The organism is Rhizobium sp. NPDC090279 (assembly GCF_044769665.1).
GTDB lineage: Bacteria > Pseudomonadota > Alphaproteobacteria > Rhizobiales > Rhizobiaceae > Rhizobium.
In genome coordinates this window covers 684132-741802 of sequence record NZ_JBIVYI010000001.1, presented here as the reverse complement: position 1 = coordinate 741802, position 57671 = coordinate 684132, and the positions used below count along the sequence as shown (strand labels likewise).

At 60.8% G+C, this 57671-nt stretch carries 50 protein-coding genes (2 of these 50 cut by a window edge); 31 read left to right on the top strand and 19 right to left on the bottom strand.

Annotation, left to right across the window (positions count from 1 at the left end):
* From nirB to ACIQWP_RS03345, 6 genes are all read left to right on the top strand, one after another.
* Nucleotides 1-1217, top strand: partial view of a nitrite reductase large subunit NirB gene (nirB, locus tag ACIQWP_RS03370; RefSeq protein ID WP_402782314.1) — the 3' end only. It extends 1234 nt beyond the left edge of the window; 1217 of the gene's 2451 nt are visible here — the last part of the coding sequence; its start codon lies off the left edge, out of view; it ends in the stop codon at nucleotides 1215-1217.
* Nucleotides 1218-1221: 4 nt separating this feature from the next.
* Nucleotides 1222-1557, top strand: a complete 336-nt coding sequence (gene nirD / locus ACIQWP_RS03365; RefSeq protein ID WP_402782311.1) for a nitrite reductase small subunit NirD — start codon at nucleotides 1222-1224, stop codon at nucleotides 1555-1557.
* A 219-nt stretch (nucleotides 1558-1776) separates the two neighbouring features.
* Entirely contained in the window at nucleotides 1777-4434 is a 2658-nt protein-coding gene (locus ACIQWP_RS03360) for a molybdopterin-dependent oxidoreductase (RefSeq protein ID WP_402782308.1), read from the top strand.
* A 129-nt stretch (nucleotides 4435-4563) separates the two neighbouring features.
* Nucleotides 4564-5595 carry a CorA family divalent cation transporter gene (locus ACIQWP_RS03355; protein ID WP_402782306.1) on the top strand — a complete coding sequence of 344 codons (1032 nt, stop codon included), beginning with the start codon at nucleotides 4564-4566 and terminating at the stop codon, nucleotides 5593-5595.
* 63 nt (nucleotides 5596-5658) lie between these two features.
* On the top strand, nucleotides 5659-6165 hold the full coding sequence (locus tag ACIQWP_RS03350; RefSeq protein WP_402782303.1) for a hypothetical protein: 507 nt from the start codon (nucleotides 5659-5661) through the stop codon (nucleotides 6163-6165).
* Nucleotides 6166-6334: 169 nt separating this feature from the next.
* Nucleotides 6335-6508, top strand: coding sequence for a hypothetical protein (locus ACIQWP_RS03345; protein ID WP_402782300.1), 174 nt, complete (start codon nucleotides 6335-6337; stop codon nucleotides 6506-6508).
* 74 nt (nucleotides 6509-6582) lie between these two features.
* On the opposite strand, the gene ACIQWP_RS03340 is transcribed toward ACIQWP_RS03345, so the two are convergent.
* The 3 genes from ACIQWP_RS03340 to ACIQWP_RS03330 form a co-directional block, all read right to left on the bottom strand.
* Entirely contained in the window at nucleotides 6583-7416 is an 834-nt protein-coding gene (locus tag ACIQWP_RS03340; RefSeq protein ID WP_402782297.1) for an alpha/beta fold hydrolase, read from the bottom strand.
* Nucleotides 7417-7772: 356 nt separating this feature from the next.
* Nucleotides 7773-8777, bottom strand: coding sequence for an alpha/beta hydrolase (locus tag ACIQWP_RS03335; protein WP_402782734.1), 1005 nt, complete (start codon nucleotides 8775-8777; stop codon nucleotides 7773-7775).
* A 251-nt stretch (nucleotides 8778-9028) separates the two neighbouring features.
* Nucleotides 9029-9718 carry a DJ-1/PfpI family protein gene (locus ACIQWP_RS03330; RefSeq protein ID WP_402782294.1) on the bottom strand — a complete coding sequence of 230 codons (690 nt, stop codon included), beginning with the start codon at nucleotides 9716-9718 and terminating at the stop codon, nucleotides 9029-9031.
* 85 nt (nucleotides 9719-9803) lie between these two features.
* Here ACIQWP_RS03330 and ACIQWP_RS03325 point away from each other — a divergent pair, with 85 nt between their 5' ends.
* From ACIQWP_RS03325 to ACIQWP_RS03315, 3 genes are all read left to right on the top strand, one after another.
* On the top strand, nucleotides 9804-10754 hold the full coding sequence (locus tag ACIQWP_RS03325; RefSeq protein WP_402782291.1) for a GlxA family transcriptional regulator: 951 nt from the start codon (nucleotides 9804-9806) through the stop codon (nucleotides 10752-10754).
* A 125-nt stretch (nucleotides 10755-10879) separates the two neighbouring features.
* On the top strand, nucleotides 10880-11941 hold the full coding sequence (locus ACIQWP_RS03320; RefSeq protein WP_402782288.1) for an alginate lyase family protein: 1062 nt from the start codon (nucleotides 10880-10882) through the stop codon (nucleotides 11939-11941).
* 95 nt (nucleotides 11942-12036) lie between these two features.
* On the top strand, nucleotides 12037-12948 hold the full coding sequence (locus tag ACIQWP_RS03315; RefSeq protein ID WP_402782285.1) for an acetamidase/formamidase family protein: 912 nt from the start codon (nucleotides 12037-12039) through the stop codon (nucleotides 12946-12948).
* Between the two features lie 4 nt (nucleotides 12949-12952).
* On the opposite strand, the gene ACIQWP_RS03310 is transcribed toward ACIQWP_RS03315, so the two are convergent.
* Entirely contained in the window at nucleotides 12953-14695 is a 1743-nt protein-coding gene (locus ACIQWP_RS03310; RefSeq protein ID WP_402782282.1) for a cation:proton antiporter, read from the bottom strand.
* Between the two features lie 170 nt (nucleotides 14696-14865).
* Nucleotides 14866-15912, bottom strand: coding sequence for an NAD(P)-dependent alcohol dehydrogenase (locus tag ACIQWP_RS03305; RefSeq protein ID WP_402782279.1), 1047 nt, complete (start codon nucleotides 15910-15912; stop codon nucleotides 14866-14868).
* 259 nt (nucleotides 15913-16171) lie between these two features.
* Between ACIQWP_RS03305 and ACIQWP_RS03300 the strand changes: the two genes are divergently transcribed.
* Nucleotides 16172-16312, top strand: coding sequence for a hypothetical protein (locus ACIQWP_RS03300; RefSeq protein WP_402782276.1), 141 nt, complete (start codon nucleotides 16172-16174; stop codon nucleotides 16310-16312).
* Nucleotides 16313-16333: 21 nt separating this feature from the next.
* On the opposite strand, the gene ACIQWP_RS03295 is transcribed toward ACIQWP_RS03300, so the two are convergent.
* Complete coding sequence (locus ACIQWP_RS03295) at nucleotides 16334-17797, bottom strand: DHA2 family efflux MFS transporter permease subunit (RefSeq protein ID WP_402782273.1); 1464 nt, start codon at nucleotides 17795-17797, stop codon at nucleotides 16334-16336.
* 418 nt (nucleotides 17798-18215) lie between these two features.
* Between ACIQWP_RS03295 and ACIQWP_RS03290 the strand changes: the two genes are divergently transcribed.
* Nucleotides 18216-18989: a FadR/GntR family transcriptional regulator gene (locus ACIQWP_RS03290; RefSeq protein ID WP_402782270.1), complete on the top strand. Its 774-nt coding sequence runs from the start codon at nucleotides 18216-18218 to the stop codon at nucleotides 18987-18989.
* A 126-nt stretch (nucleotides 18990-19115) separates the two neighbouring features.
* Here ACIQWP_RS03290 and ACIQWP_RS03285 read toward each other — a convergent pair whose 3' ends face one another.
* On the bottom strand, nucleotides 19116-20615 hold the full coding sequence (locus tag ACIQWP_RS03285; protein ID WP_402782267.1) for an MDR family MFS transporter: 1500 nt from the start codon (nucleotides 20613-20615) through the stop codon (nucleotides 19116-19118).
* 380 nt (nucleotides 20616-20995) lie between these two features.
* Here ACIQWP_RS03285 and ACIQWP_RS03280 point away from each other — a divergent pair, with 380 nt between their 5' ends.
* The 11 genes from ACIQWP_RS03280 (at nucleotide 20996) to ACIQWP_RS03230 (ending at nucleotide 34350) form a co-directional block, all read left to right on the top strand.
* The gene (locus ACIQWP_RS03280; protein WP_402782264.1) at nucleotides 20996-22129 is read left to right on the top strand and encodes an ROK family protein; all 1134 of its coding nucleotides are present in this window, start codon (nucleotides 20996-20998) and stop codon (nucleotides 22127-22129) included.
* Between the two features lie 7 nt (nucleotides 22130-22136).
* Nucleotides 22137-23579, top strand: coding sequence for a M81 family metallopeptidase (locus ACIQWP_RS03275; protein ID WP_402782261.1), 1443 nt, complete (start codon nucleotides 22137-22139; stop codon nucleotides 23577-23579).
* Between the two features lie 191 nt (nucleotides 23580-23770).
* Nucleotides 23771-24508: a FadR/GntR family transcriptional regulator gene (locus tag ACIQWP_RS03270; protein ID WP_402782258.1), complete on the top strand. Its 738-nt coding sequence runs from the start codon at nucleotides 23771-23773 to the stop codon at nucleotides 24506-24508.
* Nucleotides 24509-24594: 86 nt separating this feature from the next.
* Complete coding sequence (locus ACIQWP_RS03265; protein ID WP_402782255.1) at nucleotides 24595-26103, top strand: ABC transporter substrate-binding protein; 1509 nt, start codon at nucleotides 24595-24597, stop codon at nucleotides 26101-26103.
* A 71-nt stretch (nucleotides 26104-26174) separates the two neighbouring features.
* A complete protein-coding gene (locus ACIQWP_RS03260) occupies nucleotides 26175-27122 on the top strand; it encodes an ABC transporter permease (RefSeq protein WP_402782252.1) in 948 nt (315 codons plus the stop codon).
* Nucleotides 27119-27997, top strand: coding sequence for an ABC transporter permease (locus ACIQWP_RS03255; RefSeq protein ID WP_402782249.1), 879 nt, complete (start codon nucleotides 27119-27121; stop codon nucleotides 27995-27997). The genes ACIQWP_RS03260 and ACIQWP_RS03255 overlap by 4 nt, the downstream gene beginning before the upstream one ends.
* 22 nt (nucleotides 27998-28019) lie before the next feature.
* A complete protein-coding gene (locus ACIQWP_RS03250; protein ID WP_402782246.1) occupies nucleotides 28020-29807 on the top strand; it encodes a gamma-glutamyltransferase family protein in 1788 nt (595 codons plus the stop codon).
* A 5-nt stretch (nucleotides 29808-29812) separates the two neighbouring features.
* Complete coding sequence (locus ACIQWP_RS03245) at nucleotides 29813-30571, top strand: DUF1028 domain-containing protein (RefSeq protein ID WP_402782243.1); 759 nt, start codon at nucleotides 29813-29815, stop codon at nucleotides 30569-30571.
* A 50-nt stretch (nucleotides 30572-30621) separates the two neighbouring features.
* On the top strand, nucleotides 30622-32472 hold the full coding sequence (locus ACIQWP_RS03240) for an ABC transporter ATP-binding protein (RefSeq protein ID WP_402782240.1): 1851 nt from the start codon (nucleotides 30622-30624) through the stop codon (nucleotides 32470-32472).
* A gap of 79 nt (nucleotides 32473-32551) precedes the next feature.
* On the top strand, nucleotides 32552-33103 hold the full coding sequence (locus ACIQWP_RS03235; RefSeq protein WP_402782237.1) for a glutathione peroxidase: 552 nt from the start codon (nucleotides 32552-32554) through the stop codon (nucleotides 33101-33103).
* Between the two features lie 185 nt (nucleotides 33104-33288).
* On the top strand, nucleotides 33289-34350 hold the full coding sequence (locus ACIQWP_RS03230; protein ID WP_402782234.1) for a class I SAM-dependent methyltransferase: 1062 nt from the start codon (nucleotides 33289-33291) through the stop codon (nucleotides 34348-34350).
* Between the two features lie 44 nt (nucleotides 34351-34394).
* On the opposite strand, the gene ACIQWP_RS03225 is transcribed toward ACIQWP_RS03230, so the two are convergent.
* From ACIQWP_RS03225 to ACIQWP_RS03190, 8 genes are all read right to left on the bottom strand, one after another.
* A complete protein-coding gene (locus tag ACIQWP_RS03225) occupies nucleotides 34395-35480 on the bottom strand; it encodes an ABC transporter ATP-binding protein (RefSeq protein WP_402782231.1) in 1086 nt (361 codons plus the stop codon).
* Nucleotides 35481-35483: 3 nt separating this feature from the next.
* On the bottom strand, nucleotides 35484-36392 hold the full coding sequence (locus ACIQWP_RS03220) for a carbohydrate ABC transporter permease (protein ID WP_402782228.1): 909 nt from the start codon (nucleotides 36390-36392) through the stop codon (nucleotides 35484-35486).
* On the bottom strand, nucleotides 36392-37258 hold the full coding sequence (locus ACIQWP_RS03215) for a carbohydrate ABC transporter permease (protein ID WP_402782732.1): 867 nt from the start codon (nucleotides 37256-37258) through the stop codon (nucleotides 36392-36394). The genes ACIQWP_RS03220 and ACIQWP_RS03215 overlap by 1 nt, the downstream gene beginning before the upstream one ends.
* A gap of 144 nt (nucleotides 37259-37402) precedes the next feature.
* Nucleotides 37403-38650, bottom strand: a complete 1248-nt coding sequence (locus ACIQWP_RS03210; protein WP_402782225.1) for an ABC transporter substrate-binding protein — start codon at nucleotides 38648-38650, stop codon at nucleotides 37403-37405.
* Nucleotides 38651-38860: 210 nt separating this feature from the next.
* Nucleotides 38861-39982 (bottom strand): Gfo/Idh/MocA family protein, encoded by a 1122-nt coding sequence (locus ACIQWP_RS03205; RefSeq protein ID WP_402782222.1) that lies wholly within the window; start codon nucleotides 39980-39982, stop codon nucleotides 38861-38863.
* Between the two features lie 11 nt (nucleotides 39983-39993).
* Nucleotides 39994-40923, bottom strand: coding sequence for a sugar phosphate isomerase/epimerase family protein (locus ACIQWP_RS03200; RefSeq protein WP_402782219.1), 930 nt, complete (start codon nucleotides 40921-40923; stop codon nucleotides 39994-39996).
* 432 nt (nucleotides 40924-41355) lie between these two features.
* Nucleotides 41356-42252 carry a fructose bisphosphate aldolase gene (locus ACIQWP_RS03195; RefSeq protein WP_402782216.1) on the bottom strand — a complete coding sequence of 299 codons (897 nt, stop codon included), beginning with the start codon at nucleotides 42250-42252 and terminating at the stop codon, nucleotides 41356-41358.
* A 670-nt stretch (nucleotides 42253-42922) separates the two neighbouring features.
* Nucleotides 42923-43957: a LacI family transcriptional regulator gene (locus ACIQWP_RS03190; RefSeq protein WP_402782213.1), complete on the bottom strand. Its 1035-nt coding sequence runs from the start codon at nucleotides 43955-43957 to the stop codon at nucleotides 42923-42925.
* 258 nt (nucleotides 43958-44215) lie between these two features.
* Here ACIQWP_RS03190 and ACIQWP_RS03185 point away from each other — a divergent pair, with 258 nt between their 5' ends.
* Nucleotides 44216-44365, top strand: a complete 150-nt coding sequence (locus ACIQWP_RS03185) for a hypothetical protein (protein WP_402782210.1) — start codon at nucleotides 44216-44218, stop codon at nucleotides 44363-44365.
* 72 nt (nucleotides 44366-44437) lie between these two features.
* Here ACIQWP_RS03185 and ACIQWP_RS03180 read toward each other — a convergent pair whose 3' ends face one another.
* Together ACIQWP_RS03180 and ACIQWP_RS03175 are read right to left on the bottom strand one after the other, a co-directional pair.
* The gene (locus ACIQWP_RS03180) at nucleotides 44438-45229 is read right to left on the bottom strand and encodes an HpcH/HpaI aldolase/citrate lyase family protein (protein ID WP_402782207.1); all 792 of its coding nucleotides are present in this window, start codon (nucleotides 45227-45229) and stop codon (nucleotides 44438-44440) included.
* Between the two features lie 443 nt (nucleotides 45230-45672).
* Nucleotides 45673-46071 carry a VOC family protein gene (locus tag ACIQWP_RS03175; protein ID WP_402782204.1) on the bottom strand — a complete coding sequence of 133 codons (399 nt, stop codon included), beginning with the start codon at nucleotides 46069-46071 and terminating at the stop codon, nucleotides 45673-45675.
* Between the two features lie 100 nt (nucleotides 46072-46171).
* Between ACIQWP_RS03175 and ACIQWP_RS03170 the strand changes: the two genes are divergently transcribed.
* Complete coding sequence (locus ACIQWP_RS03170) at nucleotides 46172-46882, top strand: helix-turn-helix transcriptional regulator (RefSeq protein ID WP_402782201.1); 711 nt, start codon at nucleotides 46172-46174, stop codon at nucleotides 46880-46882.
* A 42-nt stretch (nucleotides 46883-46924) separates the two neighbouring features.
* On the opposite strand, the gene rhaI is transcribed toward ACIQWP_RS03170, so the two are convergent.
* Entirely contained in the window at nucleotides 46925-48217 is a 1293-nt protein-coding gene (gene rhaI, locus ACIQWP_RS03165; protein ID WP_402782199.1) for an L-rhamnose catabolism isomerase, read from the bottom strand.
* 212 nt (nucleotides 48218-48429) lie between these two features.
* Nucleotides 48430-50526: a bifunctional rhamnulose-1-phosphate aldolase/short-chain dehydrogenase gene (locus ACIQWP_RS03160; RefSeq protein ID WP_402782196.1), complete on the bottom strand. Its 2097-nt coding sequence runs from the start codon at nucleotides 50524-50526 to the stop codon at nucleotides 48430-48432.
* Between the two features lie 207 nt (nucleotides 50527-50733).
* Here ACIQWP_RS03160 and ACIQWP_RS03155 point away from each other — a divergent pair, with 207 nt between their 5' ends.
* The 7 genes from ACIQWP_RS03155 to ACIQWP_RS03125 all read left to right on the top strand — a co-directional run.
* On the top strand, nucleotides 50734-51546 hold the full coding sequence (locus ACIQWP_RS03155) for a DeoR/GlpR family DNA-binding transcription regulator (RefSeq protein WP_402782194.1): 813 nt from the start codon (nucleotides 50734-50736) through the stop codon (nucleotides 51544-51546).
* Nucleotides 51547-51599: 53 nt separating this feature from the next.
* A complete protein-coding gene (gene rhaS / locus ACIQWP_RS03150) occupies nucleotides 51600-52595 on the top strand; it encodes a rhamnose ABC transporter substrate-binding protein (protein ID WP_068393885.1) in 996 nt (331 codons plus the stop codon).
* Between the two features lie 73 nt (nucleotides 52596-52668).
* Complete coding sequence (locus ACIQWP_RS03145) at nucleotides 52669-54204, top strand: sugar ABC transporter ATP-binding protein (RefSeq protein WP_402782187.1); 1536 nt, start codon at nucleotides 52669-52671, stop codon at nucleotides 54202-54204.
* Nucleotides 54205-54214: 10 nt separating this feature from the next.
* The gene (locus ACIQWP_RS03140; RefSeq protein ID WP_402782184.1) at nucleotides 54215-55219 is read left to right on the top strand and encodes an ABC transporter permease; all 1005 of its coding nucleotides are present in this window, start codon (nucleotides 54215-54217) and stop codon (nucleotides 55217-55219) included.
* Complete coding sequence (locus ACIQWP_RS03135) at nucleotides 55216-56229, top strand: ABC transporter permease (protein WP_402782181.1); 1014 nt, start codon at nucleotides 55216-55218, stop codon at nucleotides 56227-56229. Before ACIQWP_RS03140 ends, ACIQWP_RS03135 begins: the two co-directional genes overlap by 4 nt.
* Nucleotides 56226-56552: an L-rhamnose mutarotase gene (gene rhaM, locus ACIQWP_RS03130; protein ID WP_402782178.1), complete on the top strand. Its 327-nt coding sequence runs from the start codon at nucleotides 56226-56228 to the stop codon at nucleotides 56550-56552. Before ACIQWP_RS03135 ends, rhaM begins: the two co-directional genes overlap by 4 nt.
* Nucleotides 56549-57671, top strand: the 5' portion of a protein-coding gene (locus tag ACIQWP_RS03125; protein ID WP_402782175.1) for an FGGY-family carbohydrate kinase. The gene runs 263 nt beyond the window's last position; the window shows 1123 of its 1386 coding nt (coding positions 1-1123); its start codon is at nucleotides 56549-56551; the stop codon falls past the right edge of the window. The genes rhaM and ACIQWP_RS03125 overlap by 4 nt, the downstream gene beginning before the upstream one ends.

Here is a 57671-nt window from a genome sequence, read left to right as displayed (position 1 = left end):
CAGCCTTGCCGGATGATGCGGAAATCTGCGGCTGCAACGGCGTCTGCAAGGGCAAGATCACCTCGACCATATCGGCCAAGGGCCTGACCTCGCTCGATGATGTCAGAGCACACACCAAGGCTTCCGCCTCCTGCGGCTCCTGCACCGGCCTTGTCGAACAGCTGATGTCGATCACGCTTGGCGATGCGTATAATCCCAAGGCCGTGCAGCCGATGTGCACCTGCACCGAACTTGGCCACGATGATGTCAGAAGGCTGATAAAAGCCAAGAGTTTGAAGACCATCCCTGCGGTTATGCAGGAGCTTGAATGGAAGACCTCCTGCGGCTGCGCCAAGTGCCGGCCGGCTTTGAACTACTATCTGGTCTGCGACTGGCCGGACGAATATGCCGATGATTACCAGTCGCGGTTCATCAACGAACGCGTCCACGCCAATATCCAGAAGGACGGCACCTATTCGGTGGTGCCGCGCATGTGGGGCGGCGTCACCAATTCCGGCGAGCTGCGCGCCATCGCCGATGTTGTCGACAAGTTCGAGATTCCGATGGTGAAGGTGACCGGCGGCCAGCGCATCGATCTGCTCGGCATTCACAAGGAGGATCTACCCGCCGTCTGGGCCGATCTCGGCAAGGCCGGCTTCATCTCAGGCCAAGCCTATGCCAAGGGCCTGCGCACGGTGAAAACCTGCGTCGGTTCCGACTGGTGCCGCTTCGGCACGCAGGATTCGACCGGTCTCGGCATCCGCATCGAGAAATTCATGTGGGGCTCTTGGACGCCGGCAAAGCTCAAACTGGCGGTGTCGGGGTGTCCGAGAAACTGCGCCGAGGCGACCTGCAAGGATATCGGCGTCATCTGCGTGGATTCGGGCTTCGAGATCCATTTCGCCGGTGCCGCCGGCCTCGACATCAAGGGTACGGAGGTCCTCGGCCTTGTCAAGACCGAGGATGAGGCGCTGGAGCATATCGTGGCGCTGACGCAGATGTATCGCGAGCAGGGCCGCTATCTCGAACGTATCTACAAATGGGCCAAACGCATCGGCCTCGACGAGATCCGCCGCCAGATCATGACGGATGCCACCAAGCGTCAGGCCTATTACGCGCGCTTCGTCTTCAGTCAGAAGTTCGCGCAGGTCGATCCGTGGTCGGAGCGGGTATCGGGCAAGGACAAGCACGAATTCCGGCCGATGGCGACGGTCGGCTTCCATCAGGCGGCCGAGTGAGGAGATGGACATGAACTGGATCGAAATCGGCGACATCTCGGACATCCCCCTGCGCGGCGCGCGCTGCGTGAAAACCCCGCAGGGCAAGATCGCGGTCTTCCGCACCGCGGAAAACCAGATCTTCGCCATCGAGGATCACTGCCCGCACAAGGGCGGCCCGCTGAGCCAGGGCATCGTTCATGGTGCGGCCGTCACCTGCCCGCTGCACAATTGGGTGATCTCGCTCGAAACCGGCGAAGCACTCGGCGCGGACAAGGGCGCGGTCAGGACCATTCCGGTGCGCAACGAGGACGGAGTACTGTCGATCGCTCTCGACAGCGTGATGATGGCGGCGGAATGAGGATCAGAATGCGCGGCAGAATACCTCCCTCTGTCCCTTCGGGACATCTCCCCCACAAGGGGGGAGATCATATGGCGCCACGTTCGCCGAATTACTCGCCTTGGTTCCGTGGAGGCGACCTCCTGACTCCACCAATCTCCCCCCTTGTGGGGGAGATGTCAGCAACGCCGACAGAGGGGGGTGCCTCGCCGCATACTCCCAATACGGCGGATATGCTCCATGTCCGTTGAGACCAAAACCACCTGCCCCTATTGCGGCGTCGGCTGCGGCGTCATTACCAGCGTCGACGAAAACGGCAAGGTCTCCGTCAAGGGCGACCCAGATCATCCCTCCAATTTCGGACGCCTCTGCTCGAAGGGATCGGCGCTTGCCGAAACCATCGACCTCGACGGCCGCCTGCTCCATCCGGAAATCGCCGGGCAGCGAGCAAGCTGGGACGAGGCGCTCGATCTTGTCGCGAAACGCTTCAGCGAGGCAATTGCCGAACACGGGCCGGATTCCGTCGCCTTCTACGTTTCCGGCCAACTGCTGACCGAAGATTACTACGTCGCCAACAAGCTGATGAAAGGCTTCATCGGCTCGGCTAATATCGACACGAATTCGCGGCTCTGCATGTCGTCCTCGGTTGCCGGCCATCGCCGCGCCTTTGGCGCGGATACGGTGCCCGGCACCTACGAGGATATCGAGTTCGCCGATCTCGTCATCCTTACCGGCTCCAATCTCGCCTGGTGCCATCCGGTCATCTACCAGCGGCTGGCCGCCGCCAAGACGGCGCGGCCGACGATGAAGATCGTCGTCATCGACCCGCGCCGGACGATGACATGCGATATCGCCGATCTGCATCTGGCGATCCGACCAGATGGCGACGTTGCGCTCTTCCTCGGCCTCTTCGCGCATCTGATCGCTAGCAATGCCATCAACCAGAATTATGTGGCCGAACATACCAACGGTTTTGCCGAGGCTTTCGCCGCGGCGAGCTCCCTGTCGTTCAACCGCGTGCTTGATCTGACCGGCCTTCCCGCCATGCAGCTTCGCGAATTCTACCGGCTGTTTGCCCAAACCGAGAAGGTCGTCACCTGCTACAGCCAGGGCGTCAACCAATCCTCGTCCGGCACCGACAAGGTCAACGCGATCATCAATTGCCATCTTGCAACGGGCCGCATCGGCAGGCCCGGCATGGGGCCCTTCTCGCTGACCGGCCAGCCGAATGCCATGGGCGGCCGCGAGGTTGGCGGCCTCGCCAACATGCTTGCCGCACACATGGCGATCGAGAGTGCCGGGGATCGCGACAGGGTGCAGCGCTTCTGGCACTCGCCGGGAATTGCCGCAAGGCCAGGGCTGAAGGCCGTCGATATGTTCCACGCCGTTGCAGATGGCCGCATCAAGGCGCTGTGGATCATGGCCACCAATCCAGTGGTATCGATGCCGGATGCCGATGCTGTCAAAGCAGCGATCGATACCTGCCCCTTCGTCGTCGTTTCCGACATCCTGAAGGAAACGGACACGACACGGCATGGTCATGTGCTGCTACCCTCGCTTGGCTGGGGCGAGAAGGACGGCACCGTCACCAATTCCGAACGACGGATCTCCAGGCAGCGCCAATTTCTTTCAGCACCTGGCGAGGCGCGGCCCGACTGGTGGCAAATGGCTGAAGTCGGTCGCCGCATGGGTTTTTCTGCAGCATTTTCCTTTCAGGCTGCCGCGGACATCTTCGCCGAACATGCCGGTCTCTCCGGCTTTGAGAACGATGGCAACCGCGACTTCGACATCGGCGCTTATGACGCAATCGGCACAAAAGAGTATGACGCGCTAACACCGTTCCAATGGCCGCAACCGGTTGGCTCGACACGGCAGACGACACGGTTCTTCGCCGATGGAGGCTTCTATCACGCCGATGGCAAGGCACGCTTCGTAGCCATCGGGACGCCGGTAAGCGATCGGACGAACAGCCAGTTCCCTTTGACGCTCAATACGGGCCGTATCCGCGATCATTGGCACACCATGACCCGCACCGGCAAAAGCGCGCGGCTGTCAGCCCATATTGCCGAGCCCTTTGCCGAGATCCATCCGCGTGACGCGATCGAGATCGGTGTCGCCGAAGCGAGCCTCATCGAGATCGAGAGCCCGTACGGCAAGGTGATCGTCCGCGCCTTGGTGACGGAACGGCAGGCGCGCGGCAGTCTGTTCGTGCCAATGCACTGGAACGACGGCTTTGCAGCCAAGGCACGCATCGACGCCGTGGTTGCCCCCGTCACCGATCCGGTTTCCGGCCAGCCGGCTTCGAAGAATGTCGCCGTCCGCGCAGGCCGCTTCCAAGCATCGCATTATTGTTTCGCCGTCTCCGCGGCAAAGCCGGGCGATCTCGACAGCGCCTATTGGGCACTTGCCAAGGCCAGTGGCGGCTGGCGGACCGAGCTTGCATTCGATTTCGCGCCGGACGACTGGGTCGGCTGGTGCCGCTCGACGTTCGACATACCCTTCGATCTTGAGCCGCTCGGCTACGTCGATCAGGCCACCGGTGATTTGCGTCTTGCCTTCTTCGATGGAGAGCGGCTGCTTGCAGCTCTTTTCGTTGCCCGGCAGCCGGTTGCGGTGGCGCGAAACTGGGCGATCGCCCAGCTTTCAGCGCCGCATGGCGATCTTAGGAAACGGTTTGCCCTCATCGCAGGCAGACCGGGCGCCGACACTATCGATGCGGGCGCTACGGTTTGTTCCTGCTTCAGCGTCGGCGTCAATCAGATCGTCGCGGCCATTCGCGGCGGCTGCCACAGTGTCGAAGCCGTCGGCAAGGCACTCAATGCCGGAACCAATTGCGGCTCTTGCCGCGCCGAGATCCGTACGATCATAGACGGCTCTCTTGCCGCGGCAGCCGAATGAGCGCTCTGGCATCATAGGCGATTATTCGCCGTAAACTCCGGTTCCACCTTGTCGTCCTCGGTGCTAGAACTATCGAAAATAGCTGTATGATTTCGCTTTCCTTTTACACCTGGGGGAGGATGGGAGCGGATGGAAACCGAGGGTCAGAAGATCCAGCTCAGCTACGGCGCCGAGCCCGGCATACGTTTCGCCGTTCTTCTCGACGGCGATGGCGGCTGTCGTGAAATCGGCGCAGCCGGCCTGCAGAGCTGGCGACCGGCGGATGGCATTCTCTGGGTCCATCTCGAGCGCGATCATGATGCGGCGGCGGCTTGGATCGCAAGCAATGGCGGCTTTGACCCGCTCGTTGCCGACGCGCTTCTGGAGGATGAATCCCGCCCACGCGTGGAGCCGGTCGACGACGGTTTGCTGATCATCCTCCGCGGCGTCTGCGCCGCCCCACCCGAGGATGCCGAAGAGATGGCCGAGGAGCTGGATCTGGTGCCCCTGCATGCCTGGGTCGATGAAAACCGTGTTGTGACGCTACGCGACAGCGGACATTACATCACCGCTCTTCGCGATATTCGCCAGGCGCTGGAAAAAGGCAAGGGGCCGAAGCGCACCGGCGAACTCCTCGCACTCGTCAGCGACAAGCTCGTCAGAGACCTGGAGCCCGTTCTTGATCAGATGGATGAAGAAGTTGACGAGCTGGACGAGCTGATCTTCCACGGCGAGGCCGCCGAGGTCCGCGAGCGCCTGAAGCTGCTTCGCAGGCGCGCCGTACAGCTGCGGCGCTATCTTTCGCCGCAGCGCGATGCCCTTAACCGCATCGAACATGACGACGCTCCCTGGCTTGCCGAGCGCGACAAGCTTCGAATGCGCGAGGTGATCGACAAGCTGATGCGCTGCATCGAATATCTGGATGCGATCCGCGACCGGACGGGCATTCTGCACGACGACCTCTCGACCGTCATCAGCGAACGCATCGCCCGCAATTCCAACCGGCTCGCAGCACTTGCCGCCCTGCTATTGCCACCGAGCGTCGTCGCCGGCCTGTTTGGCATGAATGTCGGCGGCATTCCGGGTGTCAACGATACCTGGGCCTTCGTCATCATCGTCGTATTGGTCGCAGTCACCTCCATCGTCACCCTCTACATTCTCAAGCGCATCAACTGGCTCTGAGTGCGGCGGAACCGGGAATATATCTGCAACGTTCCTGTCAAGTCTGACGAAGGGATTGATATCATGCGCCGACAAGCATGCCTTCTTGCGATCCTTGCCGCGATCTTTGCGGCGGCACCTGCTTACGCCGACGAGAGCGGATTTCTGAAACCGCTAAACGGCAATTGGACCGGGACAGGTAAAGTCCTTCGAAAGATCGGCGGCTCGCCGATCAATGTGTCCTGCAAGTTCAATATCAGCGCGCCCGGCGCTTCCATCTCGATGAAGGGAAACTGCCGCGGCCTCCTCATCATCAACCGCGCGATCTCGGCCCAGTTGACGGCGCGAGGAGGCCGATATTCAGGCACTTATACCGGTCCATCCGGTGCGACGTCGCAGCTTTCGGGCAGCAGGCAGGGCGATGTCATCAATCTCGCGGTGCGCTGGGCGCGGCTGGTCAATGGCGACCGGAATGCCAACATGATCATTCGCCGGCAGGGCAACAGCCAGCTGACACTCCGGACGATCGACAAGGATCTGTCATCCGGCAAGTCGGTGGTGACAAGCGAGATCAACCTGCATCGTCAATAACAGTCTAAGGCATCGCCTTGGCTGATTGAAACGGATCACCCACCAGCTTTCCCTGGAAGCAAGGAACGACCAAAGCAGAACATAAAGGGCGCGAACCGGCCCGAACGTCCGGCTCGCTTGACTTTCCGGATTCGATATGAGAACATAAAGTGAACAAATGGAGATATCCATGAGCAAGGCCGAACAAGTCATCGAACGTGCAATGACCTTTGTCGCTGTCTCGAAGGCCCTTCGGGAGCGCGAACAGGAACGGCGCGCCACCTGGACGCGCCGCGTAGAAATCAGCCGGCCGCTACCGCCCTTGCCGCGCGCCGTTCAGCTCTCCTTGAAACTCGATAGCTGAAGCGGCGGAGGCGATAGCAGCACCCGGCAGGCTGTGAAGCGCCCGCCTTTTGGCGGGCGCTCGTTCCCAGATCATCAGGCCTTGAAGAAGGCCAGCAGGTCCACATTGATGACGTCTGCATGCGTGGTCGCCATGCCGTGCGGGTAACCCTTGTAGACCTTGAGCGTGCCGTTCTTCAGCAGCTTGCTGGAGAGGAGCGCAGAGTCTGCGATCGGCACTATCTGGTCGTCGTCGCCGTGCATGACGAGCGTCGGCACTTCGATCTTCTTCAGATCTTCGGTGAAGTCGGTTTCCGAGAAGGCCTTGATGCAATCATAATGAGCCTTGGCGCCGCCAATCATGCCCTGGCGCCACCAATTGCCGATGATGCCTTCCGAAACGACGGCACCGGGACGATTGAAGCCATAGAACGGTCCCGACGGGATGTCGCGGTAGAATTGAGCGCGGTTGGCCGCAAGTGCCGCACGGAAGCCATCGAAGACCTCGATTGGCAGGCCGCCGGGATTCTTGTCCGACTTGACCATGATCGGCGGGACGGCGCCGATCAACACGGCTTTCGACACCCGACCATGGCCGCCATATTGAGCCACATAGCGGGCGACTTCGCCGCCGCCGGTCGAATGGCCGACGTGGATGGCGCCCTTCAGGCCGAGATGCTCGGTCAGCGCCGCGACGTCGGCAGCGTAGGTATCCATCTCGTTGCCGGTCGCCGTCTGGCTGGAGCGGCCATGGCCGCGGCGGTCATGGGCGATGACGCGATAGCCCTGATTGAGGAAGAATAGCATCTGGGCATCCCAGTCATCCGAGCTCAGGGGCCATCCGTGATGAAAGACGATCGGCTGGCCCGTTCCCCAATCCTTGTAGAAAATCTGCGCTCCGTCCTTGGTGGTGATCGTGCTGCTGCTCATTGTGTCCTTACCTTTCGAAGATGATTGCTTTGTAGAGGCTTGTGCAGTTTGAGCGAAGGGGCTGACGGCGGCAGCGGCGGCAAGGCCGAGCCCGGCGGTCATAAGGCCCCGACGAGTAGCTTGAGGGATCGACTGGTTCATTTCAATCTCCACTTAAATTTATCGTGCGATTTATTATCGCGACATGGGCATAACTAGCGCCTTTGTTCCCGCATGTCCACATAAAAATTATCTAACGATTATTTATTGCGATAACTAACTGGAAGATAACGCCTCGGCCATGAGGGCGCGACAAAACACCCTCCCGTCGACTGATCGAGAGTTTCGAAATCAGGCGCAGTTCAGTTGCGCGAAAACTATTGCCCGGGCTTATCGACGAAATGCGCTATCGCGAACTGCGCAACGCGTTCGTTCGACCTCCTCGCATCGTCGAGCCAGAAGGGAAAAATCTGCCATTGATGGATCATCCCCGGCCAGATTTCCAAACTCACATTGCCGCCCGCCTGACGCACCTTCTCCGCCAGCCGCGTGCTGTCATCAAGCAGTGCCTCGCGAGCACCGACCTGGATCAGCAGCGGAGGAAAGCCGGAGACATTGCCATAGAGCGGCGATATGTCGGGGTCGGCAACGGGGCGGTCATACGCGAAGGCATCGTGGATGAGGGTCAGCTCCGCCTTGTTCATGAAGGGATCATTGGCGGCGTTGGCAACCAGGGATGCCCCCGTTGCGGCAAAGTCGGTAATCGGGCTCATCGCGACCACGGCGGCAGGAAGCGGGCCACTCAGCTTAAGCTGGTTCAAAACGACCTCGATGGCCAGGGTCGCCCCGACCGACTCGCCGGCGATAACGACGTTGCCAGCCTTGTATCCCGATGTCAGAAGCCAGCGGTAGGCAGCGATGGCATCGTCCCTTTGCGCGGGAAAGCGATTTTCCGGCGCGAGGCGATAGTCGATCAACAGGACGTCGGCTGACGTCGCCTTGGCGAGCGCGCCCGCTATGTTGCTGTGCGTTCGAAGCGAGCCGCTATAGAAACCGCCGCCATGCAGATAAAGAATGGCGCGCCGACCAATCGGATGATGCAATCGCGCAGGCCAGATGAGATCGCCATCCACGCCGTTGGCGTCGATATGCCGTATCTGCACGCGCGCCGGACCTGGGGTCGATGCCATCAGCCTTTCGAAACTGGAGCGCCGCTGCAACAGGTCGGCTCCGGACACGGCGCCACTGTCGCGCAAAGTGCCGATCAGCTTCTCGACCTGCTCGCCCGAAGCCTTCGTCTGCGGTGCGATCTCGGGGGTCTCGGCGGCCACGACCTGCGATATCGAGCAGAGACCTGCGCCGATCAGGATGGTCATAGCCATGACGAAGCGGGACATGCAGCGAAATGATCGGAACTCGTTCATCAAATGAGCCTTTTCCCCGCAAGGCCGTGGACGATATCGTGATATCACGGTCGCAGAAAAGCTATTTGTGTCAAGTATGATGGGGGATGTATGACTGGAATTCTATTCGTCCGCCTGCCCATCATGGCCTCGACATAATCAACCGATGATCGCTTCCCTATCGAGGCTCCGTTTCATGGAAATGACAGTGCCGGTGGATAAGTCGAGGCTCACCCGGGTTCGTGTCCGGCCGCAGCAAGACGAGCGATGATCGCCTGCCGCGCCATCCTCGAGCCGGCAAGACGCTCCTTGGTTCTGGCCAACACCTCGGCGCTGGCCTTCTCGGGCAATCCAGAACGAAAGGGCGGCTCTGGCGCATATTCCAGCGACAATTGGATTCCTTCGGCTTCTTGCTGGCCACGCAAGGCGGCAACGATCGTCAGTCCGAAATCGATGCCGGCCGTAACACCGCCCGCGGTGAAGAGATTGCCATCCCGCACGACACGTCCCGGCGTGACAATGGCTCCGAAACTCTCGAGAAAATCGAGCGCATTCCAATGGGTCGTGGCCTTCTTGCCCTTGAGCAGGCCGGCCGCGCCGAGAACGAGAGCGCCGGTACAAACCGATGTGACAAAGCGGGCTTGGGCCGCCTGTTCCCGAATAAAGCTCAGGACGGCCGCATCCTCCAGCAACGTATTGATGCCGATGCCGCCGGGCACGCAGATGACATCGAGCGGCGGGCATTCGGCGAAAGTCGTTGTCGGCTGCAACACCAGCTTGGTTGCCGAAACGATGGGTAAGACGTCCTTCCAGACGAGATGGACCTCGACGTCATCGATGGAGGCGAATACCTCATAGGGTGCGGTCAGATCGAGTTGTTGGACGCCTGGAAAGGCCAGCAGGCCAAAGCGAGTGGTCATGACATGTCTCCGATGATTGACTTTTCCGAGCTTATGCGACAACGATGTGGCACATTTGCCAAACCACCGTCATTTCTTGCCAATCATGCGCCGCATCGAGATTCTTGCCTTTGACAATGCCCAGCTGCTGGATATCACCGGTCCGTTGCAGGTGTTCACCAGCGCCAACGAGGCGGCGCATAGGCTCGATCGGCCGAAACCCTACGAGGCTATCGTGGTAGCGGAAAACACGCAGACCCGGACGAGTTCGGGTCTCGCGCTCGTGACCGCGCCTCTTACCGATATCGAGACGCCGCTCGACACCTTGATCATCGCCGGCGGCTGGGGCGTCAATAAAGCCTGTGACAACCGCGGTTTAATCGAATGGGTGCGCCGGCGGGCCGCGAGCGCCCGGCGGGTAGCCTCTGTCTGTAGCGGCGCCTTTCTGCTCGCCGAAGCCGGTCTTTTGGATGGGCGACGGGCAGCGACCCATTGGAACCGTTGCGAAGAATTCGCAAAGCGCTTCCCGCAGGTGAAGCTTGAGCCCGATCCGATTTTCGTTCAGGACGGCCAGATCTGGAGTTCTGCAGGCGTGACTGCCGGCATCGATCTCTCACTTGCCTTGGTCGAGGCCGATCTTGGCCGCTCGCTGGCGCTTTCCGTGGCGCGCGAACTCGTCGTCTTCCTGAAGCGTCCCGGCGGCCAGGCGCAATTCAGTGCTGCATTGCGGCTTCAGGATGATGGTGAACGCTTCGACCGTCTGCATGGCTGGATCATCGACAATCTGCGCGCCGATCTTTCCCTGCCGACGCTTGCCGAGCAGGCGAATATGAGCGCACGCAGCTTCTCGCGCCATTATCTGAAAGCGACTGGGCGGACACCCGCACGCGCCGTGGAAGAAATCCGCATCGAGGCGGCCCGCCGCCTTCTGGAAGAGGGCCTGACCGTGCATCAGGTACGGATGCGCTGTGGCTTCAGTTCGGAAGAAACCATGCGGCGCAATTTCATGCGCAAATTCGGAACGACGCCGCAGGCATTTCGCGAGCATTTCGCGTGAGGCCTCAACGACGAACGACGCGTTGAAATCGGTGCACCGGACAAGGTCGTGTGCAACGCAAAATCGCCACTAATCGGGTAATAGTGTTTTGCGCAAGCAACGAACACTTACGAGCACGGTGTCCAATGTCCCGCCCCCAAAATCCCTTCAAAAAGCCTGCCCTTCTCGCCGTACTTCTCGCTTTCGCACATGCAACACCGGGACAGGCGGCGACAGCCTTGCACAGTCCGTGGGACACGCCGGTTTCCGCCAGCAAGACCCAGACGGCATTCATCTGCCCTGGAGCGCCGCAATTGCCTGTCACCCTCAAGCTCTCGGACTATTACACGGATGCGGCACACTCGATCGTCGATCCTGTGCGCAAGCAGGCCTATGACGAGGCAACCCATAATCTGCGTTCGGCGATGCGAGCTGTCGTCGACATGGCCGACCGTTATCGTAGCCACGGCGATGAAGCGGCAGCGACCTGCGCGGCACATTTCCTGGATAGCTTCGCCGCCGGCAATGCACTATCGGGCAGCACGGCGACGAACCAGGCAGTCTATGTGCAGGGCTGGATGCTCGGCTCCTTTGCCGTCGCCTGGCTCAAGATTCGCTCCGACAACACCATACCTGCCGACGAAAGATCAAGGATCATCGGCTGGCTCGGCGACATAGCCTCGCGAAACATCGCTTACTACGAGCCGCGAAGCGACAAGACGGACGGACGCAACAATCATCGTTATTGGGCCGGGTTTACGGCGATGGCGGCCGGAATCGCCGGAAATCGGAAAGATCTGTTTGACTGGGGCGTCCAGAGCTTCAGGATCGGCGCGAAACAGATCCAGCCGGATGGGACATTGCCGCTGGAGATGTCTCGTCGCTCCCGAGCACTTCACTACCACACCTTTGCCGCCGCTCCCCTCGTCACTCTGGCAGAAATGGCCTCCGTCAACGGGATAGATCTCTATGCTACCGACAACAACGCACTGTCCCGCCTCGTGAAAAGAGTGGTCGCGGGCATCGACGACCCGTCTTTCTTTGCTGAAAAAGCGGGCGTGAAGCAGGAGGCGATACACCTTCATGCCGACGATATCGCATGGGCGGCGCCATTCGAACGTCGGTTTCCCGACCCTGCGCTTGCCGCACTGCTCGGCAAATCGACGTCGCTCAGCGTCGTCTATCTCGGCGGTCTACCGGCAAACTGAGCGAGATCGAGTGAAGCGGCAACTCTCGGTCTTTTCGTTGGCATCAGAGCGGCTTAAGCTCGCGCGACTCAACATGCTGGAAGGCTGAGAAGGCAATGGCGATTCATCGTTTCGTTCCGAGCATCTATCACAATGTCATCGGCTCGCTGCCGCCGGCCTTGCATATCGCCGATGGCGATACGGTTATCACCGAAACGCTCGATGCCGCCGGCTATGACAAGCATGATGTTCGCCAGATATCCGGCCCCAATCCGATGAACGGGCCGATCTTCATCGAAGGCGCGGAGCCGGGCGATTCCCTCAGGGTCGAGATTCTCGCGATGGTGCCGACGCGCGATACGGGCTTCACCCGCAGCGTGGTCGCCGGCAATGTCGTCGATCCACAGGATGTCCGCGCTCTGCCGGCAAGCGAGAAGGTGATCTGGCAGATCGACCGCAAGGCTCTGACGACGCGGCTCGCAGAACCCGTGACTGGTCTCGAATCCCTCACGCTGCCGCTCGCTCCGATGATCGGCTGCTTCGGGGTCGCGCCATCGCTCGGCCAGGCCATATCGACCGCCACCAGCGGCGAGTTCGGCGGCAACATGGATTATCGCCTGCTTGGCCCAGGCACGACCATCTGGTTTCCGGTATCGGCGCCCGGCGCGCTTTTCTTCCTCGGTGATTGCCATGCGGTGCAAGGCGATGGCGAGATCGTCGGCACCGGCATCGAGACCACCTTCGAGGTGACGGTGCGGCTGACCGTGGAAAAGAAAAAGACGATCATTTGGCCGCGCGGCGAGACGGCGGAGGATATTTTCACCATCGGCAATGCCCGGCCGCTCGACCAGGCCCTGCAGCACGCCACCAGCGAAATGCTGCGCTGGCTCGGCGCCGATTACGGCCTCGACAAGACGGCCGCCAGCCATCTTCTCGGACAGGTCGTACGCTACGATGTCGGCAACGTCTTCGACCCCGCCTACACCATGGCCTGCCGCGTTTCGAAATCCTGGCTGAAGCGCCGATAGGGCGTCAGCCGGCATCCTGTGATAGGTCGCGCCGCTGGCGCGACACGTTGCTCTCCTGTCGCTCTCGCGCCATGCGGCTGACAGCGGCACGCAATTGCGGATGCCGCGACATGAAGAGATTGAAATCGCGACGCTCCAGCACGAAGAGCTGACAGAAATCAACGGCGACGACATCGGCGGTACGCCGCGCGCCGGTCAAAAGCGCCATTTCACCGAAGAACGCGCCGGCGCCAAGCGGTATCTCGTCATCCTCCAGCTGCACTTCCACGGCACCGGAGGCGATGAAGAACATGCTGTCGCCACGATCACCAGTGCGGATGACGCGGTCGCCAGGCGATGCCGATCGCGGGCGGAAGAGCAGCAGAAGCTCCTCGTGCGCATTGTCGTCGAGTTCGGCAAACATCGGGAAGGTTTCGATGAGCTGCTCGATCTCGAGATGATGCTGGCGATCCCGCTCTTCGCGCTGCTTGTTGATCGCGGTCAACTGCCGGCGCAGGCCATCCTGCTTGGCCATGCCATATTTGTTCGCCAGGAACGGCCATCGCGCGAAGGTCCATTTCTCCAGCTTCTCGGTCGCGTAGAAGGCGAGCGGATTGAGCGTGATCGACAGGATCGCGCCGGCCAGGATGAGATCCTGCCCTTCCCGCGTCAAGAGTCCGAGCGAAACGCCGAGGCCGGCGAGAATGAAGGAGAATTCGCCGATCTGCGCCAAACCTGCGGCGACGGCAAAGCCGATGCTGGCGGGATAGCGCAGCAGCAGCACGACGCCGAAGGCAATCACCGCTTTGCCAAGCATGATCAGCGCAAGCACGCCGATGATCATCAGCGGTTCGCGGATCAGGACCGTCGGGTCGAAGAGCATCCCGACAGACACGAAGAACAGAACCGAAAAGGCATTTTGCAACGGCAGGGAGTCGGCCGCGGCCCTGTGGCTGAGATGCGATTCACTCATCACGAGACCGGCAAAGAAGGCACCGAGCGCGAAGGACACACCGAATATCTCTGCCGCTCCGAAAGCGATACCAAGCGCGATCGCCAGAACCGACAGCGTGAACAGTTCACGCGAGCCCGTGCGCGCGACAGATGTCAGAAGCCAGGGGACGACTCGCGGGCCGATGAACACCGCGACAGCCGCGAAGGCCGCGACCTTGAGGAGCGTCACGCCGATCGTCAGCCAGATCGAGCCGGACGCGGCATGCTCGCCGCCACCGGTATGACCGCCCAGAACACCGGCAAAAGCCGGCAGAAGAACGAGTGCGAGCACCATGGCCAGATCCTCGACGATCAGCCAGCCGATGGCGACACGCCCATTGGTCGAACTCACGAGATTGCGCTCTTCCAGCGCCTTGAGCAGCACGACGGTACTGGCAACGGCAAGGCTCAGGCCGAGGACCACGCCCGCGCCGACGCTCCAGCCCCATAGCGACGTCAGGCCAACACCCAGCAGCGTCGCGATCACAATCTGCCCGATGGCGCCGGGAATGGCGACGCCACGCACCGCCAACAGGTCGGCGGCGGAAAAATGCAGCCCGACGCCGAACATCAGCAGGATGACGCCGATCTCGGCCAATTGCGACGCCAGCGAGACATCGGCAACAAAGCCGGGGGTGGACGAACCTATGATGACGCCGGCCACCAGATAGCCAACCAATGGCGGCAGGTGCAGTCGGTCGGCCAGATAGCCGAAAATAGCCGCGAACACGAAGCCCGCGGCAATCAATGCGATCAATGCAACGTCGTGCGGCACGGCGATCCTTCCCGTTTCACGGCGTTAAAGCCTTTTCCCTCTGTGGAAGGCTACCTAGCATCGCTTTTGCCGGGCCGTCTACGGGTGATGTGAAACCTCAGGGAAAACATCGCCTTGCCGAGACACGGCCTGATATCAGGCCCAGGGCAAGACGATGTGGCGACCGAAGCTTACTGGTCGAGAACGATCTGCAGCTTAACGTCTGTCGGCCGGGCTTCGACGGCGCGATCGAACGCCTTGATGGAATCCTCGAAATCAAAAGTTTCGGAGATCAAGGGCTTGAGATCGACGCGACCAGACGCGATCAGCGCGATGGAACGCTCGTACTGATGCGCGTAGCGGAAGACCGTCTCGATGCGGATCTCCTTGGTCGATGCCGTCGAGACGTCGAAGCCGACCGGATTGACCGGCAGGCCAACGGCGACGATGACGCCACCCGGACGCGGCAGCGCCATCACGGTTTCCCAGGCCTTCGCCGAGCCCGAGCATTCGAAGACGACATCGGCGCCCCAGCCTTCGGTCAGGCGATCAACCTCCTCGCTGAGGTTCTTCTCGCGAATATTGACCGGAATGACTCCCTGATACTGCGCGGCAATGTCGAGCTTCGGCTGGGCGAGATCGGCAACGACGGCGCGTGCGCAGCCGCCAGCAAGGGCCGCGACCGCCACCATGATGCCGATCGGACCGGCGCCGAGCACGACGGCGGTGTCGCCGGGTGTAATGCGCGCCTTGGTGGCAGCCTGCATGCCCACTGCAAAAGGCTCGACCATCGCTCCCTCCGCAAAGCTGACATTGTCGGGCAGCTTGAAGGTGTAGTTGGCCGGATGCACGACGAAGGGCGTGAGCACGCCATGGATCGGCGGCGTCGCCCAGAAGGTGACGGCGGGATCGACATTGTACATGCCGAGGCGGCTGACCTTGGAGTTGGCATCGGGCACCCCCGGCTCCATGCAGACCCGGTCGCCAATCTTCAGATGCGTCACGCCCGCGCCGACTTCGACCACGGTTCCTGCCGCCTCGTGCCCGAGCACCATCGGCTCGTTGACGATGAAGGGGCCGATCTTGCCGTGGGTGTAGTAGTGCACATCCGACCCGCAAACGCCGACCGTGTGGATCTTGATCTTCACCTGACCCGGTCCGACCTCCTGCGGCAGATCGATATCGCGGATCGCCAGTTCATGCTGACGCTCCAAAACCAGGGCACGCATCTTGCTCATTGCCTTTTCCTCTTTTCCAAAGCACCTAACGTCCTGCTGACACAGGGACGAAATCCTTGTCCGTTATATCGTGTGGGCCGGCATCATAAAACGATCTTTAGGCCCGACGGATGAAGTTCTACGGCCCTGTTGAGGCTAATAAAACGCTCTTCGTCCACGCAATATTAGAAGATGCTTATTATTTAGCTCGCTATTGCCGATATTGACTGGCGTTCCATTTCTTGCCTTTCTAATAATCAAGGAGAAGGAGGGGCTCATTATGGCAGTATACGATTGGACCGGTCAGCGCGCCCGCCGGATGAAGATGGTGCGGGCGGCAAGCGTCGCAATGCTTCTGATCATCCTGATGGCAATTCCCGCGATTTTGCTGCACTACAATTTCATCCAATACCCGCACTGAACGCTTCGGAAATAGACATCGCTACGCCGCCTTCCTCGCGCCCGGCTTTGGCTTGCGCGAGACATTTTCGCCTGCCTTGCGGTCGAGCAGCAGGCAATCCAGCACGGCGAGGAGCGCGATGATGCCGAGCAGCACGAAGGCCAGGCGGAACTCGATGGCGACGATACCGCCTACGCCCAGCGGCGCGCTGATCGCCTGGCCGATGCGAATGCCGATGGCCCCGACGGCGATGCCCATGCCCATCGTCAGCTGAAAGACGGTGCTGAACAGCGTGTTGGCGCCCGTCATCTGCTGCGGCGGGATGTCGGCAAAAGCAATCGTGTTGAGTGCCGTGAAATGCATCGAACGGCACATGCCGCCGATGAACAGCACCGGCACGATGAACCAAAGCGGCGTGTCGGGAGAAAACAGCGCACAGGCCGCGATGAAGACCGCGTTGAGAAGGCCGTTGACGATCAGGACCGGCTTGAAGCCGAAGCGGCGCAGAATAGGCGTCGTTGCCGGCTTCATTGCCAGATTTCCGGCGAAAACGGCAAGCGTTAGCATACCGGCATGAAAGGCGCTGAGCCCGAAGCCGACCTGGAACATCAACGGCAACAGGAACGGCACGGCACCGATAGCGGTGCGAAACAACGATCCGCCGGAGATGGTGATCGCGAAAGTCGGCAGTTTCAGCCCGGAAAGATCGATGAGTGGATGCTGCGTGCGCAGAAAGTGAAAGACGGCGATGGCAAGCAGGATGAAGCCGACGATCACATAGGCCCAGGCTTCCAGCCAGACGGGATCGGGGCGCCCGATCAACTCCAGCCCATACATCAGGCTCGCAAGACCAATGCCGCTGACGACGAAGCCGAGCCAATCGAAAGGAGGCCGCGCCGCGCTCTTGGTTTTCGGAATGAGCATGAGCGCGAAGATGAAAGCCAGGATGCCGAGCGGCAGATTGAGGAAGAAGATCCAGCGCCAGCTCGCGTGATCGGTGATGAAGCCGCCGAGCGGCGGTCCGAGGACCGGTGCTACCAGTGCCGGCCAGGTAATCGTCGCAATGGCCGAGATCAGCTTGTCCTTCGGCGTGTTGTTCAAGACGACGAGCCGGCCCACCGGCACCATCATCGCTCCGCCGATGCCCTGCAGGATGCGCATCGCCACGAAAGAGCCGACGCCATTGGCAAAGCCGCAGAGGACGGATGCCAGCGTGAAGATGACGACCGCCGTGGTGAACACCAGGCGCGCGCCGAAACGGTCGCTGATCCAGCCGCTTATGGGAATGAAGACGCCGAGCGTCAGCAGATAGGCACTCATGCCGATATTGAGATCGACCGGGCGGGCACCGAAGGACACGGCCATCTGCGGCAGCGCGGTCGCGATGACCGTGCCATCCAGATTTTCCATGAAGAAGGCGCCGGCCACGAGCAATGCGATCAGCAGCGAACGGGAGCCCGCCTCCTGCCCTTCCCCCCTCTGCCCACGCGTGGACATATCGTTCATCGATCAGCTACTCCGAATCCGCCTCGCACCCGGACGCATCTAACCGGTTCGGTAACGTTTACGATAGGCCGAAATCGCATCGGCAATCGATTGAGCGATCACGTTTCGCTTAGCAGCCGGTGCGCAATTTGATCATCGGGCAGCCCGAGCAAAGCAGCATCTGCGAGCGCTCACAGCGGCAAATCGGCCCGCAATCCATGCCAGTAGGCACGGATGCGCAAGACATGCTAGGCTTTTGCCGGGATGCGTCACAAAGGGGGCAACAGGATCGACACCGGAACACCATGGAACAAACTCGGACACGCCGGGATACCGACGTGAAGCTTGCCCCCAACCGCACCTAAACCGACGATTGTTCTCACAACGGCGCATCAATAAGGAACGAGAGCCCCGCATAATGAAACAAGGCCAGGACGCAATGACCTCTCGGGCTACTCCGGAGTCGAAACTGATCGTAACGCAGTCACCCTTCGATGCCTTCGTGCGCAAATACGGCACGATCCCGCGGCGCGGCGTCTTCGGCCATTTCGTCCATGAACTTGGCCGCCGCATCGTCCGCGGCGATCATCCCGTCGGCGCGACGCTGCCGAACGAGCCGGATCTGGTCGAACAATTCGGCATCAGCCGCACTGTCGTCCGCGAGGCGATGAAATGCCTTGCAGGCAAAGGGTTGGTCGAGATCAAGACCCGCGTCGGGACGCGCGTCAAGGAGCGGTCCAACTGGCATCATCTCGATACGGACGTCATGGTCTGGTACTACGAGACTGGCCCATCGGTCGAAATCATGCGCTCGATCAAGGACCTGCGGTTGGCGCTCGAGCCGGAAGCGACGGCACGCGCGGCGTTGCGCCGCACCGAGAGCGACATTGCCACAATCAACGCCGCTTACGAGGAGATGGCCTCCACCATCGGCGACATCAACAGCAATGCCGATGCCGACCTGCGCTTCCATACGGCGATCTTCGCCGCTACGCATAACATGATCTACTCGCAGATGATCGACCTGATCGCCGTCGGCATCTACGCCAATCGCACCCTCTCGGGTTATGAAGACATAGCCGAAGGCCAAAGGCGCTCCCTACCCCTTCACAAGGCCATTCTCGACGCGATCGTCGCGCAGGATACGGACGCCGCCATCAAGGCGTCCAGAAACCTGCTGGACGCCTGGCTCGCCCACGACTACGGCTTCTAGAGCAATTCCAGGAAAAGTGCGCAGCGGTTTTCCGTCCGGAATTGCGTGACAACAAGGAGATAGAGCGCTTCAGAGATTCCATGAGAAGCTGAATCGCTCTAACGCGCCGCATCTTGCCCATCCGGGTTAGTGGGTCATCGCATCCTGGGCATCCGTCTTGGACACCGATGATCCGCGACCGGCGTCATGCGTGACCGGGATCAGCCAGATGGTCGCGCAGGTCGTCAGGGCGACGATGACGACGCCCCAGAAGCTCCAGTGCAGCGCCGCATCGAAGACGTCCCGGATCGCGGGATCGCCGACGAGATCGGAAAGGCCGGTCGGCTGGTTCAGAATATCGTGAAGCCTCGCCGCCAGCTCGCCGCTGCCGTAATGCGCGATGCCGACATTCATGATCGCGCCGAGCGCGGTCGCGCCAAGCGTGTTGCCGAGGCTGCGCGAGAAGATGATCGATGCGGTGGCGCTGCCGCGCATCGACCATTCGACGCTTTCCTGCACCAGCACGACGCTGGTGAGGCTGATGAGGCCCATGCCGAAGCCCATCAGGAAGGAGCCGATGCCGGCAATCACCGGGCTGCTCTCGGGCGTCAGAAACAGGAGGAAGAGCGAGCCGAAGGGAAACATCAGGCTACCGGCGCGCAATGTCGCGCGGATGCCGAAGGTGCGGAAGAAGCGGCTCGCAAGCATGACGGCGAGCGGCCAGCCGACGATCAGCATCGTCAGCGTAAAGCCGGCTTCCAGCGGCGAGCGACCGAGCACGCCCTGCACATAGATCGGCAGGACCGTTGTCAGGCCGATGAGGGCCATGCCGGCAAGCAGGGTCGCGGCATTGCTGGTCGCGATCAGCCGCCGGCTCCAGAGAGCGATCGAGATGATCGGCTCCGGCGCCCGCCGCTCCTGCCAGAGGAACAGAAGACCCGTGACGATGAAGACGATCGCCAGGGGACAGAGAACCGCAAAGCCCGCATCGGTCTCCGTCAGGATGACGAGCAGCGAGACGATCGATATCGAAAAGAGGATCGTGCCGAGATAGTCGATCTTCGCCTCGCGCGGCGTGATGGACTCGTGCAGAAAGATCATGAAGCCGGCAATGGCGAGCACGCCGAGTGGCAGGTTGATCCAGAAAATCCAGGCCCAGGAGAGATTGTCGACGATGATGCCGCCCGCAAGCGGGCCGATGACGGCGGATATAGCCCAGACGCTGGCAAGCGCGCCCTGCACCTTGGCCCGTTCTTCCAACTTGTAGAGATCGCCGACGACGGTCATCGTGACAGGCTGAATGGCACCCGCGCCCAGGCCCTGCAGCAGCCGGAAGACGATGAGCGAAGCCATCGACCAGGCAAAGCCGGCCAGCGTCGAACCTATGAGAAAGATGATGATACCGCCGATGAGCATGGGCTTGCGGCCGAAAATATCCGAGAGCTTGCCGTAGATGACCGTGGTGGTGGATTGCGCCAGCAAGAAGGCGGAAAAGACCCAGCTATAATAGGTGAAGCCGCCGAGCTGGCCGACGATGCGCGGCATGGCGGTTGCGACGATGGTCGCTTCGATGGCGACCATGAAGGTCGCCAGCATGATCGAGACGATGACCAACGGGCGTCTCGCGCGATCGACCGTGCTGGACATGGCATTCCTTTCTGACTGCTGCACCCGAGATCAAAAATGCACGGGCCGCCATAACGGCCATGGTCGAGCGCTTAGCTGGTGGGATCAAGTCTAGGGACGAGACGATTGGAGGGCGAGTGCCGGCTGAATCGTTATGATAAGCTTTGCATATTGTTGCAGGTCGATGTCAACCGTTTAAACGCACGCATACTCTGCCAAATCGCCCGCGAGACGGCGCCAGGATAACGCCTCTCACCAACAGGCCCAATAATTGCTACTCTCCTCAAATACATGGAACGCACTGCGCAATTGGGTCTTCAATGAAATTAATTGCGGTTGCTTTGTTCATTTTCTGAACTTATTATCGACGAACCAAGCGAAAACCCAGGCGGAACGTCGAATTGCTTACGTCCTCCCAGCAGCAGCTTCTGCGGGTCATCAGCCAATCGGGCCCATCCAGCCGCACGGTTCTGGCGGCATCCATGGGGTTGAGCAAGGCGGCGATGAGCGGCATTTCGCGCGATCTGATTTCCCGCGGCGTATTGCGGGAGACGGAAACGATCTACGGCCAGGGGCGCCCGTCGATCCTGTTGGATCTGCATCCGGAAGGCGCCTTCTTCGTCGGCATCTCGCTGCTGGAAGACCCGGCACCGTTGGTGCTTAGCGATTTCAACGGCAATATCGTCGCGCGCCAGACCATGCCACTGTCGCGCGATCCCGAAGTCATTGCCGAGATGATCGCTGATACGCTGCCGAAGCTGCTGGCCGAGTGCACAGGGGCTGACCGGAAGCTCTCCGGCCTCGGCATCGCGCTCTCGGGCTTTGTCGATGAAAAGCAGGCAAGCTGCGTCAAATCCACCTTGCTTGGGTGGCAGGACGTGCCGCTTGCCGGCATGATCAGGCAGAAAACCGGCATCGACACCTTCATAGAAAACGATGCCAAGGCGGTCGCCGTCAGCGAGAAGCTGTTCGGCAGCGCCCGTGATATCCAGAATTTCAGCGTCGTCTCCTTCGATGACGGCATCGGCTGCGCCCATTTTATCGGCGGCAAGCTCTACCGCGGCAATCACGGCGGCGCCGGGGAGATCGCCCATTGCACCATCGAGTCCAATGGTTCACCCTGCCGCTGCGGCAAGCGCGGCTGCCTCGATACCGTGGCTTCGCTGAAGGCAATCAAGGAAGCGGCGAAAGCGGAGGGCCTTGCCTGCCAATCTCTCGACCAGCTTGAAACGGAGGCGTCGCTCGGCAACGCCACAGCTATCCGCATCCTGCACCGCGCCGGCAGCGCGCTCGGGCTGGCGATAGCCCATCTCATCCAGTTCAACGACCCAGGCCTGATCCTGATCACCCATGTCGAAGGGCGGTTCGACGGCCTCTTCGGCACCGTCATGCGACAAGCCGTCGAGGCGAACGTATTGCCGCGCTATGCCGGCCAGACGCCGATCCGCACACAGCGCGTCGATGGCGACGTCTGGGCGCGCGGCGCTGCCAGCATCGCCGCTCATAATTTTCTGATTGGTCCCACTCCTTATTGAGGTTCCCATGCGCATCGCCGTCGGAGGCATTCATATCGAATGCAGCACCTACAATCCCGTCCTGAACGAAGAGGGGGACTTCCGCGTCCTGCGCGGCGTGGAGCTGACCGCCGCGCCCTATTTCGCCTTCCTGAACGACTATAACGGCGAGTTCCTGCCGACCATTCATGCCAGAGCCATAGCCGGCGGCCCCGTCGCCCGCCATACCTACGAGGCCTTCAAGGCGGAATTCCTGGAAGGGCTGAGAGCATTGCTGCCGCTTGACGGGCTCTATCTCGCCATGCACGGCGCCATGTATGTCGAAGGCATGGAGGACGCCGAGGGTGACTGGATCAGCGCTGCGCGCGCCGTCGTCGGCGAGGACTGCATGCTCTCGGCCAGCTACGACCTGCACGGCAATGTCACCCAACGCATCATCGATGCGCTCGACATGTATTCCACCTATCGCACGGCGCCGCATATCGATGTCGAGGAAACCATGCGCCGCGCCGTCAAGATGCTGACGGAAAGTCTGAAGACTGGTGTGAAGCCCATCCTGCTCTGGGCGCCGATCCCCGTCGTCTTGCCCGGTGAGCGGACCAGCACAGTCGATGAGCCGGCCAAGAGCCTCTACGACATGCTGCCCGGAATGGACGCCATCGACGGCGTCTGGGATGCCTCTCTGATGGTCGGCTATGTCTGGGCCGACGAACCCCGCGCCACGGCCGCTGCCATCATGACGGGCACGGATCGCGCCGTGCTTGAGCGCGAAGCCAAACGCCTGGCACAGGCCTATTGGGATGCGCGCCAGGAATTCGTTTTCGGCTGCGAGACCGGCACCATCGAGGAATGCGCCGCGAGGGCGATTGCGAGCACGACCGCGCCCGTGGTTCTGGCTGAATCCGGCGACAATCCCACAGGCGGCGGCGTCGGAGACCGCGCCGATGTGCTGGCGGAGCTCATCGCCAAGGGAGCGCCAGGCGTCATCTTCGCCGGCATCGCCGACAAGGCCGCGACGGAAGCCTGCTATGCCGCCGGCCTCGGCGCCACCCTCGATCTCTCCGTCGGCGCATCGCTGGACACGAAGGGAAGCAAACCGGTGAAGGACAGCTTCACCGTGAAGTATCTGCTCGATGCGGCAGAGGCGAGCGACATGCAAGCCGTGGTGACCATCGGCGGCATCGACCTCGTCCTGTCGGCCAAGCGCCGCCCCTATCACAACATCGCTGATTTCACCCGCCTCGGCCTTGATCCGCACAAGGCGAAGATCATCGTCGTCAAATCAGGCTATCTCTCGCCGGAACTGGCGCCGATCGCCAATCCGAATCTGATGGCATTGTCGCCGGGTGTGGTCGATCAATTCGTCGAACGCCTGCCGCGCCTGCGCAAGACGAGACCGACCTACCCCTTTGACAAGGATTTCGACTTTGCGCCGGCGACGGCTCTTTCGGCGCGCGCCGTGGGTCGCTGAGGCTCAAGTCGAAGGGCCGTAAGAGCGGACACCATCATTCCACCAGCTGAAGAAGGCGGCTCGTTTTCACGGGCCGCCCTTTGCATTGCGCACAAACATTGTGCATTGCCAAAGTTGCACAAAAAAGAGCTTGACGCCGCGATTGAGTTGAACTTCAATTGAACCAATCTTAAATTGGTTCACCCCTCATCATGGCAGTCAGCAGCCTTCCGGAGAATTCGGTTCATGCCCTCGAAAGGCTCCGGGGCCTTTTGAATTCGGCCGACCTGCCCGCCGATGGAAAGCTGCCGACGGAGCGGGCTCTTTCTGAAGCGCTCGGCGTCAGCCGACGCGCGATCCGGCGGGCGCTTGAGGTGCTGGAAGCAGAAGGCCGCGTCTGGCGGCGTCAGGGTTCCGGAACTTATGTCGGGCAGCGTCCGGACGACTGGAGCCAGCATGTCAGCACGCTTGTCGCCGGCACGGATCTCATGGAAGTCATGGAAGTCCGGCTGCGCATCGAGCCGCAACTGGCCCAGCTCGCCGCCATGCGTGCCAAGCCCGACGACATCGACCGCATGTATGAGCTGGCAAAGAAGATCACCGCCAGCGACGATGCCGACAGCCGCGAGCTTTGGGATGGCGCTTTGCATCGGTTGATCGCGCAGAGCGCCGGGAACCAGTTCTTCCTGACCATTTTCGACGTCATCAACCACGTCCGCCAGGATGAAGCCTGGCAAACCATTCGCGAATTGGCCCGCAGCATCAACAAGACGCGCCCAGTCTCTTACGCGCAGCATAGAGCGATCATCGATGCGATTGCGGCGCGCAATCCGCTGAAGGCAGCCGAAGCCATGCGCGAACATCTTCTGATGCTGCAGGAAAGCCTGATCCGCATCACTTCACTGGATGCGCGGCAGGCCGGGGAACCACTGACTGAGGAGGTGGGCTGACCAAAAGTCCCGCCCGCAGCAAACCACGACCGGAGAGGAAACCGGTCAAGATTGCCAAGAACGAAAACTATAAACAGGAGAACGAAATGAAGATCGCCAAATTCATGGCAGCGCTTGCGGCCGGCGGCCTGATCGCGCTGCCGTCCCTAGCCGTCGAACTGAAGATCGGCCTGCAGGACGATGCCGATGCGCTCGACCCTGCCCAGTCGCGCACCTTCGTCGGCCGCATCGTCTATACCGCGCTCTGCGACAAGCTCGTCGACGTGACGCCGGACCTGAAGTTCGTGCCACAGCTCGCCACATCCTGGAAATGGTCCGCGGATGGCAAGCAGCTGATCATGGAACTGCGCCAGGGCGTCAAGTTCCAGGACGAGACGCCGTTCACCGCACAAGCGGTCGTCGACAATATCCAGCGCTACCAGACCTTGCCGGAGTCGCGCCGCAAGAGCGAACTCTCCTCCGTCGCCAAGGTCGAAGCATCGGGCGAATACGAAGTCACCTTCACGCTGAAAGCACCTGACGTCACGCTGCTGGCCCAGCTTTCCGATCGCTCCGGCATGATGGTCTCGCCCACTGCGGCAAAGGCCACGGGCGCCAAATTCGGCGATCATCCCGTCTGCTCCGGTCCGTTCAAATTCGTCGAACGCGTGCAGCAGGACCGCATCGTGCTCGAAAAATTCCAGGATTACTGGAACAAGGACAATATCTTCATCGACAAGGTGACCTATCTGCCGATCCCCGACACGACGGTTCGCCTGGCAAATCTGCGCTCGGGCGATCTCGACATGATCGAGCGTGTCGCTGCATCCGATGTCGGTACGGTGAAGAGCGATCCCAATCTCGTCTATGTCGATGCGATCGGCACCGGCTGGCTCGGCGTCTATGCCAATGTCGGCAACGGTGCCCGCGCCGACAATCCGATGGGCAAGGACAAGCGCCTGCGCCAAGCCTTCTCGCTGGCGATCGACCGCGAAGCCGCCATGCAGATCGTCTTTGACGGCACCGGGCTTGCCGGCAATCAGCCCTTTGCGCCGAACAGCCCCTGGTTCGACAAGGATGTTCCCGTACCCGCCCGCGACGTCGACAAGGCCAAGGCGCTGGTCAAGGAAGCTGGCTTCGACCGCATCCCGGTCGAGCTTGCCGTCGCCAACAACCCGGTTTCGATGCAGATGATGCAGATCATCCAGTCGATGGTCGCCGAAGCCGGCTTTGACGTGACGCTGAAGACGACCGAATTTGCGACGCTGCTTGATGCCCAGTCGAGCGGCAACTATCAGCTCAGCCGCTCCGATTGGTCCGGTCGCTCCGATCCCGATGGCAATATCCAGCAGTTCGTCACGACAGGCGCCGGCCTTAACGATTCCAAATACAGTAATCCTGAAGTCGACAAGCTGCTGCTCGACGCACGCCAGTCGCAGGACAATGCCGTGCGCAAGCAGAAATACGACGCGGCCGAGGCGATCCTGAACCAGGACCTGCCGATCATCTTCCTCGGACATCAGGCCTGGATCTGGGCCTACAACAAGAAAGTATCCGGCTTCGTGCCCTCCCCGGACGGCATGATCCGTCTCGTGGGCGTGAAGAAGAGCGGCTGAGCGACCAACGCCATGCGGGCTCCTTCCCGCATGGCCCTTTTTTTCTCCGACATCGCGGCAAGGATCTGCCCATGTATAGCTATATCGGAAAGAGGCTGCTCGTCGCGATACCGACGCTGCTGATCATTTCGATCTTCGTCTTCTCGCTACAAAAGCTGCTGCCCGGCGATCCGGTGCTCGCCATGGCGGGTGAGGAGCGCGACCCGCAGGTGCTGGAGCTGCTCCGCGAGAAATATCGGCTGAACGACCCGGTCGTCTACCAATATGGCTATTGGCTGCAGGGGGTCGCCCAAGGCGATCTCGGCGTTTCGCTGCGCACCAATCAGCCGGTCCTCACGCTCGTTGCCGAAAAGCTGCCGGTCACGATCCAGCTTGCCGTCATGTCGATGATCTTCGCTTTCGTGATCGGTATTCCGATGGGCATATTGGCGGCGGTGAAGAAGAACACCTTCATCGATTTTCTCGCCAATATCGTTGCTTTGTGCGGTCTGTCGGTGCCGAATTTCTGGCTCGGCATCATGCTGATCCTCTTGGTCTCGGTGAAGCTGCACTGGCTTCCCGCCTCCGGCTACCAACCGTTCTTCGAAGATCCCTGGCGCTCGATTCAGACCATGCTGATGCCGTCCTTCGTGCTCGGCAATGCGCTGGCGGCAACCTTGATGCGCCACACGCGCTCGTCGATGCTGAGCGTGCTCAGCAGCGATTACATCCGCACGGCCCGCGCCAAAGGCCTGCCGGAAACCGCCGTCGTCCTGCAGCACAGCTTCCGCAACGCCATTCTGCCCGTCGTCACCGTCAGCGCCCTGCTCTTCGGCGAGCTTCTGGCCGGCGCCGTGCTGACCGAGCAGATCTTCACCATCCCCGGCTTCGGCAAGCTGATCGTCGATGCGGTCTTCAACCGGGACTATGCGGTCGTCCAGGGCGTGGTTCTTTGCACGGCCGTCGGCTTTATCGCGATGAACCTCATTGCCGATATTCTCTACGTCCTCCTCAATCCGCGCATGAGGGCCGCCCTATGAGCACGATCGTTCAGACGACCGCCACCGCACCCTCCGCCAAGCGCGCTCCCAATCGGGCCTGGCGCAAGTTGAAGGCCAACAAGGGAGCCTTGGTTGGGCTTGGCATCATCCTTTTCTTTACCGTGCTTGCCATCCTGGCACCGATCCTGCCGATCCCGAATCCACTCGCCACCAGCTGGTCGGCGGTCCGCCAGGCACCATCAGCCGCGCACTGGCTCGGCACCGACGATATCGGCCGGGATATTCTCTCCCGCATGATCTGGGGAGCGCAGGCATCGCTGATGGCCGGCATCTTTTCGGTCGCCATAGCCGTCGCGATCGGCGTGCCCTTTGGTCTCATTTCCGGCTACTACGGCGGCTGGATCGACCAGATCATCTCGCGCATCACCGAAGCCTTCCTGGCCATGCCTTTCCTCATTACCGCCATTGCGCTCTCCGCCTTTCTTGGGCCGAGCCTCAAAAATGCGATGATCGCGATCGGATTGTCGGCAACGCCGGTCTTTGTGCGGCTGACGCGTGGCCAGGTGCTGGCGGTCAAGACGGAGGACTATGTCGAAGGCGCCCGGTCGATTGGATTGCGCCACTTCAGCATCATCACCCGCTATATCCTGCCGAATGTGTTTGCGCCGATCCTGGTGCAGGCGACACTCACCATCGCTACCGCCATCATTGCAGAAGCAAGTCTCTCTTTCCTGGGGATCGGCCAGCAGGCGCCTGCCCCGAGTTGGGGCTCGATGCTCAATACCGCCAAGGGTTATCTGGAGACTCAGCCATGGATGGCCATCTGGCCGGGTGCCGCCATTTTTCTCGTCGTGATCGGCTTCAATCTCCTCGGCGACGGCCTGCGCGATGCGCTCGACCCGCGCGAAGCATGAACAAACTGAAAAGGTGCCCCCAATGACCGCATTCACCACACGCCCTGAAATCCTCGGAACCTTCGGCGTCGTCACATCGACGCACTGGATCGCGTCCGCCGTCGGTATGAGCATTCTCGAGAAAGGCGGCAACGCCTTCGACGCCGCCGTCGCGACCGGTTTCGTGCTGCAGATCGTCGAGCCGCATCTCTGTGGGCCGGGCGGCGACATGCCGGCCATCCTCTATTCGAAAAAGAAGGACAAGGTCGAGGTCATCTGCGCCCAGGCGCCGGCGCCGGCCGGCGCAACGATCGAGCACTACACCCGCGAGGGATTGAAGCTGATCCCCGGCGATGGCCTTCTCGCCACCGTCATCCCCGGTGCCTTCGACGGCTGGATGTTGATGCTGCGCGACTACGGCCGGCTGACGGTGCGCGATGTTCTCGAACCGGCGATCCACTATGCCGAAAAAGGTCATCCCGTCCTGCCGCGCGTTTGCGCGACCATCGCAGGGCTTGCCGATTTCTACCGCAAGGAATGGCCGACCTCCTACGAGACGTGGCTTCCGGGCGGCGCAGCGCCAGAACCCTGGTCCAACTTCAAGAACCCGGTTCTGGCCGAAACCTGGAAGCGGGTCGTCGCCGAGGCGGAAAGCAAGAGCGACCGCGACGCGCAGATAGAGGCGGCACGCGACGCCTATTATCGCGGCTTCGTCGCCGAAGCGATCAACACCTATGTGAGCAAGACCGAAGTCATGGATGCAAGCGGCGAGCGCCACAAGGGCGTGCTGACGGCCGACGACATGGCGAACTGGCGGGCCACGATCGAGGCGCCGCAAACCTACGACTATCACGGCTGGACGGTCGCCAAGATTGGCCCGTGGGGCCAGGGACCCGTCTTCCTGCAGACGCTGGCGCTGCTCAAGGGCTTCAATCTGGCCGGCATGGACCCCGCCGGCGCGGACTTCGTCCACACCGTCACCGAAGCCATGAAGCTCGCCTTTGCCGATCGCGAAGTCTACTACGGCGATCCAAATTTCTCGCGCGTGCCGCTCGATACGCTGCTGTCGGATGCCTATGCCGACGAACGCCGCAGGTTGATTTCGCCGGAAGCCTCGCTTGCCTTGCGTCCGGGCAAGTTGGCGGGCTTCGAAGATCAATACGATCTCACCATGAAGATGCTCGAAACGCCGGAAGCCAAGAGCGGAGCGGTCTATGAACCGACAATGTCGCATCTCACCGAGAAGCGCGGCGATACCGTGCATATCGATGTCATCGACCGCGAGGGCAATATGGTGTCGGTAACGCCGTCCGGCGGCTGGCTGCAATCCTCGCCCATCGTGCCGGGCCTCGGCTTCTGCCTGAACTCGCGCGCACAGATGTTCTGGCTGCAGCCGGGCCTGCCCTCCTCGCTCGCGCCGGGCAAGCGGCCGCGCACGACGCTGACACCGACGCTGGCGCTGCACGAGGGGCAGCCGACGCTTGCGTTTGGCACGCCCGGCGGCGATCAGCAGGAGCAATGGCAGCTCGCCTTCTTCCTGCGCTATGTCCACCACGGGCTGAACCTGCAGCAGGCGATCGACAAGCCGCTGTTCCACAGCACCCACTTCCCGAGCTCCTTCTATCCCCGCACCCGCGAGCCGGGCGGCCTGACGGCCGAGGCCAATTTCAGCGCCGACATGCTTGAGGCACTTCGCAGGAAGGGCCATCAGCTGACCGTCGCGCCGGAGTGGACCGTGGGACGGCTGACCGCAGCGCGGCGCGACGCCGATGGCCTCTTGCGCGCCGCAGCAACTCCGCGTTTGATGCAAGCCTATGCCATTGGGAGATAGCGCCGATGACCTGGTCGATCGTTGCCCGTGAGCCGGAAACCGGCCATCTCGCCATCGCCGTCGCCACCCGCTTCTTTGCCGTCGGCAGCATCGTGCCGCATATTCGTGGCGGCATCGGCGCCGTTGCGACGCAGGCCTTTGCCAGCCCGCTCTACGGTATAGACGGACTGGCGATGCTGGCCACGGGCCATGCGCCGAGCGAGATCATCGAAACGCTGAATGCCCGCGACGAGGGCCGCGAACAGCGCCAGTTCCACCTGATCGACAGCAAGGGCAGCAACGCCGCATTCACCGGCGCCCGATGCATCGACTGGGCAGGCCATCTCGTCGATGAGAATGTCTCGGTTGCCGGCAATATGCTTGATGGTCCGCGGGTGATTACCGAGACGCTTGCGACCTTCCAGAAGACCGAAGGAAAGTCGCTCGCCGAACGGTTGCTCGAAGCCATGCGCGCCGGCGAATATGCCGGCGGCGACAAGCGCGGCAAACAATCGGCTGCGCTCGTGATTTACCGCGATCAGGACTATGCCTGGCTGAACATCCGCGTCGACGACAGTGCCGATCCGCTCGCCGAACTTGAACGGCTCTATGCGGTCGCACAGGAACGCTATCTGCACGTCGCCGAAACCATGCCGACACGACAGAATCCAAGCGGGATGACCGACCGCCGCGAGATCGACGAGAAGATTGCCGCTCTTGAGGCCACGAGGATAGCCGAAGGCCGTCCTTCCGCCTCCCATGCCACGATGACTGCACCATCATGAACAGCTTCGGTTGATGCTCGGCTGATGGCAAAATTATAAAAGGGGACTCCATGACGACGATTGCAGCGCAGACGATCAATGCAAATGCACAGCCCGTTCTTTCTGTCTCCAATCTGACGACCTCATTTCTCGTCGATGGCGAATGGCGTCAGGTGGTCAAGAACATCTCCTTCGACGTCATGCCCGGAGAAACAGTTGCCATCGTCGGGGAAAGCGGCTCTGGCAAAAGCGTCACCTCGTTGTCGATCATGCGGCTGCTTGCCCAGGGCAGCAGCCGTATCGAGGGTTCCGTCAGGCTCAACGGCCGCGATATCCTCTCCCTTCCAGAGGGCGAGATGCGCAAGGTCAGAGGCAAGGACATCGCCATGATCTTCCAGGAACCGATGACGTCTCTCAATCCGATCTTCACCATCGGCCGGCAGATTTCCGAGGCACTGACCTGCCACGGCGACATCTCCAAGGCCGAAGCCAGAGCGGAAACCATTCGTCTGCTGGAGAAGGTGCGTATCCCCAACGCATCCTCGCGCTTCGATGAATATCCGCATCAGTTTTCCGGCGGCATGCGCCAGCGCGTGATGATCGCGATGGCGCTTGCCTCGCGGCCGAAACTGCTGATCGCCGACGAGCCGACGACGGCGCTCGACGTGACAATCCAAGGGCAGATCCTCGACCTCATCAAGGTGCTGCAGGAGGAGGAAGGCATGTCCGTTCTCTTCATCACCCACGACATGGGCGTCGTCGCCGAAATCTCCGATCGCACCATCGTCATGTATCGCGGCGAGGCGGTGGAAGCAGGCAAGACCGACGATATCTTCCATCGCGGTCAGCATCCCTATACCCGCGCACTGCTATCGGCCGTGCCGCGGCTCGGCTCGATGAGGGACCAGGCCCGGCCACTGCGCTTTCCCATCGTGGACGCGCGGACCGGCGAACGCAGCGAACCCAAGGCACTTCCCGACACGGTCGACCACGGCAAGACGCCGGTATTGGAGGTGAAGAACCTCGTCACCCGCTTCGAACTTCGCGGCGGCCTTCTCGCCCGTCCGACAGGCGCCATCCATGCCGTCGAAAACGTCTCCTTCGATCTTGCTCAAGGGGAAACGCTGTCGCTGGTGGGAGAATCCGGCTGCGGCAAGTCGACGACGGGGCGCTCCATCATGCGTCTCATCAACCCCAAATCCGGTGAGGTTCGGCTCGACGGCTATGACGTGATGAAGCTCAATACGGTCGACCTGCGCCGGATGCGCCGCAGTATCCAGATGATTTTCCAGGACCCGTTCGCGAGCCTCAACCCGCGCATGACGATCGGTGCTGCGGTTGCGGAACCCTTCATCGAGCATCGCTTAGGCACACACGCCGAAGCCCGCGAGAAGGCGGCCGACCTTCTGGAGCGCGTCGGCCTGAAGGCGGACATGATGAGCCGCTATCCGCACGAATTCTCTGGCGGCCAGCGCCAGCGTATCTGCATCGCCCGCGCGCTCGCGCTTGATCCGAAGGTCATCGTCGCCGACGAAAGCGTCTCGGCGCTCGACGTCTCGATCAAGGCACAGGTCTGCAATCTGCTGATGGATCTGCAGCAGAACCTCAACCTCTCCTATCTTTTCATCTCGCATGACATGGCCGTGGTCGAGCGCGTCAGCCATCGCGTCGCCGTCATGTATCTCGGGGAGATCGTCGAGATCGGCCCGCGCGCATCCGTGTTCGAAAATCCGCAGCACCCCTATACGAAGAAGCTGATGGCAGCCGTCCCGGTCCCGGACCCGTCACGGCGCGGCATCAGGCGCAACCTTGCCGTCGACGAATTGAAGAGCCCGGTGCGGCCGGTCGGATACATCACCCCCGATCGGCACTACCGCGAAGTGTCGCAAGGCCATCTGGTTCGTATGGAAGAGGCCGCCTGAGCCTGTTTCCGGCCTTGACGCCGTCGAAATCCCGGCAAATATCGACATCCTGTTTTCCATCTCATCTGGAGTGAACCCAATGACCGACAGCGTGCTCGATATTCCGGTAAAGAGGATCGATGGCAGCGATACGACGCTTGCCGACTATCGTGGCAAGGTCATCATGGTCGTCAATGTCGCGTCCAAATGCGGCCTGACGGTGCAGTACGAAGGGCTGGAAAAGCTCTATGAGGAAAAGCGCGACGAAGGCCTCGTCATCGCCGGCTTCCCGGCCAACGACTTCAAGGGCCAGGAGCCGGGCAGCGATAAGGAAATCCTGGATTTCTGCACGCTGACCTATGACGTACAGTTTCCGATGTTTTCCAAAATTGCCGTCACCGGCGACGAGCGCCATCCGCTCTACAACGGCTTGATCGCCTCCGGCGTCGAGACGACGGGCGACGGGCCGATGCGCGAGCGCCTGGCAAAGCACGGCCTCGAGACCGGACAGGATGGCGGCATCGTCTGGAATTTCGAAAAATTCCTGATCGGCCGCGACGGTAAAGTTGCCGCCCGCTTCGCACCTGATGTAACGGCCGACGATCTGCGCTTGCTCTCCGCTTTGGAAAAGGAGCTGGCGCGCGCCGGCTGAGGCGCCCCAGCACCTTGCGAGCCTCCAAAACAACACACCACATCAATAGGTTGCGCCTCTTTTCAAGTTGAGGCGGAGCCTGTTCAGCCAGATGGCGTAATTGCCTGCCCTCCGGCCCGGGAGTATCCTTCCCTATCCGAATACATCGTGACGGAATGCTGCATCAATTCTGATGGGAGGATGTCATGCGCGAACCTGATATGCAGAAACTCGATACTCTGGTCGGGCGCCTGGTCGGCGATCTCGGCGCGGCGGTCTCAGGGGTACTGGTGACGCTCGGAGACCATTTGGGCCTGTTCAAGGCCATGGCCGATGGAACGCCGATGACCTCTGCGGAACTTGCCGACAAGGTCGGCGTGAAGGAGCGCTATGTGCGCGAATGGCTGTCGGCTCAGGCGGCCGCCAACTATGTCAGCTATGACGACGACACCGAGCGCTTCTATCTGACACCGGAACAGGCAATGGTGTTTGCTGAGGAAAACAGCCCCGCCTTCTTCACCGGCGCCTTCGATGTCGTTCAATCCATGTGGCTTGACGAGCCGAAGATCGCCAATGCCTTCAAGACAGGCAGCGGCCTTGGCTGGCATGAGCACAGCGCCTGCCTGTTCCGCGGCACGGAGCGTTTCTTCCGGCCGGGCTACAACAGCCATCTCGTTTCGGAATGGATACCGGCGATCAACGGCATGCAGGAAAAGCTCGAGGCTGGCGCGATCGTCGCCGATGTCGGCTGCGGCCATGGCGCCTCGACCATCCTGCTGGCGGAAGCCTATCCGAATTCAACTTTCTTCGGCTTTGACTACCATCTCCCGTCCATCGAACGAGCGAAAGCTGCGGCGACGGAAGCAGGCGTTGCCGGCCGCATCACATTCGAGCAGGCAAGTGCCAAGGACTTCCCGGCTGCCGACTACGATCTCGTGGCGATGTTCGATTGCCTGCACGACATGGGCGATCCCGTCGGCGCCGGCAAGCATGTCAAGGAAACCCTCGCCGACGACGGCACCTGGATGATCGTCGAGCCCTTTGCGCATGATTGCCTGAAAGACAATCTCAACCCGGTCGGCCGCGTCTTCTACGGCGCGTCGACGATGATCTGCACGCCGGCCTCGCTGTCGCAGGAAGTCGGACTGGGTCTAGGCGCGCAAGCCGGCGAGTTGAAACTGCGCAAGGTTGCCATGGATGCAGGCTATTCCCACTTCCGCAAGGCAACAGAAACGCCGTTCAACATGGTCTTCGAAGTCAGGGCATGAAATTGCGCCCCGCGCTCCGTCGAACGTGCGGCGCAACCGGTGTCCTATAGACGTTGCCCGTCTTCACCGAACAACGACGCGAGCGCCGGCTGGAAATAGACCGGCTGTTCGCTGTTGAGCGCGACATCCTCGTCGGCATCGATGCGCACCGACAGCGTCTCGCTGCCGACCTGCCCCCAGATCAGATTGTCCGAGCCCATGGGCTCGACGATCGTGAAGGTTGCCGGCAGGCTTGAGGCGCGATCGCTGGCGGGCTGGAACTGCATCTGCTCCGGCCGGACGCCGAGCGTCGCCTTGCGGCCATCGCCGGGCGTGCTTGCGAACTTGTAGCCATTGAGATCGATCTTGCGGCCATCGGGAAGTGCGAAGGCCGGCACGCCGCCATTGCTCGTTACCTGCCCCGCCAGGAAATTCATTGAGGGCGAGCCGACGAAGCCGGCGACGAAACGATTGACGGGGCGGCGATAGATCTCTTTCGGTGAGGCGAATTGCTGGATGACCCCACCACTCATGACGGCGATGCGATCGGCAAGCGTCAGCGCTTCGATCTGGTCATGCGTCACATAGATCATCGTCGAGCCGAGGCCGCTGTGCAGGCGCTTCAGCTCGACGCGCAGTTCCGTTCTAAGCTTGGCGTCGAGATTGGAGAGCGGCTCGTCGAACAGGAAGACATCGACATCGCGCACCAGGGCACGGCCGATGGCGACGCGCTGGCGCTGACCGCCGGAGAGTTCCCCCGGTCTTCGCTTGCGCAAGGGGTCGATCTGTAGGATCTGCACGGCGCGGTCGACACGCTGGGCGATCTCGTCCTTCGGCATGCCGGCAATGCGTAGGCCGAAGGAGAGGTTTCCCTCGACCGTCATCGTCGGATAGAGCGCATAGGACTGAAACACCATGCCGATGCCGCGATCCTTCGGCTCCTCCCAGGTGACGTTCTTGTCGCCGATCCAGATCTGGCCATCGGTGATATCGGTCAGCCCGGCAATTGCATTGAGCAGGGTCGACTTGCCGCAGCCGGACGGGCCGAGCAGCACGATGAACTCACCGGACTTCACCTCAAGATTGAGCGACTTCAGGACGCTGATGCTGCCGAAATCGATTGCAAGTTCGCGAATGGAAACATTGGCCATGAACTATCCCTTGACTGCGCCCGCGGTGATACCGCGCACGAACCAGCGACCCGAGCCGAAATAGACGATCAACGGAATGAGGGCGGTCAGAATGGTCGCCGCCATGTTGACGTTGTAAAGCTTCTCGCCTTGCGTGGAGTTGACGATATTGTTGAGCTGCACGGTCATGGGGAAATTTTCGCGGCCGGCGAAAACCACGCCGAACAGGAAGTCGTTCCAGATGCCGGTCACCTGCAGGATCGACGCTACCACCAGGATCGGGATCGACATCGGGATCATCAGGCGGAAGAAGATCTGCCAGAGCCCCGCGCCATCGATGCGGGCCGCCTTGAAGAGCTCCATCGGCAGGCTCGAATAATAGTTGCGGAACAGCAGCGTCAGCACCGGCAGGCCGAAGACCGTGTGGGTGATGATGATGCAGGGCAGCGTCGAATAGATGCCGATATCGCGATAGATCAGCACCAGCGGATAGATGAACACCTGATAGGGAATGAAGGCGCCGAGCAGCAGGACGGCGAAGAGTACATTTGCGCCTCTGACCCGCCAGAAGGACAGCGCATAGCCGGTCAGCGACGAGATCAAGATCGAAAGGATCATGCTTGGGATCAGGATTTTCACCGAATTCCAGAAGCCGACGCTGATGCCGCCGCATTCAAGGCCCGTACAGGCCGTACTCCATGCCTGCACCCAGGCATCGGCCGACCACACCTGCGGAAAGGCGAAGATATTGCCCTGCCGGATCTCCGGCATGGATTTGAACGAGGTGACGAGCATCACGTAGAGCGGCAGCAGGAAGAACAATGCCGCAATGGCCAGAAAGAGATAAACACCGATGCGGCCGGGGGTCAGATGCTGCGGCTTGCGCCCGGTCGGACCCTGCATGGTGGCTCTGACGGAAGATGGCGTCGTCATCAGTTGCCCCTCGGTTTTTCACGGAAATATTCGTAGTAAAGCCAGGGTGTCACGACGATGACCACGGTGACGAACATGACGGTCGAGGCCGATGTCGCAAGGCCGATATTGCCGCGCCCGAACAGGTAATCCATGATGAATTTTCCGGGCACCTCGGTCGAAATTCCAGGGCCGCCGCCCGTCGTCGCCAGCACCAGTTCGTAGACCCTGACGACGGCGATCGCCAGGAGCACGCTGGCTGTGATGATGGTTGGCCTCAGAATCGGGATGACGATGTGGAGATAGACGCGCCAGCTCGGAATGCCGTCGATGCGCGTCGCCTTCCACAGCTCGCGGTCGACGCCACGCAGTCCCGCCAGCATGATCGCCATGACAAGGCCTGTCGATTGCCATATGCCGGCAAGCACGATGACGTAGAGCGCCAGATCGCTCTGCACGATCCAGTCGAAGCGGAACCAGGTAAAGCCAATGCTGTCGGCGACCTTCTGCAGACCAAGCGTCGGATTCATGATCCATTGCCAGACAAGGCCCGTCACGATGAAGGACATGGCGAAGGGATAGAGAAAGATCGTGCGGAAGGTATTCTCGAACCGAACCTTCTGGTCGAGGGCGACCGCGAGAAGGAAACCAAGGACCAAGCAACCGACGATGAACAGAATGCCGAAAACAACGACGTTCTGTAGCGATATCAGCCAGCGCGCAGTGTCGAACAGCCGCTCATATTGCTTGGTGCCAACGAAGATATTCACCGGCAGCACCTTGCTATCGGTGAAGGATATCCAGATGTTCCAGACGACAGTCACGACATAGGCCAAAAGGACGATGACGAAAGCCGGGAACAGGGCAATATAAGGCGAAAAACGCATTCTCCTGCGGGTGGCGCCCGCTTTTACCACGGTCGCAGCGACAGCGGCGGCGCTTGTTTCAGGTGTGCTCATGGGCGCTCCTCCTCAGCATTCATGAAAACCGGCGGCAGGCGAACCTGCCGCCGCATGGATGTCGGTTGAAGCTTACTTCGCCTGGTCGATGACCTTGGCGAACTGATCGGCGAACTGGTCTGCCGTCATGCTGGGGGTCGTCCAATATTGGGCGATCAGGTCGCCCTCGGTCTGGACGACGTCCTGCGGTGTCAACACGTCGGACGTCAAGATCTGACGGCTCGGGTCCTTGAGCGCGTTCAGGCCCTTCTGAGCGCAGGCATCGAGCTTCGAGGTATCGACGTCGAGACGAACCGGTACGGAGCCCTTCTTGGAGTTGAAGGCGAGCTGGCCTTCCTTGGACATGATGACCGTTGCCAGCAGGGTTTGGGCATCGACCGCCGTCTTGTCCTTCAGGACCGGGAAGACGAAGATGTCGCCGCCCATCATGAAGTTGGATTCGCCCGGTCCGAGGATGCAGCCGAAATCCTTGTCGGCCACGAGGCCGGCATGGATGAATTCGCCCTTGGCCCAGTCGCCCATGAACTGAATGCCGGCCTTGCCGTCGATCAGCATGCCGGTCGCGACGTTCCAGTCACGGTTCGGACTGCCTGCGTCCTGGTAGTTGCGCAGCTTGGCGAAAACTTCCGCCACATGCTTGAACTTGTCGGATTTGACGGCGTCAGTATCGAGGTCCTTCCAGACCTTGCCGTAGAGATCCTTGCCGCCCTCGCCGAGAAGGATGGCATTGAACATCAACTGCAACTGCCAGGGCTGGCCACCGACGGCAACCGGGATCAGGCCGGCGGCCTTGATCTTGTCGAGCGCGGCAAACATCTCATCCCAGGTCTTCGGCTCCGCGGTCACGCCTGCCTTGGCGAAAACCGGCTTGGAATAGAACAGCCAGTTCTGGCCATGGTCGTTGATCGGGGCGCCATAGATATGGCCTTGAAACTGGATCGCCTGATAGAAGGCCGGCGTCAGCACCGATTTCCAATCCTGCTCCTTGGCAAGATCGTCGAGCGGCCGCAACAGGCCCTGCTGGGCCAGGTCGTTCATCTGCGTGCCGGTATTGAACTGCATGGCCGTCGGCGGGTTGCCGCCGATGATGCGGTTGATACCAATCGGACGAGCGGTCGAGCCGGAGCCTGCGATCGCGGTATCCACCCATTCGCCGCCAGCGGCATTGAAGGCCTTGGCGAGTTCCTTCACGGCGGCGGCTTCGCCCCCGGACGTCCACCAATGCAAGACTTCGGCCTTCTTGCCTTCGGCCATAGCGCCGGTCACGCTCGCCGCGACCAGCGCCGTGGCGCCGACCAGTGCCATCATCAATTTGCGCATGCGTTCCTCCTCCTTTGACGGCGTTCTCCAACGCCTGGGTTCAGCCGCCGCCGTCTCCCGACATCGGGTGGCCGAATTTCATGGTCCTCCAAAACCGTGCAACAGAGCCTCCGTTCCCTGCAGCAACATAGCAATGCTTCATCAGCCATTGCCCATTCGTCAAGCCCACAGTCCCAAAGGACTGCATTTTCCTGAATTCTTTAGCGCAACCTATGAGAAACGTCCCTCATTTATCGTCCGCGGTATCGGATCGGGTCGGCCGCAACTGCTGTGGATCGCAACAACCTGGCGCGATTGGGCCGAGCGTTCGAATGCCGTCATGACTTCCAGTGCGTGGTAGGCCAGTTCCGACGATACCCGATGCTGGCGGCCTGAGCGAAGGGAATCCACCATTTCGGCCGCGCCCAATCCGCGCAGACCGAGATGGCCGGGCACACCCTCCGTATAGGGATGATCGGCCGGAATCTCCCGCCACGCATCGTCACCATCACGGAAGATCTCGACCCTGCCGCTGAAGTTGTTGGGGTCCGGCGTCACCATGGTCCCTTCGGAGCCGTAAAGCTCGATCTGATTGTGCTTGTGCTTGATGACATCGAAGCTTGTGGCGATGGTGACGGTCGCGCCGCTATGGAACTCCATGACGCCAGTCAGATGCGTCGGCACCAACACCTTGATCGTCTCGCCGCGACGCGGATCGGTCTTCACCGTACGTTCAATGCGGGTAATCTTGGCAGTGCCGAAAACCTCGCGTACGGGACCGAGCAAGGCAATCAGGTTCGTGATGTAATATGGGCCGACATCGAGCATCGGCCCGCCGCCGCGGCCGTAGAAGAAGGCGGGATTGGGATGCCAATGCTCGTGGCCCGGCAACAACAGCATGGCGGTGGCCGAGATCGTCTTGCCGATGCGGCCCTCATCCAACAGACGTCGCGTCAGCTGATGGCCGCCGCCGAGGAAAGTGTCGGGAGCGCAGCCCAGCCGCAAATCCCCTATCCGGGCGATCGACATCAGCTCTTCGGCTTCTGCCATGGTGACGCCAAGCGGCTTTTCCGAATAGACATGCTTGCCGGCAAGCAGAGCCTTCTTGCTGATGGCATAATGCGAAACCGGCGTCGTCAGGTTGATGACCAGGCCGATTTCGGGGTCGGAGAGCATCGCATCGAGCGCCACGGCTTCTATGCCGAATTGATCGGCAAGTTTCCGCGCCGACGTATCATAGAGATCGTAGACCGATTTCACGCGGATGAAATCGAACATATGCAGGGTCGCGACATAGGTGGCGCTGATATTGCCGGCGCCGACGATGCCGACTTTCATGGGCTCGTTGCTCATTGGGTTGCCTCTTAGGAAATGGTGATATCGAGCTCGGCGGCAGCGGCGCGCAGATAGCTCATGCCGCGCCGCATCTCGTCGTCGAATTCCGGTGTCGCCTCGCGGAAATGGGTCCAATGCGATGCGCCGGGCGCATCTTCCAACTCCAGCGTGATCGGGCCGGAATAGCCGATGGCCTTGAGTGCCGCGAAAATCGCCTTCCAGTCGATCTTGCCGCGCCCCGGCCGCCAATGGGCATTGGTATGGCCCTCATTGTCGGAAAAATGCGTGTTGAAAATGCGATCTCCGAGCGCCAGAACGACATAATGCGGCATGTCGCCGGCCGGAAAGAGGTGGCTCGGATCGAAGTTCAAGCCCAAGTTGGCAGCGCCGGTGCGTTCGATCAGCCGCAGCATGCCCTGGCCGGAACTGACCCAGCGATAGGGATGCGGCTCGATCGCGACGCGAAGGTTGGCGGAGGCCGCTATCTCGCAAGCCCTCGCGAAGCCGTCGACCACGGCATCGTATTCGTCCGTCCAATCCCACTGCGGTTCGACTGCCGCGCCCCACTCCTGCGAGATCGGCCGCTGCAGGATCGGCTTGACGTCGGACTGAAACGGATAGGGCGTCATGCTGGTGACGATGGGCGTGCCGATTGCCGCGGCAACATCCATTCCCCGCTTGTAGCCCTCGAGATCGACCGTCGACACGGCGGCATTCGCGGCACGGCTGAACGGCAGATTGAAGAAGAAGTTGGTGAGCACCAACCCCTCGCCGTCAGCGATCTGCTTCAACTCGCGAATGGTTTCGGGCGCGTAGTAGCTGAGCATATCCACCGACCATGCGGTGAGCTCGAAACCCTTGCAGCCGGTGCGCGCGAGCCGTCGCAGCGGCGCCTGATAGGGCGGGTTCCAATTGAAGGTCCAAATTGGCGATCCGAAAAAAAGCGAGCCGCTGCTCACGTCGTCCTCCCGTAGAATGCGGACCTGCCCGCGACAGGGATTCCGCGCCTGTATGGTGGGCACTGCCGACGAGCCTCCCGCTCGATTTCGGCAATTCGTAACGTTACGATTATGGAAAACAGCGGCGCTGTCAATCTCTTTCAATCTGGGATTTTGTGTCGGTTATAGCTCAAACGGCAAAATTCGTAACGTTACGAATTCTTTGCGGAGATCGGCTCACATTGTGATCCGCAGCATGTATGGGGTGAGTTACGACGAAGCCTGGGCAAGAACCTTTCTTGCAACAGGCAAGGCGGCAAACCATCCGTAGCGTCGGCCGCTTCAATGCAAGCCCCGGCAACCGGTCGCGCAACATCGCCAGCGATCGCGGCGTCGGGCTTTATCAGCGATCGATTGACGCCGGGTCAGTTTAGACCCGGCGTCTTGATCAGGTCAGGCTTTCGTGACGCTCGCCTTGTAGATCTCGTCGATGGTCTTTGCGAGGCTGGTGTCGAATTCGGCGTCGCTCATCGACACACGCAGGTCCTCGGTTAGAGCGCGCGAGAAGCTGGCGATCATCCCGTGGTTATGACTGAGCTTTTCGCAGGCATCCGCACGGCTATAGCCGCCGGACAGCGCGACGACACGGGCCACTGCCTTGTGATCGACGAGGGGCTTGTAGAAATCCGGAACCGTTGGGATCGTGAGCTTGAGCATCACTTTTTCACCTGCCGGCACGGCATCGAGCCTCTGCGCGATCTCGTCGCGCAGGATGGCTTCGGCCTCCTGCTTGGTCGGGCTCTTGATCGAAACTTCCGGCTCGATGATCGGCACGAGCCCATGACCGAGGATCTGCTGGCCCACTTCGAACTGCTGCTTCACCACTGCGGCAATGCCGGCCTTGTCAGCGTTTGCGATCACGGAGCGCATCTTGGTTCCGAAGATGCCCTTCTTCACCGCACGGGCGAGCAGGGCGTCGAGATCCGGCATCGGCTTCATCACCTGCACACCGTTCTCCTCGGCGGCTAGGCCCTTGTCGACCTTGAGGAAGGGAACAACGCCACGGTCCTGCCAGAGATAGGAAGGAACCGGCTTGCCCTTCGCCTCGCCGTCCATGGTTCGCTCGAATAGGATGGCGCCGATCACCTTATCGCCGGAAAAGGAGGCCGCCGTCATGATGCGCACCCGCATTTCGTGCATCAGACGGAACATTTCCTCTTCGCCGCTATAATCGGAATCAGCGATCCCATAGAGACGCAGGGCGCCCGGTGTCGAGCCTCCGCTCTGATCTAGAGCAGCGATAAAGCCACCCTTGCCCGACATCTGCGACAACATCTTTTCGTCAGCCATATTATTCTCCCTTTTGCGTAGCGCCGCGCGGCGCATACGGACTTTCTGGATCGGGCAAGCCTTTCGGCATCACCGATCGGTTGTAAATATCGACCCCGGCGAACAATCTCGCCCCTGGAGCGGCCATGCAAGCGACCAATATCTAAGAAACCTAACGGAATTCCTTTTGTTATCCAGTCGAAATACATAGCATTTTCGAGAAATCAATGACCGCGAACTGCGGAGTTTTGGGTATGACAGCTCACCAAAGCGGTTCATTCCGCACCAACTCGCCGAATAAACCGATTAAGGCGGCTGTTACGGGAAGATCGCGCGCCGGGAGCCGGTCGAGCAATATTTTAACTTCAGCTTTTCGCCATCTGTGTGACTTGAGCCGTTTTGAGCTACTTCGCTTTTGGTTTGGGTTTTGCAGCGCTTTTTCCTGGTGCAAACAAACGGGAAGGACGAACCGCATCGGAATTTCCAGACGCTCATGAGGAGATACCATAACCATCGAATTCCGAGACGGTAGCGGCGTAGAACCTGCGACAGTTTCAGAATATCAAATCGATATCGAACAGCTGTTTTCAACGCTTGGATCGAGTAGCGCCACCTCATCCATCTTCCGCTGTGCTCGCCTATTCACGGCATGGCATTCGCGTGTCCGCTCAGCTCCCAACTGCGACATCTCTCAAGCGCGACGCAGCTGGCTTTGGTGATCCACGAATTCGGCGCGGACGACTTCGTGCAGATCGGCTGGATCTTCGCCGGCGATCGCCCGATGCAGGAAGGCGGCCAGGCGCTCGCCTATGGCATGATTCGAGTAATAAAACGTGCTGAGAGGCGGATTGAAGAAATCGGGCAGTGCCGTGCCGCCATAGGTAATCAGGGCGAAATCCTTGCCGGCCTGCCGCCCGGCATCGCGCAGGCCCGCAAGGAAGCCGAGAGCCGCTTCCTCACTGGCCACGAAAGCGGCTGTCGCCTCCGGATGCGAAGTCGCGAGACGTTTGGCCATCGCGCGCCCATTGTCCGGCGTTACCCCGGTAAAATGGATGAGACTATCCGGAGCACCCAGATGGCGTTCGGCAAAAGTCCTGCGCCAGCCGCGAACGAACTGCAGGCTATAGGTGAATTGTTGGCTGGGCGCGATCAATAACGGCATATTGTGCCCGGAATCCAGAAGCAGGCGTGCCGCTTCCGCGCCGATCACTTCATGATCGAGATCGATGCTCGGATGAACGCTCAAAAGCTCGGTCCGCCCGAAGGTGACGAAGGGCATGCCGACCTCGAGCAGATATTTGACACGGTCGTCCTGCGGGGTCGTATGGGTGATGACGATGCCGTCGACCGATCCCTCCTCGACGATATCGCGCACCGTCGCGAGCGGATCGTCGGCCTGCAGCTGCGGAACGATCGTGGTCCGGTATCCCCGCGCTTTCATGTAGCGCGACGCGCCTTCGATCAGCGAGGCGACGACGATGTTCATCTCGCCCTCGCGCCCGAACGGCAGCACGATGCCGATGGCGTGGGTCTTGCCGGTGCGAAGGTTGATGCCGCCGAGATTGGGGCGATAACCGAGCTCACCCGCAACGCGCTTAACCAGTTCGATCGTCTCCCGGTTGACTTCGGGGCCTTCCTTGAGAGCACGGCTGACTGTTGTGACCGAAAGGCCGAGCGCTGCCGCCACGGTTCGCAAGGTGACGCGCTGACCCGCGTCGCGTCGCAAGCCGCGTCCTACCGCCAATCCCTGCACTTTCGACAAATCATTCCGCTCCGCCATGTCGAGGCGAGAATGCCCGCAGGCAGGCGAGGATGCAAGCACTGGCTGCGGTCAAAGCAAGAGCGATCGATACGTTTTGGCCTCCGCTCCGATACCGGTTATCCGGGATCAGAATTACAACCTTAAGCACAAATATTCAGGCAGCATTCAGGAAGGCAATTTTAAGGTGCGTACCGTTGATTATTCCATCAATGGGGGAAATTCATGGACAAGTATACCAAGACCGTATTGACCGTCATTGCCGTCGCGCTGGCGCTGATCGCAACACAAAATGCAATCACACCGGCGAAAGCCCGCGGTGAGAACTGCGGCTGGAATATGTATAATCCCTGCTTTGTGAAGCTCGTAAACTGACGGAGTTCAACACACGGCGCATCGGCATGCCCGGAGCTTCTTCCGGACATGCCCCTATCTCAAACGAACTGATTACGATTCAGCGATCTTGCGCGCAGCCTCAATAGCCGTGCGCGCGCCTGCCCTGAGCTGCGCCGTTTCCGTACCGGCGATGACGAGATCGAGGCCGAGCTTCAGATATTCTCCGGCACGGGCGCCATTGCCGCCGAAGGCGCAGATCACCTTGCCATGGGCACGGCAGCGAGCAAGCGCGGTCGCAAGCGCCTGATCGATCGCGGCACTGTCGGGCGCGAGCCGGGCGCCGTTCGAAAGCGCGATGGAAAGATCGGACGGGCCGACGAAAATACCGTCGATACCGTCAACGGCGAGAATCTCGTCGATCGCATCCAGAGCTGTCCGAGTTTCGACCATGGCAATGGTGACGGTCAGGCTATTGGCGGTCTGTAGATAGTCTTCGGCAGGAAGGCCGAAATGATTGAGAGCAAGCGAAGGCCCCCAGCTGCGCTCGCCGAGCGGCGGATATTTCGTCGCCTTCACCAAAGCACGGGCGTCATCGGCGGAATTGATCATCGGCGCGATGATGGCGGAGGCACCCGCATCGAGAAGCCGCGAGGCGGAGGCAAAATCACCGACGGGAATGCGGGCAATCGCCGGCTTTCCGGCCAGGCGTGCATAGGCAATGCCGTTGGCGGCCGACGTCAGGTCCCACATGCCATGCTGCATATCCAAGACGATGGTATCGAAATCTTCCTGGGCCATATGATTGACGAGCATCGCGTCGGGTATGCCGACCCAGCCGGAGATCATGCCACCATTCTGGCGGCGCTTCAGGCGTCCAGCAAAGCCGTTAATGTCAGTCGTCATCGTGTTTCCTCACCTATCGACAGGCTCAATCTTCGAAGTTAGCCTCTAACGCCAAATCCGGGCGAGCCGTTGCAATCGACAATACTCAATTCCCTTTGTCGAGCCACTCGAAAGTGCGCATCCGACAGACACAAATCGACAAGGCACGGCTTCGGGCGCCCCAACCACCCAGCCGGAGGTCGATTTCAAATCTGCCAGACGACCATGACAAATATGCAGCTATTCTGGTTGGTTAGGCTGTGAGCCATACAGACGGCGTCATAGGAGAGCGCCTGGAAACGGGCGATGCCGTCAGTCAAACGACATCACCCGCCCGTCATTCAAGCCCCCGTGAGAGCGCGACACGGGCGTTCAAAGGTCTCGTTTACAAGCGACTTCAAAAAATCGGCGGGCCGCTGAGCAAATTGGGGCCGCGATCGGGACTTTTCACGAATATTGAGCGGTCAACGCCCCGCAAAACGCTGCTTCGCAAAGTCCGTGACGGGTGTGTAGAGGCTGATCAGCGTTCCCTCCGGATCGCGGATCTGCATGGCACGGTTGCCCCAAGGCATCAGCTTAGGCTCATGCACGACCTCCACCCTGTCCTTCAACCGGGCAAATTCGACATCGACATCATCGACCTGGAATTCGATGACGAGCGAGCGATTGGCTGAGGGTTCGGCGCTGCCCTCGCTGAACAGGGCGACGGTTTCGGCGCTTCCGATCGCGAGCGCCGCCGAGGGGGTGACGATCTCGGCAAAGACCGGCGCCAGCCACTCGGCCGATTGCCCCGTGACCATTTCATAGAAGCCGACCATTTTCTTGATGTCTGCAACAATCAGACGCGTGGATGCCAGTTTCATCGGATACTCCTTCAAAATACCCGCCAACCCTATCGTTGGCGGCTCGAAGGCTCTTGTCGCATAAGGCTGCTGCCACCATACTGGCAGCAGGAGTCAGTAGATGCGCCGCGCCGACCGCTTGTTTCAGATCATACAGATATTGCGGCGATCGAGCCGGCCGGTAACAGCCGCTGCGCTCGCGGATGAACTCGAAGTGTCGAAGCGCACGGTGTATCGCGATGTCGCCGATCTGATGAGCCAACGGGTTCCGATCGAGGGCGAGGCGGGCTTTGGATACCTTCTCTCGCCGGACTACGAAATGCCGCCGCTGATGTTGACCCCCGCGGAGATCGAGGCCGTCGTGCTTGGAGCGCAATGGGTTGCGGGTCGCGCCGACAAGACGCTCGCCAACGCCGCGCGCGATGTCGTTGCCAAGATCACCGCGATTGTTCCCGCACACTTGCGCCCCCTCATCCTCGAACCGAGCGTCGGCGCCAGACCCGTCATTCCGGGAGCGGAGGAGGAGAGCATCGACCTGTCGATGCTGCGGGCAGCCGTCCGCGAAGGGCGAAAACTTCGGCTCTGCTATCGCTCCGACGCGGGCGAGGAAACCGCGCGGACTGTGTGGCCCGTTATCCTCGGCTATTCCGACACCAGCCGAATTCTGGTGGCATGGTGTGAGCTACGCCAAGGCTTTCGACATTTCCGCACGGAGCGAATTCTCGAGGCTGACATGCTCGACGAAGGTCATGGCCTGCGGCCGGGCGAGCTGCGCCGTCGCTGGTCCGTCTGGCGAGAGGCCGAACTCCGGAAACCCGGGCGGCAAAGTTAGACATCGGGTGCCAACGCGATTGTCCGCCGGCACCCGATGTTCTCAGATGATCCCACCGCCGCCGGCGACAGATGCAGGGCGTTCGGCAGCGACTTTGGCGCGATAGCCGCTCGCCCTATAGGTCGCAACCGGATCGATGGCGCCGCCGGCGCGGCGGCGTGCTTCTGCCAGGATCGGCTCGACATCGGCGCGGTAGGCGCGCTTCAGGGTTTCCGACGCCATCAGCGCGTCATTGGCATCCTGATAGCCGGCCAATGCCTTGCGGTCGACGATGAGCGCCTGGACATAGGCGCGGCGGATCTCGTTGGCGCTGGAAATCAGGCTCTCGATCGGATCAGTGACATTGTGCGACTGGTCGATCATATGCGCCGGATTGAAGTCGTTGACCCCTCGCCGTTCGGCATCGACCAGCTCGTTGAAGACAAGGAACAGGCGGTAAGGTTCGATGGCGCCCGCGTCGAGATCATCGTCGCCATATTTGGAATCGTTGAAGTGGAAGCCGCCAAGCTTGCCGAACTGGATGAGGCGCGCGACGATCATTTCGATATTGGTGTTCGGCGCGTGATGGCCGAGATCGACCAAGCAGTGAGCCTTCGGCCCCAGTGTCTGCGCAATCAGGTAGTTGGTGCCCCAATCCTGCACGATCGTCGAATAGAAAGCCGGCTCATACATCTTATGTTCGGAAAACAGCCGCCAGTCGTCGGGGAGCGCCTTATAGATATCAGCCATGGCGGTGAGATAGCGCTCGAACGCCTTGGTGAAATTGCTTTGGCCGGGGAAGTTGGAGCCGTCCCCGATCCAGACCGTCAGCGCCTTTGAGCCGAGCGCCCTGCCGATCTCGATGCATTCGATGTTGTGCTCGACGGCCTGAGCGCGAGTCGCCGCGTCGACATGGCTCAGCGAACCGAACTTGTAGGAATGCGCCTGGCCGGGTGCATCCGAGAACGTGTTCGAGTTCATCGCGTCGAAGCCGAGGCCGAGCGCCTCGCCCTTCGCCTTGAGTTCACGCGGGTCCGCCTTGTCCCAGGGGATATGCAACGAGACGTTGGGCGTCGCGCGGGTCAGCTGCTGAATGACGGCGCAATCGTCGAGCTTGTCGAAAATGCCGCGCGGCTCGCCGGTGCCAGGGAAGCGAGCAAAGCGCGTGCCACCCGTGCCAACACCCCAGGACGGGACCGCGACAAAGAATTCGGAAACCTTCTTGGTCACGGCTTCGATATCGACGCCGCGGCGAGCGAGCGTGGCGCCGAGCGCCTCATAATCGGATTTCAGCGCGGCGGCGCGCTTGTCGTTTTCTGCAGCAACCAGATCGGGCGCAATTCTAAACTCGGCCATTCTTTCCTCCCAGATACGTCATTCGAAATGTTACGGCGTTTCGATCGCCTCGTTCCATCTTCTCCCCAGTGGGGAGAAGATGCCCAACGGGCAGATGAGGGGGCGAGGAGCGCAGCGAGGAAGATCTTGAGCGCAAGACCTCATTTGTCGCACTCCCTCATCCGACCCTTCGGGCCACCTTCTCCCCGAGGGGGAGAAGGAGAAGCTATTCATTACCGCGTAAAGCTCTGCGCGTTGCCGGCGTCGACATTGATGATATTGCCCGTCGATTTGGCTGATAGATCCGAAGCCAGGAAGTAGATCGCCTCGGCAATGTCCTCGGGGAAGACATTGAGCTTCAGCATCGAGCGCTTGCGGTAATGCTCCTCCAGATCGTCCACCTCGATCTTCGAGGAGGCGGCTCGTTGTTCGCGCCACTCGCCATTCCAGATCTTCGATCCGCGCAAGACGGCATCCGGGTTGACCGTGTTGACGCGAATGCCCGCATCGGCACCCTCAAGCGCCAGGCAACGCGCGAGATGAATCTCGGCTGCCTTGGCCGTGCAATAGGCCGCAGCATTCGGCGACGAGGCAAGGCCGTTCTTCGAGGCGACGAAGACGACGTTGCCGCCGAGGTTTTGGCGACGGAACAGCCGGAAGGCTTCGCGCGAGACGAGGAAATAGCCGGTCGCGAGAATGTCGACATTGCGATTCCACATCGAAAGCTCGGTGGTTTCGATTGGCGCCGACGAGGCGATGCCGGCGTTGGACACCAGAATGTCGATGCCGCCGAATTCGACGCAGGCCTCGGCAAAGGTGGAAATGACTGCGTCTTCCTTGGTGACGTCGAGCTTGACGCTGCGCACCGCATCGGCGCCGAATTTCCTGATGAAATCCTCGTGGGTGCCCTCAAGTGCGACCTGATCGATATCGGCCAACACAACGCAGGCACCCTCGCCGACCAGGCGCGCCGCCGTGGCGCGGCCGATGCCGCCGGCGCCGCCGGTGACGAAGGCGACCTTGCCGGCAAGGCTCTTCGGCTTCGGCATGCGCTGCAGCTTTGCCTCTTCCAGCAGCCAATATTCGATATCGAAAGCCTCCTGCTCGGGCAGCCCCTGATATTCGGAAACCGTGGATGCGCCGCGCATGACGTTGATGGCGTTGACATAGAACTCGCCGGCGATGCGGGCTGTCGCCTTGTCACGGGCAAAGGACAGCAGGCCGACGCCCGGCACCAGGAAGATCACCGGGTTCGGATCGCGCATGGCGGGCGAATTGTCGTGCTTGCAGTCGTTGTAATAGCGGGCGTAGTCGGCGCGGTAGTCTTCCAGCGCCTTGTCGAGCCCGGCAATGACAGCATCGACATCAGGCTTGGCCGGATCGAAATCGACGATCAATGGCCGGATCTTGGTGCGCAGGAAATGATCCGGGCAGCTGGTGCCAAGCGCGCCGAGCGGACGCAAATTCTTGGAGTTGACGAATTCGAGCACGGCAGCCTGATCGTCGAAGTCACCAAGCTTGCGCTCCGCCTTGCCGATGCGGCCGCGGATCTCCGGCATCAGCCGGGCTGCGATCGCGCGCCGTTCGGCCTGCGGCAGGCTTTGGACGGCGGCGCCGCCGAAGATGGTCTTGCCTTCGGTCTTGGCGGCAAACCATTCGATCGCCTTGTTGATGATGGCGAGCGTCAGTTCGTAGCAGGCCTTCGCGTCATTGTCCCAGGTGAACAGGCCGTGGCTTTCCAGCACGACGCCCTTGGCATTCGGATGTGCCTTGACGAAGGCTTCAAGATCGAGGCCGAGCTGGAAGCCCGGACGGCGCCATGGCAGCCAGCCGATCTCCTCGCCGAAAATTTCGCGTGTCAGTTCGCGCGAATTCTTCGAGGCGGCGATGGCGATGATCGCATCGGGGTGCATGTGGTCGACATGGGTGAACGGCACGAAGCCATGCAGCGGCGTATCGATCGAGGCGGCGCGGGCATTCAAGTTGAACGTGCAATGCGGCAGGAAGCCAACCATGCGATCTTCGTCGGCAACGCCCTGATAGATGGACTTCAGGCTGTCGAGCTTATCCTGATAGAGCGTGGCGAACCCGTCGAGCTTGATGGTGCCGACATCGCCGCCGGAGCCTTTTACCCAGAGAATTTTGACCTTCCCGCCAGTCAGCGGGTCTGTCTCCATGACCTTGGCCGATGTATTGCCGCCACCATAGTTGGTGATACGCTTGTCGGCACCCAGCAGATTCGACCGGTAGAGCAGTTTGCCCGGCTCATCGAGGCCATCAGCATATGCATCATCCCAACGGTTCTTCAGAAGCTGAACGTCAGCCGCCATGTCATCCTCCCTTGAAATCAAGTCTTGCGAGCGGACCGAAACATGATGGCGCCACCCTTTGTGAGCAGGATATCGCTCACACACAGTCACTTTGTCAATCGAAAACGATCATATTCGACAATGCTGCGATGCAATATGAAAGTTTATGATCGTTTATGATTGACACCTTGTCATATTTACGAAATAACCCCCAACAAGGAGGAGCCGATGCACGAACGTGAACGCCATCGCATTATTCTGAGCGCCGTACAGGAAAAACCTGTGGTGACGATTCAGGATATCTCCGAGCTGACAGAGGCTTCGGAAGCGACGATACGCCGTGATATCGCCGCCCTGCATGTGCAGGGAAAGATCCGCCGCGTCCGTGGCGGCGCCGAATCCATCCACCCGCCGCAGCTTGGCAATCTCGTCGGCCGCCCTTTCCGCGTCTCAGAAGCAGTCAATATCAATAAAAAGCGCGCAATTGCGCGCAAGGCTGCCGAATTGTGCAATCCGGGTGATGCGATCATCATCAACGGCGGCACGACGACATTCCAGCTGGTCCATTACATCGCAGCCTTCCGGCTGCAGGTGATGACCAACTCCTTCGCCATCGCCGAGCATCTGGTCAAGCACTCGAAAAATACGGTGACGGTTCCAGGCGGCGCGATCTACCGCGAGCAGAGCCTGATCCTCTCGCCCTTCGACAACGACACGACCCGCAATTTCTATGCGCGCCGCATGTTCCTCGGCGCGCAGGGCGTCGGCCCGCTCGGCATCATGGAAGCCGACGGACTGCTGATCCAGAGCGAGCAGAAATTGATGCGCCAGGCCGATGAACTGATCCTGATGGTCGATTCCAGCAAGTTCCGTCAGCGTTCGAGCCTGATCCTGTGCCCGCTCGAACAGGTGACGACGATCATCACCGATGACGGCATTTCGGCAGACACGGTGCGGATGATCGAGGGGGCGGGCGTGTCGCTGATTATCGCAAATGTTTCGGCTGAGGCCGAGGAGGAAGATTCCCCGTCGGTCGCATAAGGGACGCGGCTCAGATGGGGTGAGCATAGCCTATCAACCTGGGAGGAAGAGACATGAATATTGCAAAGAAACTGGCGATCGGCGTCGCGCTCGCCGCGACACTGATGGCCGGTACGGCCAGCGCGAAAGACATCAAGATCGGCCTCGTGGTGAAGTCGCTGGGCAACGGCTTCTTCGAAGCGGCCAACAAGGGCGCTCAGGAAGCGGCCAAGGATCTCGGCGGCGTGCAGGTGATCTACACCGGCCCGACCTCGACCACGGCCGAAGGCCAGATCGAAGTCATCAATTCGCTGATCGCACAGGGCGTCGATGCCATCGCGATTTCCGCCAACGATCCCGATGCAGTCGTCCCGGCTCTGAAGAAGGCGACGCAGCGCGGTATCAAGGTCATCTCCTGGGATTCCGGCGTCGCAAAGGCGGGCCGCATCCTGCAGCTGAACCCCTCGTCAAACGAGCTGATTGGCAAGATGTGCCTGACGCTCGCCAAGGATCATCTCGACGGCGGCAAGGGCGACTTCGCCATCCTGTCGGCAACGACAACCTCGACCAACCAGAACATCTGGATCGGCGAGATGAAGAAGCAGCTGAAGGACTTCCCGGGCCTCAACCTGGTCACGACAGTCTATGGCGACGACCTCTCGGACAAGAGCTATCGCGAAGCTCAGGGCCTCTTGACTTCGCATCCGGAAGTCAAGGTCATCGTCGCTCCGACGACCGTCGGCGTGCTCGCCGCTTCGCAGGCCGTCAAGGACGCCGGCAAGATCGGCAAGGTCTACGTGACCGGCCTTGGCCTGCCGTCCGAAATGGCCGGCGCCATCAAGTCGGGCGCGACGAAGGAATTCGCGATCTGGAATCCGATCGATCTCGGCTATTCCGCTACGCAAATCGCCTATCGCCTCGTCAAGGGCGAGACTGACGGCAAGCCGGGCAGCGAGATCAATGCCGGCCGCATGGGCAAGATCAAGGTTGGCGAAAACGGCGAAGCCGCCATGGCCGATCCGTTCGTCTACAACGCCACGAATATCGATCAGTTCTCCAAGGTTTTCTGATCGAAAATCGCATCCACAGCTCTCCGGCGGCGTCAGCCGCCGGACCTGGTTTCATTGATCCGGTACATTGCTGATGACCACAATCCTTCAACGATCCCTGGCGGACGCGCCAGCCGCAAACAGTCAGGCCATTCTGGAAATGCGCGGCATTTCCCAGATTTTCCCCGGCGTGAAAGCGCTGGATGGCGTCAGCATTTCCCTTTATCCCGGCAAGGTCACCGCCTTGATCGGCGAAAACGGCGCCGGCAAATCGACCCTGGTCAAGATTCTCACGGGCATCTACCGCCCGAACGAAGGCGAGATCCTCATCGACGGCAAGCCGACCACCTTTGCCAATGCACAAGCCGCCATCGATGCCGGCGTTACTGCCATCCATCAGGAGACCGTACTCTTCGACGAGCTGACGGTTGCAGAAAATATCTTCCTCGGGCATGCGCCGCGCACATCCTGGCGCACCATCGACTGGAAGACGATGAACAGCCGCTCGAGGCAGCTGCTGGAATCGCTGGAAAGCGCCATCGATCCCGCCACCCGGCTGAAGGACCTTTCCATCGCTCAGCGCCATCTCGTCGCGATCGCCCGCGCGCTTTCCATCGATGCCCGCATCGTCATCATGGATGAGCCCACCGCCGCCCTTTCGCGCAAGGAGATCGACGATCTCTTCCGCATCGTCGAGGGGTTGAAGGCAAAGGGCAAAGCGATCCTCTTCATCAGCCACAAGTTCGACGAGCTCTATGAGATCGCCGACAATTTCGCAGTCTTCCGCGACGGCCGTGATGTCGGCCATGGCGACCTGAAAGCAACCCCGCAGGACGAGATCGTCCGCATGATGGTCGGGCGCGATGTCGGCAACGCATTTCCCAAGGTCGCGGTAGCGCTCGGAGAAACCGTTCTCGAAGTCGACAAGTACTGTCACCGCACGGAATTTCGCGACATCTCCTTCCAGCTCCGCCGCGGCGAGATCCTTGGCGTCTACGGCCTGATCGGCGCCGGACGCTCCGAACTCTGTCAGTCCCTGTTCGGCATCACCAGGCCGCTTTCCGGTCGGCTGACACTCAACGGCGAGGAAATCCAGATCCGCTCGCCGCAGGATGCCATCCGTGCCGGCATCGTCTATGTGCCGGAGGAGCGCGGCCGTCATGGCCTGGCGCTGCCGATGCCGATCTATCAGAACATGTCGCTGCCTTCGCTTGGGCGCACCTCGCGCAAGGGCTTCCTGAAATTGGCCAATGAATTCGCCTTGGCGCGCAAATATGCCGAGCGGCTCGATCTGCGTGCCGCAGCACTTTCCGTGCCCGTCGGCACGCTTTCGGGTGGCAATCAGCAGAAGGTGGTCATCGGCAAATGGCTGGCGACACAGCCGAAGATCATCATTCTCGACGAGCCGACAAAGGGCATCGACATCGGCTCGAAGGCGGCCGTCCACGGCTTCATCAGCGAGTTGGCGGCAGAAGGCCTCAGCATCATCATGATCTCCTCCGAGCTGCCGGAGATCATCGGCATGGCGGATCGTGTGCTTGTCATGAAAGAGGGGCTCTCCGCTGGTCTTTTCGACCGCGAGGAGCTGACACCGGAAACCCTGGTGCGTGCCGCCACGGGAAATGCATAGGGAGAGCCGGATGCCACGCATCCTCAAAAGACGAGAAACGCTGCTCTTCATCATCATCATCGTGATGATCGCGGGCTTTGCGACGCGCGCCGCCGGCTTCGCCGAGCCTGGCAATCTCGCCAATATCTTCAACGACACGTCGATCCTCATCATCCTCGCGCTGGCGCAGATGACCGTCATCCTGACGAAGTCGATCGATCTTTCCGTTGCCGCCAATCTCGCCTTCACCGGCATGGCAGTCGCAATGCTGAACGCCGCCTATCCCGATCTGCCGCTGATCGTCCTTGTCCTGACGGCGATCGTCATGGGCGCGGTGCTCGGCGCTATCAACGGTTATCTCGTCTGGGCGCTGGAAATCCCGCCGATCGTCGTCACCCTCGGCACGCTCACCATCTATCGCGGCATGGCATTCGTGCTGTCGGGCGGCGCCTGGGTCAACGCGCATCAGTTCACGCCGAACTTTCTCAGCGTGCCGCGCACGCCATTGCTTGGCCTGCCGGTTCTCGCCTGGATCGGCATCGCTATCGTCCTGATCATGTATTTCGTGCTGCGCTACACACGGTTCGGCCGCTCGACCTATGCCAGCGGCGGCAATCCCGTGGCTGCGGTCTATGCCGGCGTCGACGTCGGCTGGACGCGCTTCCTCGCCTTTGTTCTATCCGGCGCGCTAGCGGGCCTCTGCGGCTATCTCTGGGTGTCGCGTTATGCGGTCGCCTATGTCGATATCGCCAATGGTTTCGAACTCGATAGCGTGGCTGCCTGCGTCATCGGCGGCATCTCGATTGCCGGCGGCGTCGGCTCGGTGGCCGGCGCGGTACTCGGGGCGCTGTTCCTCGGCGTCATCAAGAACGCCCTCCCCGTCATCGGCATTTCGCCGTTCACGCAGATGGCGATCTCAGGCACCGTCATCATCCTTGCCGTCGTCTTCAACGCCCGGCGCGAGCGCAATCGCGGCCGCATCATCCTCAGGGATCAGGCGGCGAAGGACACAGCCAGCTATGGAGCAAGCGCATGAGCACCGTTTCGCAAACACCGACGGAAAAACGCACCATTCCGGACCGTTTGGGAACGCCGTTCAAGCGTATCCTCGCAAGCTGGGAGACGCTGCTGTTTGGCGTTGCCGTCGCGATCTTCATCTTCAATTCGCTGGCCTCGCCCTATTTCCTAGATCCCTTCAATCTCTCCGATGCCACCTTCAATTTCACCGAAAAGGCGATGATCGCCTTCGCCATGGCGCTGCTGGTCATTTCTGGTGAAATCGATCTTTCGGTCGCCGCCATCATCGCGCTTGCCTCGACTGCCATGGGTGCTGCGGCGCAGGTCGGCGTCGATACGGTCGGTCTTGTCGCCATAGGACTTGGGGTCGGACTGCTCTGCGGCCTGTTCAACGGCTTCCTCGTATCCGGCATGAAGCTGCCGTCCATCGTCGTCACCATCGGCACGATGAGCCTCTTTCGTGGCATCTCCTACATCGTGCTTGGCGATCAGGCTTACGGCAACTATCCGGATAGTTTTGCCTACTTTGGCCAGGGCTATGTCTTCTGGGTCTTCTCCTTCGAATTCGTGCTGTTCATCGTGCTGGCAATCGCCTTTGCGATCCTGCTGCATGCGACGAATTTCGGCCGGCAGGTCTACACCATCGGCAACAATGATTTTGCAGCGCGCTTCTCCGGTATTCCCGTCGAGCGGGTCAAATTCATCCTGTTTCTCCTGACAGGCCTGATGAGCGGCATTGCCGCCGTCTGCCTGACCTCGCGGCTCGGCTCGACGCGCCCATCGATCGCGCTCGGCTGGGAACTCGAAGTTGTTACCATGGTCGTGCTCGGCGGCGTGTCGATCCTCGGCGGTTCAGGCACGATCGGCGGCGTCGTCATCGCCGCCTTCGTCATGGGCCTCGTCACCTTCGGCCTTGGCCTGCTCAACGTTCCGGGCATCGTCATGTCGATCTTCATCGGCCTCCTCCTCATCATCACCATCGCCCTGCCGATCGTCGCCAGGCGCATCAGGACCATGAATTCCAAATGACCGCAGCCCTCGAACGCCACGCCTTCAAGATGAAGCTCAATCCCGGCATGGAGGCGGAATACAAAAGACGCCATGACGAGATCTGGCCGGACTTGGTGGACCTGTTGCATGAGGCCGGCGCCAACGACTATTCCATCCATCTCGACCGCGAGACGAACACGCTTTTCGGCGTGCTGACGCGGCCGAAGGATCACACCATGGCGAGCCTGCCAGACCATCCGGTCATGAAGAAATGGTGGACGCACATGGCCGATATCATGGAGACCAATCCCGACAAATCGCCCATCCAGAGCGATCTCGTCACGGTCTTCCATCTGCCATGAGCAACGGGGCAACCTACCGCCATATCGCCGTGATCGACATCGGTAAGACCAATGCCAAGGTGGTTGTGCTCGATGCTGGCACAGGCAGCGAGATCGCTGTCGTCAAGACGAGCAACAGCGTCCTGAAGACCGAACCCTACCCGCATTACGACATCGAAAGGCTCTGGCATTTCATCATCGAAGCGCTGAAGGGCTTTGCAATCGCGCCCGGCTTCGATGCGATATCGATTACCACGCACGGCGCCTCGGCGGTGCTGCTCGATGCCGGCGGCGATCTCGCGCTGCCGGTTCTCGATTACGAACACATCTATCCGCAGACCGTTCAGGAAGCCTATGGGCAATCGCGCCCGGCTTTTGCCGAGACCTTTTCACCGCAGCTGTCGGGCGGTCTGAATGTCGGCGCACAGATCCACTATCAGCAAAGCACCCTCCCGGCGGCGTTCGCCCGCGTCGCGACGATCTTGACCTATCCGCAATATTGGGCGTTTCGCCTGACTGGCATCGCCGCCAACGAGGTGACGTCGCTCGGCTGCCACACCGATCTCTGGAACCCGACCGCGCAAGGCTACTCGTCTCTGGTCGACACGCTTGGCATCCGCACGCTGATGGCGCCGGTTCGTTCGGCTTTCGACGCACTCGGGCCGGTCTTGCCGCCGCTTGCCGCGGAAATCGGTCTGGCAAGAGCTGTGCCCGTCTATTGCGGCATTCACGATTCCAACGCCTCGCTTCTGCCGCATCTGGTGGAGAACCAGGCCCCCTTTGCCGTAGTCTCGACGGGAACCTGGGTGATCAGCTTCGGCGTTGGTGGCGATCTCAACCATCTCGACCCCGATCGCGACACGCTTGCCAATATCGATGCCTATGGCCGCGCTGTGCCATCAGCCCGTTTCATGGGTGGTCGCGAGTTCGAGATTCTCGTCGCCGAAATCGGCGCTGCATCACCCGACACCGTGGAGGCCGCTCTTGAGGCGGTCATCGAGGAAGGTCTCATGCTGCTGCCCAACGTGACCGAAGGGTCCGGTCCATTTCCGGGCAGGACAATGCGATGGGTCGGCAAGGCAGAGACGGATGCCGCCAAACAGCTCGCTGCCGTCAGCCTCTACCTTGCCATGATGACCG

Bases quoted from the DNA above. Each gene is read 5' to 3' on its own strand.
- ACIQWP_RS03355 (WP_402782306.1), top strand. From the start codon at position 4,564: ATGGAAACCGAGGGTCAGAAGATCCAGCTCAGCTACGGCGCCGAGCCC.
- ACIQWP_RS03285 (WP_402782267.1), bottom strand. From the start codon at position 20,615: ATGTCCAGCACGGTCGATCGCGCGAGACGCCCGTTGGTCATCGTCTCG.
- ACIQWP_RS03260 (WP_402782252.1), top strand. From the start codon at position 26,175: ATGTATAGCTATATCGGAAAGAGGCTGCTCGTCGCGATACCGACGCTG.
- ACIQWP_RS03330 (WP_402782294.1), bottom strand. From the start codon at position 9,718: ATGACCACTCGCTTTGGCCTGCTGGCCTTTCCAGGCGTCCAACAACTC.
- ACIQWP_RS03180 (WP_402782207.1), bottom strand. From the start codon at position 45,229: ATGACGACTGACATTAACGGCTTTGCTGGACGCCTGAAGCGCCGCCAG.
- ACIQWP_RS03345 (WP_402782300.1), top strand. From the start codon at position 6,335: ATGAGCAAGGCCGAACAAGTCATCGAACGTGCAATGACCTTTGTCGCT.
- ACIQWP_RS03230 (WP_402782234.1), top strand. From the start codon at position 33,289: ATGCGCGAACCTGATATGCAGAAACTCGATACTCTGGTCGGGCGCCTG.
- ACIQWP_RS03325 (WP_402782291.1), top strand. From the start codon at position 9,804: ATGCGCCGCATCGAGATTCTTGCCTTTGACAATGCCCAGCTGCTGGAT.
- rhaI (WP_402782199.1), bottom strand. From the start codon at position 48,217: ATGGCCGAGTTTAGAATTGCGCCCGATCTGGTTGCTGCAGAAAACGAC.
- rhaM (WP_402782178.1), top strand. From the start codon at position 56,226: ATGACCGCAGCCCTCGAACGCCACGCCTTCAAGATGAAGCTCAATCCC.
- rhaS (WP_068393885.1), top strand. From the start codon at position 51,600: ATGAATATTGCAAAGAAACTGGCGATCGGCGTCGCGCTCGCCGCGACA.
- ACIQWP_RS03335 (WP_402782734.1), bottom strand. From the start codon at position 8,777: ATGGCTATGACCATCCTGATCGGCGCAGGTCTCTGCTCGATATCGCAG.
- ACIQWP_RS03295 (WP_402782273.1), bottom strand. From the start codon at position 17,797: ATGAACGATATGTCCACGCGTGGGCAGAGGGGGGAAGGGCAGGAGGCG.
- ACIQWP_RS03240 (WP_402782240.1), top strand. From the start codon at position 30,622: ATGACGACGATTGCAGCGCAGACGATCAATGCAAATGCACAGCCCGTT.
- ACIQWP_RS03155 (WP_402782194.1), top strand. From the start codon at position 50,734: ATGCACGAACGTGAACGCCATCGCATTATTCTGAGCGCCGTACAGGAA.
- ACIQWP_RS03275 (WP_402782261.1), top strand. From the start codon at position 22,137: ATGCGCATCGCCGTCGGAGGCATTCATATCGAATGCAGCACCTACAAT.
- ACIQWP_RS03135 (WP_402782181.1), top strand. From the start codon at position 55,216: ATGAGCACCGTTTCGCAAACACCGACGGAAAAACGCACCATTCCGGAC.
- ACIQWP_RS03140 (WP_402782184.1), top strand. From the start codon at position 54,215: ATGCCACGCATCCTCAAAAGACGAGAAACGCTGCTCTTCATCATCATC.
- ACIQWP_RS03320 (WP_402782288.1), top strand. From the start codon at position 10,880: ATGTCCCGCCCCCAAAATCCCTTCAAAAAGCCTGCCCTTCTCGCCGTA.
- nirD (WP_402782311.1), top strand. From the start codon at position 1,222: ATGGACATGAACTGGATCGAAATCGGCGACATCTCGGACATCCCCCTG.
- ACIQWP_RS03225 (WP_402782231.1), bottom strand. From the start codon at position 35,480: ATGGCCAATGTTTCCATTCGCGAACTTGCAATCGATTTCGGCAGCATC.
- ACIQWP_RS03185 (WP_402782210.1), top strand. From the start codon at position 44,216: ATGGACAAGTATACCAAGACCGTATTGACCGTCATTGCCGTCGCGCTG.
- ACIQWP_RS03220 (WP_402782228.1), bottom strand. From the start codon at position 36,392: ATGACGACGCCATCTTCCGTCAGAGCCACCATGCAGGGTCCGACCGGG.
- ACIQWP_RS03235 (WP_402782237.1), top strand. From the start codon at position 32,552: ATGACCGACAGCGTGCTCGATATTCCGGTAAAGAGGATCGATGGCAGC.
- ACIQWP_RS03350 (WP_402782303.1), top strand. From the start codon at position 5,659: ATGCGCCGACAAGCATGCCTTCTTGCGATCCTTGCCGCGATCTTTGCG.
- ACIQWP_RS03315 (WP_402782285.1), top strand. From the start codon at position 12,037: ATGGCGATTCATCGTTTCGTTCCGAGCATCTATCACAATGTCATCGGC.
- ACIQWP_RS03215 (WP_402782732.1), bottom strand. From the start codon at position 37,258: ATGCGTTTTTCGCCTTATATTGCCCTGTTCCCGGCTTTCGTCATCGTC.
- ACIQWP_RS03210 (WP_402782225.1), bottom strand. From the start codon at position 38,650: ATGCGCAAATTGATGATGGCACTGGTCGGCGCCACGGCGCTGGTCGCG.
- ACIQWP_RS03195 (WP_402782216.1), bottom strand. From the start codon at position 42,252: ATGGCTGACGAAAAGATGTTGTCGCAGATGTCGGGCAAGGGTGGCTTT.
- ACIQWP_RS03265 (WP_402782255.1), top strand. From the start codon at position 24,595: ATGAAGATCGCCAAATTCATGGCAGCGCTTGCGGCCGGCGGCCTGATC.
- ACIQWP_RS03170 (WP_402782201.1), top strand. From the start codon at position 46,172: ATGCGCCGCGCCGACCGCTTGTTTCAGATCATACAGATATTGCGGCGA.
- ACIQWP_RS03245 (WP_402782243.1), top strand. From the start codon at position 29,813: ATGACCTGGTCGATCGTTGCCCGTGAGCCGGAAACCGGCCATCTCGCC.
- ACIQWP_RS03175 (WP_402782204.1), bottom strand. From the start codon at position 46,071: ATGAAACTGGCATCCACGCGTCTGATTGTTGCAGACATCAAGAAAATG.
- ACIQWP_RS03145 (WP_402782187.1), top strand. From the start codon at position 52,669: ATGACCACAATCCTTCAACGATCCCTGGCGGACGCGCCAGCCGCAAAC.
- ACIQWP_RS03160 (WP_402782196.1), bottom strand. From the start codon at position 50,526: ATGGCGGCTGACGTTCAGCTTCTGAAGAACCGTTGGGATGATGCATAT.
- ACIQWP_RS03290 (WP_402782270.1), top strand. From the start codon at position 18,216: ATGACCTCTCGGGCTACTCCGGAGTCGAAACTGATCGTAACGCAGTCA.
- ACIQWP_RS03360 (WP_402782308.1), top strand. From the start codon at position 1,777: ATGTCCGTTGAGACCAAAACCACCTGCCCCTATTGCGGCGTCGGCTGC.
- ACIQWP_RS03205 (WP_402782222.1), bottom strand. From the start codon at position 39,982: ATGAGCAACGAGCCCATGAAAGTCGGCATCGTCGGCGCCGGCAATATC.
- ACIQWP_RS03250 (WP_402782246.1), top strand. From the start codon at position 28,020: ATGACCGCATTCACCACACGCCCTGAAATCCTCGGAACCTTCGGCGTC.
- ACIQWP_RS03340 (WP_402782297.1), bottom strand. From the start codon at position 7,416: ATGAGCAGCAGCACGATCACCACCAAGGACGGAGCGCAGATTTTCTAC.
- ACIQWP_RS03300 (WP_402782276.1), top strand. From the start codon at position 16,172: ATGGCAGTATACGATTGGACCGGTCAGCGCGCCCGCCGGATGAAGATG.
- ACIQWP_RS03270 (WP_402782258.1), top strand. From the start codon at position 23,771: ATGGCAGTCAGCAGCCTTCCGGAGAATTCGGTTCATGCCCTCGAAAGG.
- ACIQWP_RS03255 (WP_402782249.1), top strand. From the start codon at position 27,119: ATGAGCACGATCGTTCAGACGACCGCCACCGCACCCTCCGCCAAGCGC.
- ACIQWP_RS03305 (WP_402782279.1), bottom strand. From the start codon at position 15,912: ATGAGCAAGATGCGTGCCCTGGTTTTGGAGCGTCAGCATGAACTGGCG.